The organism is Isoptericola sp. NPDC056618, from assembly GCF_042792715.1.
Taxonomy (GTDB): domain Bacteria; phylum Actinomycetota; class Actinomycetes; order Actinomycetales; family Cellulomonadaceae; genus Isoptericola; species Isoptericola nanjingensis.
On record NZ_JBHTVZ010000012.1, the window covers coordinates 58801 to 115052 of the forward strand.

The following is a 56252-nucleotide window of genomic DNA, read 5'->3' on the forward strand; positions in this document are numbered from 1 at the left end:
CGCTCCATGACGGTTTGCGCGCCCCGCCTCTTCTTCGCGCTCTGTTCTGCTCGCCCGCGGCCCCCCCCCTCCTCCACTTCGGGTGTGACTACCGTGCGCGCGATTCCCCGACCTGCCTCCTGTCGTCTCACCGTGGTGGCAGGCTGAGGTCGTGGCTGACTCTCGCGTGATCGTGGACGACGGCGACGCCGGGCTGGTGCTGACCGTGCTGCCCGGCGTCGGGTACACGGCGGAGGGGCCGGTGCTGGCGCGACCGGCCGAGGCGCTGCGTGCCGCCGGCTGGACGGTGCGGACCGTCGTGTGGGACGGGCGGCCGGACTTCGACGTCGCGCGGCGGGTGTACGCGGAGGTGCTGCGGGACGGTGTGGCTGCGGCGCCCGCGGCGACGCAGCTGGTGCTGGCGAAGTCGCTCGGCACGCTGGCGCTGCCCGTCGCCGTCGAGCTGGGGCTGCCCGGGGCGTGGCTGACGCCCCTGCTCACCGCCGACCGGGCGCCGGAGGTGCGCGACGCCGCCGCCGGGCTGGGGACGTCGGGCGTGCCGGGGCTGCTGGTGGGCGGCACCGCCGACGGGCTGTGGGACGGCGGGCTGGCCGCGGCGTCCGGCGCGCGCGTGCTCGAGGTGGACGGCGGCGACCACTCGCTCGAGGTGGACGACGACCCGGAGCGCACCGCCCGGGCGCTCGACGACGTGACGGCCGCCGTCGGCGACCTCGCGCGAGTCGCCCGCGGCCTCTGACCGCCGCGGCAGTTCGGTTTCACTGCGGCAGTTCGAGCTGCCGCCGTGAACCTGAACTGCCGCGCTGGGTGCGGCCGGCGTCGTGACCAAGCCGTGACTCAACCTGCGGACCCGCCCGGTCGTGTACAACACATGACCGTGACGATGACGGCCCGGGCCGAGGCCGACCCGCCCGACGACGTGGGGTTCCGGCTGCTGCGCACCGGCGCGACGTCCGAGGAGGAGTTCACCTCCTTCATGCGCGACGCCGCGCCCGCGCTGGCCCGGACCGCGTGGCTGCTGTGCGGCGACGCGCACCTCGCCGACGAGCTGGTGCAGCAGGCGCTGACGCGGACGTACCTCAAGTGGTCGACGGCGCGGGAGGGCGACCCGCTCGCCTACGCCCGGCGGGTCCTCGCGAACCTCCGCATCGACCTGTGGCGCAAGCGCCGGCGCGAGGTCGTCACCGCCCCCGCCGAGCTGCCGGAGGGCGCCGCACGTCGGTCCGACGCCGACCACCACGCCGACCGCGACCGGCTCGTCCGCGCCCTGGCGACGCTCAGCACGCGGCAGCGGCGGATCGTCGTGCTGCGGCACCTGATCGGCCTCACCGAGCGCGAGGTGGCGGCCGACCTCGGCGTCTCCGTCGGCACGGTGAAGTCCACCGCGTCGCGCGGGCTGGCGCAGCTGCGGTCCGTCCTCGAGGCCGCCGACGGAAGTGCACGGACCGAGCGGGGAGGCGCCCGATGACCCCCGACGAGCAGTTCGCGCGCGAGCTGCGCGCCCACGTGGACGACGTGGCACCGCGGATCGACGTCCGCACCGACGGCGTCGTCCCGGCGGCCCGACGAAGGCGCGCGCGCCGGGCCCTCGTGAGCGGCGTCGCGTCCGTCGCCGTCGTGGCAGTGGCCGCCGCCTGGTGGGTGGAGGCCAACCCGTGGTTCGCGGCCGAGGTCTCACCTGCCGGCCCCGACGTGCCGGTCGTCGTGCGCGAGACGCCGGAACGTCCGGAGCCCAGCACGGAGCCCGGTGCCGAGCTGGGGGGATGGCCGGACGACCCGTACTGGCTCGTGACCTCCGAGACGGCCGAGGCGGGTGACCCCGACTCCGTGGCGACCCGGCAGACCTGGTACGGGCACACCGACCCGGGCCTGTGGGTGACCGACGGCGACCTCGAGCGGCCGGACGCGTTCGGCCAGGCGATCTGGGGGGTGCTGCTCATCGACGGGGAGTGGGTGCAGATCCACTGGGACGAGCTGTACTCCCTGCCCACCGACGCCGCGGCTCTGGACGAGCTGCTGCGCGGCAGCGTCGAGGACGACCGCGGCGTGGGCACCCCGGACGACAAGATCTTCGAGATGGCGAAGGACCTGCTCGCCGCCAGCCCCGCACCCCCGGAGGTGCGGGACGCCCTCTGGGCCGTGATGTCCGGGTTGCCGGGCACCAGCGTCGAGGTGGAGAAGGAGGACTCGCTCGGACGGACGGGGGAGAGGCTCGAGCACGAGGCGACGGAAGGGGGGACGGTCCGGCTCGCGTACGACACCGACGAGCACCGCCTCCTCGAGGTCGAGGAACTCGGCATCGACGGCCAGGCGCTGTGGCGCAGCACCTACCTCGAGGAGGGGCCCGCCGACGACACCCCCGTCGAGCCGACCCTGGAGATGGCCGGCTGCGCCCGGTGGGAGAACTGCTGAGGGCGGCCACCGGCCCGCTCACCGCGGCAGTTCGGCCTCACCGCGGCAGTTCGAACTGCCGCCGCGAACGCGAACTGCCGCCGTGAGCGCGCGCCGGCGGTGCCGGCAGCAGCGGGTTGATCCGCGCCGCGCGGCGGACGTCGGCCGGGAACCGCGCGAGCAGGCGTCGCGCGACGCCGTCGGGGTCACGGGCGTCCCGGGCGACGAATCGCAGCGGCCGCACGCCGAGCCGCTCGGTGATGGCGTCCTCGCGCACCTTCTCGTCGAACAGCGCCTGCTCGGCGTCGTAGCCCGGGCCGAAGGCGCCGTCGCGGTACTTGGTCCGGCCGTCGAACTCGGCGAGCACGCCGTGCTCGAGCCAGGCGACGTCGACGAAGAAGCGGCCGGCGCGCGTGTCCACCCTGAGCTGCGTCCGGGGTCGCGGGAGGCCGGCCCGTACCGCCACGTACCGCAGCCAGGTCTCCCACGGCGGGTCGACCTGCCCCTCCGCCAGGTCGAGCAGCAGGCTCGCCCTACGGACCCCGCGGCGTCGCCCGAGGAGCAGCCGTACCGCCTCCGCTCGGTCGAGGCCACGACCGAGCGCCCAGTCGGCGACGACGAGGCCGCCGAGCGGGTGCATCGTCGTGACGCAGTCGACGACGGTCCGCGTCAGGTCGGTGATCGGCAGTCCCTCGCGCTGCACCCAGCGCTCCGGCAACCCGCGCCGTCGCACGATGTCGCGGGCCGATCGTGAGCTGGCGCCCGAGCGCTGCAGCACGTGCGTCGTCGACGGCGTCTCCCACAGCGGCACGCCCCAGACCAGGGCCGCGGACTCGTGGCTGAACACGTGGTCGGCGTCGAGCTGCTGGTGGACGGCGGCCAGGTGGTCGCGGGCGTGGGCATGCGGGTCGTGCGTGCCGGCCCGTGGCGCGCGGTAGGCGCCCCGGCGCACGCGCTCGATCTCGCGCGCGGCGGTCGCGCGCCGCAGCTCTGCGGGGTCGTGGTGCCGTGCGATCAGGAGGGCGCGTTCATCGTCGCTCATGCCCGGGATGGTGCTCGGTGCGCACTCGTCGCGGCACCGTCCGACGTGCGGGTGTGGAGCGAACCCGGCCTGGGGGCAGCGTCGTCGCGGCAGTTTCGCCCCACCGCGGCAGTTCGAGCTGCCGCCGCGAGCCCGGACTGCCGCCGTGGGGACGCGGGCGGTGAGCCGGGCCCGCTCCCGCGTCCGGGCCGACGTCGGGCGCGACACGCGGTCGATCGTTACCCATCCTTAACAGTGATTTTCACCACGGGAGGCCATGATGGCGATATGTTCCACGGCAACGCCGTCGCGGGCCCGTGCGCGCGACCGGCGGCGACGTGCACGACGACGTGAGCACGGCATGGCGACGGCGCCTTGAGCGACCAGGACGTGGGGAGAAGCCGGTGACGATGGGGCGAAGGGCTGCAGTGGCGGCCACGGCGACAGCGGTGGCGCTGGTGCTGGCGAGCTGTTCGGGCGGCGGCGGGGACGACGACGGCACGGACGGCGGCGGGGGAGGCGGCGGCAGCGACCCGGACGCGACGCTGCACCTGTCGCTCTCGCAGGACGTCGAGACGCTGCTGCCGATGGACTCGAACGTCGGGGACAACATCTCCGTGCTCGACGTCGTCTACGACGGGCTGGTCCGGTACGACCCGAAGACGACCGAGCCGTACAACTACGTGGCCGAGAGCGTCGAGACCGAGGACAACACGGTCTGGACGATCAAGATCAAGCCGGACCTGACGTTCCAGAACGGCGAGCCGGTGGACGCCGACGCGTTCGCCCGGGCCTGGAACTACGCCGCGTACGGCCCGAACGCCATGGCGAACAACTACTTCTTCGAGCGCATCGCCGGCTACGACGAGATGCAGGGCGAGACCGACGACGACGGCAACGTCACCAAGGAGCCCGAGGCCGAGACGCTGTCGGGCCTGAAGGTCGTCGACCCGCAGACGCTCGAGGTCACCCTCACCGGGCCGTTCGCGGGCTTCTCCACGATGCTCGGCTACACCGGCTTCTTCCCGATCGCGCAGGAGTGCCTCGACGACATCGAGGCGTGCGCCGTGCAGCCGATCGGCAACGGCCCGTTCCAGGTCGAGAAGTGGGACCAGGGCGTGAACCTCACCGCCCAGCGGTGGGAGGACTACACGCTCGAGGAGACGCCGGAGTACGGCGCCATCGAGTGGACCGAGTACACGGGCGAGGACAACTGGCCGGACTTCCAGGCCGGCAACCTCGACTTCGCGGTGCCGCCGCCGGCCGAGCAGCAGGCCGCCGCCAACGACCCCGACCTGCAGGAGAGGTACGTCGAAGGCCCGGGCGCCGCGCTGACCTACCTGGCCTTCCCGCTGTACAAGGACGGCCCGTGGACGGACGTCGAGTTCCGCAAGGCGATCTCGCTCGCCGTCGACCGGCAGGGCATCATCGACGCCCTCCTGCCCGGACAGCGGGTCCCCGCGGACTCCTGGGTGGTGCCCGACGTCGTGCCGGGCGGCACCGGCGGCACCTGCGAGTGGTGCACCTTCGACCCGGAGGCCGCCAAGGCGGCGCTGGAGAAGGCCGGCGGCTGGCCCGACGGCGAGAAGCTGACCATCCACCTCGGCCAGGACGCCACCGAGCAGGAGCTGTTCAAGGCGGTCGGCGACTCCATCCAGGAGACGCTCGGCATCCCGTACGAGCTCGACGCGACGCCGGACTACTTCGCCCGGCGCGCGGCCCGCGACTTCTCCGGCCCGTTCCGCGCCAACTGGTTCCCGGACTACCCGCTCAACGAGAACTACCTCGCCCCGGTGTACGCCAGCGGCGACGAGAAGAACGGCAACGTGGAGTTCGGGTACTACAGCGCGGACTTCGAGGCGGCCGTCAAGGCCGGCGACGAGGCCGCGACCCTCGAGGAGGCGGTCACGCAGTACCAGGAGGCGGAGAAGATCCTGGCGACCGACTTCCCGACCGTCCCGCTGTTCGTGGCCCAGAACACCGACTACTACAGCGAGAACGTGTCGAACGTCGTGCTCGACCCGTTCAGCGGTGAGCCGAAGCTGCGCCTCCTCGAGGTCACGAACGGCTAGTCAGTTCGCTGGTTGAGCTTGTCGAGGCCGCTGTCGCACGGGTCGCGACAAGCTCAACCGGCGTCCCTCCCCGCACCACCAGAAAGTTCCGTGAATGGGCCGCTACATCCTGCGCCGCTCCCTCCTGGGGGTGGCCACCCTGCTGCTCGTGATGTTCGTGCTGCACCTGCTCACGACGTTCGCGATCCAGCTCAACGGCAACCCCGCCCTGGCATTCTTCGGCGACAAGGTGCCCACGAAGTCGCAGCTCGCCGCCGTGGAGACACGCTTCGGCCTGGACGACCCCTGCTACGACCAGACCGGCAACCCGTGCCTGGGCCCGTTCGTGGAGCGCCTCGGGCAGTACGCGCAGGGTGACTTCGGCACCAACCTGCGGGGACGCGAGGTCACGGACATCGTCGCGACCGCCGCCCCGAACACCCTGAAGCTGTTCCTCGTCGTGACGATCGTGTGGTTCGTGCTCGGCATGGGCCTCGGCACCGCGGCGGCCCGCCGGCGTGACCGGTCCGCCGACCACGGCATCCGGCTGACGTCGGTGCTCATCGACGCGTTCCCGATCTTCGTGCTGCTGCTCGTGTACCGGTACGTGTTCGCCGTGCCGCTGAACGGCTGGGCCGAGGACACGTTCGGGGCAGGCAGCCTGCCCGCCCTGTGGTTCAGACCGTCGTTCGACGACGACCACCCGTGGGCGACGCTCCTCGTGCCCGGCATCCTGCTGGGCCTCGCCGGGTCGGCGGCGTTCATCCGCCTCGTCCGCGCGAGCCAGCTGGAGTCGTACGCGGGGGACCACGTGCGCACCGCGCGCTCGCGGGGCCTGAACGAGCGGCACGTCGTGACGCACCACGTGATCCGCAACTCCGCGGTGCCCGTGGTGACCGCGGTCGGCCTGACCTTCACCGAGGCGCTCGCGGGCGCCGTCGTCACCGAGGGGATGATGAACATCTACGGCATGGGCGGGGTGCTCTGGGAGGCGGTCCGCGCCGCGGACGTCGCGCTCATCCTCGGCATCGTGACGATCCTCGCCGCCGTGACGGTGGTGGTGATGCTGGTCGTCGACATCGCCTACGCCGCCCTCGACCCGAGGATCCGCTATGCCTGAACGCACCGCTCCCGGTCCCACGGCGGCCACCGCCACCCCGGACGCGCCGGCGGTCGACGCGTCGACGTCGCTCGGCGGCGACGCCTGGCGCCGGCTGCGCCGCCGGCCCGACGTGATCGCGGCGGCCGTCGTCGTGGTCTTCTTCGCCGTGATGGCGGCCTTCCCGCGGCTCTTCACCAGCACGAACCCGCAGAGCTGCGTCATCGGGGACTCGAAGATCCGGCCGCAGGGCCTGGGGGGCGAGCACCCGCTCGGCACGGACGTGCACGGGTGCGACCTGCTCGCCCAGCTCGTGCACGGCGCCCGCCCGTCGCTGACGCTGGCGTTCGTGGTGGTGGGCGCGTCCCTGCTCATCGGGGTCACGCTGGGCCTGCTGGCCGGGTACTACCTCGGGTGGGTGGACTCGGTGGTGTCCCGCGCCATCGAGGTGTTCCTCGTCATCCCGCTGCTGCTCGCCGCGCTGCTGCTCCTCACGCTGTTCCGCAAGGTGAGCGTGGGCGGCGGCACGTTCGACGTCATCCTGCTGCCGGCGGTGGTGCTCACCATGTTCGGCTGGATGGCGTACGCGCGGTACGTCCGCGCGGCCACGCTCGAGGCCAAGAACCTCGACTACGTGACGGCGGCCCGCGCGCTCGGCGCGTCCGACCTGCGGGTGATGGTGCGGCACGTGCTGCCCAACGCGATCGGTCCGGTCACGGCGCTCGTGCCGACCGCGATCGCCGGCGTGATCAGCACGGAGGCGGTGCTGGCGTTCCTCGGCATCGGCGTCCGGCCGCCCGCGATCAGCTGGGGCATCATGATCACGAACGGTGCGGACTGGGTGACCGGCGGGTACGCGTACCTGCTCCTGTACCCGCTCGGGTGCCTGGTCCTCACGGTCCTGGCGCTCGTCGCCCTCGGCGACGCCCTGCGCGACGCCCTCGACCCGAGGCTCCGGTGATCCCCGTGACCGAGACCCTGATCCCCCCGGCCGACGCCGAACGCTCCGCCGGCGACGTCCTGCTCGAGGTGGAGGACCTGGCGGTCGAGTTCCGGTCGGACGACGGCGCGGTGCGCGCCGTCGACGGCCTGAGCTACCGCGTGGAGGCGGGCCGCACCCTGGCCCTGGTCGGCGAGTCCGGCTGCGGCAAGTCGGTGAGCTCGCTGGCCGTGATGGGGCTGCTGCCCCCGACGGCGCGCATCGTGCGGGGCACCGCGCGCTACCGCGGCACCGACCTGCTCGCGCTGTCGCCGACCCGGCACCGCGCACACTGCGGCACGCACGTCGCGATGGTCTTCCAGGACGCGCTCGCCGCGCTCAACCCGGTGCACACCGTGGGCTACCAGCTCACCGAGTCCCTGCGCTCGCGCACCGGGGCGTCGCGGCGCGAGGCCCGACGGCGCGCCGTCGAGCTGCTCGACCTGGTGAAGGTGCCGAACGCGGCGCAGCGGGTGGACGAGTACCCGCACCAGTTCTCCGGCGGCATGCGGCAGCGCGTGATGATCGCGTCCGCCCTGGCCCTCGACCCGGACGTGCTCATCGCCGACGAGCCGACGACGGCGCTCGACGTCACCGTGCAGGCCCAGGTGCTGCGGCTGCTCGCCGAGATCCAGGCGGAGCGGCAGATGGGGCTCGTGCTGATCACCCACGACCTCGGGGTCGTCGCGGGCGTCGCCGACGACGTCACCGTGATGTACGCCGGCCGCGCCGTGGAGCACGCGCCCGTGCGCGACCTGTACGCCGCGCCCGCGCACCCCTACACCAGGGCCCTCCTGCGCTCGGTGCCGCGGCTCGACTCCGGCGCAGAGGTGGCCGGCGGCCGGCTGCCCGTCGTGCCCGGCCGGCCCCCGGCGCCCGGCCGCGTCCCGTCGGGCTGCGCGTTCCACCCGCGCTGCGACATGGCCCAGGACCTGTGCCGCACCGTCGAGCCGCCGCTCGACCACGTCGCCCCGGGCCGGTCGTCGGCCTGCCACTTCGCCGCCGAGCTCCTGGGAGGCGTCCGTGCCTGAGACCGCTACCGGCCCCGCCGTCGCACCCACGGCGTCCGACGACGTCGTCCTCGAGGTGCGCGACCTGGCCAAGTCCTACCCGGTGCGCCGGGGCGTCGTCGTCAAGCGCACCGTGGGGCAGGTGCAGGCCGTGGACGGCGTCTCGCTGGCGCTGCGCCGCGGGCGCACGCTCGGCCTCGTGGGGGAGTCCGGGTCCGGCAAGTCCACGCTCGCGCGCGTACTGGTCGGGATCGAGAAGCCGACGCGCGGGCAGGTGCTCGTCGACGGCGAGGACGTGTCCACGATGTCGCGTGGCGCCCGCCGCGAGCTGCGCCGGAACGTGCAGATGGTGTTCCAGGACCCCTACACGTCGCTCAACCCGCGCATGTCGGTGGGGGAGATCGTCGCGGAGCCGTTCCGCATCCACCGCGACGCCGTCCCCGCCGGGGGCCGGCGGCGGGCCGTGGCCGAGCTGCTCGAGCTGGTCGGCCTCGACCCCGACCACGCGCACCGCTACCCCCACCAGTTCTCCGGCGGGCAGCGGCAGCGCGTCGGGATCGCCAGGGCGCTCGCGGTCAAGCCGCGCGTGCTCGTGTGCGACGAGCCCGTCTCCGCCCTCGACGTGTCCGTGCAGGGCCAGGTCATCAACCTGCTGGAGGACCTGCAGGACGAGCTGGGCCTGGCGTACCTCTTCATCGCGCACGACCTCGCCGTGGTCCAGCACATCGCCGACGAGGTCGCGGTCATGTACCTGGGCCGCGTCGTCGAGGAGGGCGACCGCCCCGCGGTGTACGACGACGCGCACCACCCGTACACCAAGGCGCTGCTGTCCGCCGTGCCGGTGCCCGACCCCACCGCCCGCCGCGACGACGAGCTGATGCTCGAGGGCGACCCGCCGTCGCCCGCCGACCCGCCGTCCGGCTGCCGCTTCCACACCCGCTGCTGGCTCGCCCACCGGCTTGCGGCGGAGGAAGGGATCGGGGGTGACGGCGCCGTGCCCGCGCGATGCCGCACCGAGGACCCGGTGCTCGTCCCGATCGGCCGGCCCGACGGCGGTCGTGGGGGCGCGGCGACCGTGCCGCACGCCGCCGCGTGCCACTTCGCCCGGGAGGCCGCCGCGTTCGGCGCGCACCCGACGGCGGGCTCCGCCGCGGCGACGGACGACCCCGCCGCGGTCGTCGAGCACGACGTCGAGCACGACGTCGAGCACGACGCCGCACCGGATGCCGACGACCACCAGCCGGGGGACGACGACGGCCCCGTGCCCGAGACCGTCCCCGACCGCCCCGTCCTCGAGAGCAGGGAACGCTGACCGTGACCGACCGACCGACCGTCGTCCTCGTCCAGAACTCCCCGCACAGCGGCCCGGGCCGCCTGCCCGACTGGCTGGAGGCGGACGGCGCGGCCGCCGTCGTCGTGCAGGGCGCGGACCTCGTGGAGCAGGTCCCGTCGCTCGCCGCCGCCGGGGCCGCTGCGCCCGACGGCGTGGCCGGCCTCGTGCTGCTGGGCGGCGGCCTGCTGCCCGACGAGGACGAGCGGGCGCCCTGGCTGCCGCACGAGCGCGCGCTCGTCGCGGAGGCGCTCGACGCCGGCGTCCCGGTGCTGGGCATCTGCCTGGGCGGTCAGGTGCTCGCGCACGTCACGGGCGGCACCGTGACGGGCCGTTCGGGCGAGACGGAGAAGGGGCTCTGTCCCGTGCGGCTGCTCGACGACGCGGCCGACGACGCCCTGCTCGGCCCGCTCGGGGAGCTCGCCGAGGGCGGCGAGGTCCGCATGGTCGAGAGCCACGTCGACTCGATCACGGGGCTGCCGCCGCAGGCCGTGCACCTCGCGACGAGCGACGCATGCGGCGTCCAGGCCTTCCGCGTGGGTGACGCCGCGTGGGGGCTGCAGTTCCACCCGGAGGCCGCGCCCGAACGCATCGGCACCTGGGACGCGGACGAGCTCGCCGAGCTCGGCTTCGACCGCGACGCGCTGCTCGCCGCCGCGCTCGAGCGCGCGCCCGAGAACGAGAAGCAGGCCCGCGCGCTCGCGGCCGCGTTCGCCGCCGTCGTCCACCGCTGTGGGTGGAAGACACGCCCTCGACACGCCGAGGAACGGGGCCACGATCCCGCCCACGACGTCTCGGGGGTGCGCTGATGGTGAGCACGGGCACGCACTCGGACGGCGTCCCGGTCGTCGCGTACCAGGTGCGGCGGGCGGGCGGCGAGGTGCTCGCCGAGCGCGACGCGGACGCGCCGTTCTACGCCGCGTCGACCGTCAAGCTGGCCGTGCTGGTCGCGGCCGCCCGCGCGCTGGACGCCGGGGAGCTCACGCTCGACGAGGAGGTGGCCAGCACCGACACGTTCCGGTCCCAGGTGCCCGGCGAGCCCGACTACCGCATCGAGCCCGACGACCTCGACCCCGGCATGCCGCCGCCGGGCACGTCCATGCCCGTGGGGCTGGTGGTCGAGCGGATGATCGTCGTGTCGTCCAACGAGGCCACCAACATGGTGATCGACCTCGTCGGCCTCGACGCGTGCAACCGCGCCCTGGCCGACGTCGGCGCCGCCGGCAGCGTCGTCGGGCGCAAGTACAGCGACCTGGCGGCCGAGGCCCGCGGCGACTCGCACCGCACGACGCCCGCCGACCTGGCGGCGCTGATGTCCGCCGTCGTCACCGGGCAGCTCGCCGGGCCGGAGCGCACGCTCTGGATGATCGACCTGCTCGCGCGCCAGACCGACCGGCAGCTCACCGCCGCCGTGCCCGAGGGCGTGCCCTACGGCTCCAAGTCGGGCTGGGTGGACGGCATCCGGCACGACGTCGCGTTCGTCGGCACGCCGGGGCCGGGCGCCCTGGTGATCGCCGTGTGCACGCGCGGCTACGACGAGGCGCACGCGGAGGAGGCGCTGCGGGCGCTGGGCTCCCTCGCGATCACCCTGGCGGAGGATCGCTAGGCGCCGTCGACGGCGGGCCGGGCCGACGCCACCCACATCGCCGCGGCCATCGTGGCGAGCACGCCCGCGACGAGGGCCAGCGGCACCGTCCACCCGTGGGACGCCTCGTGCACGGCGCCCATCACGGTCGGGGCGAGCACCGCGCACCCGTAGCCCGCCGTCTGGACCACCGCCGACGACCGTCGCGCGACCGCGACGCCCGGGCTGCGCTGCGCCACGAGCGTGAAGATCACGGTGAAGTTGCCGCCCTGGGCGGCGCCCGCCAGCCCCACCCACAACCACCACAGGCCGGGCGCCAGCAGCAGCCCGAGCGGCAGCGAGATCCACATCGCCGCCATGAGCATCGCGACAGCGCGGGCCGACAGGCCGCGCGAGAACGCCGCCGGCACGAGGAACGACCCTGCCACCGCGCACAGCTGGAACGGGGCCGCCGCGCTGCCCGCGCCGGCGGCGCTCATGCCGAGCCGGTCGTGGAGGATCTCGGGCAGCCACGCCGTCACGGCGTAGTAGCCGAAGGCCTGCCCCGCGAACGCCACCGACAGCAGCACGACGAGGCGCCGGACGGCGGACCTGGCCTTCGGGTCGAGGGCGTCGAGCTCCGCGCGCGCCGACGGCGGCCGGACGCGGGCGCCGCCCTCCCCGCGCGGTGCCGCGGCCCGGCCCCGGGCGGCGAGCCGTCGCCCGGCGGGCACCCAGGCCGCGATCGCGACCACGGCGAGCACTCCCCACCCCGCGAGCGCCCACTGCCAGCCGAACGCCGTCGCGAGCGGCACGGTGAGCATGGTGGTGAACGTCGACCCGAGGTTCATCGTCGCGCTGTACGCGCCCGTGACCGCGGCGGCCCGGCGGCGGAAGTCGCGGGTGATGACCACCGGCACCGCGACGTTGCCGATCGTGATCGCGACGCCCAGCACCGCGCTGCCGGCGAGGGCCGCCGGCACGGAGCCCCCCGAGCGCAGCAGCGTCCCGGCGAGGATCCCCACCATCGAGGCGCCGAGCGACAGCTCCGGGCCCGCGCGCGCCACCAGCACCGACGCCAGCGGCGTGCACAGCGCGAAGCAGAGCACCGGGACGGAGGTGAGCAGGCCGGCGCCCGCGGACGTGAGGCCGAGGGACGCGGCGACGTCGTCCACCACGGGCGGCAGGGACGTGATGGGGGCGCGCAGGTTGAGCGCGACGAGCAGCAGCGCCGCCAGCAGCAGACCGGCGCGGGCGCCGTCGTCGCGGGCGGAGGGGGAGGGGTAGGACGTCACGCGGCGGGCATCTCCGGGATCATTCGTCGAACTGCGCGACGACGGTGCGCAGCAGGGCGGCGAGCTGGGGGCGCACCGCGGCGGGCAGCGCGTCGAGCACGCGCGCCTCGACGTCGAGCAGGTCGCTCATCGCGGCGTCGACCCGCTGCCGGCCCGCTGCGGTGAGCTGCACGAGCACGCCGCGGCGGTCGGACGGCGCGCGGTGGCGCTCCACCAGCCCGCGCTCCTCGAGCCTGTCGATGCGGTTGGTCATGGTGCCGCTCGTCACGAGGGTCTGCGCGACGAGGACGCCGGGGGACAGGCGGTACGGCTCGCCGGCGCGGCGCAGCGCGGACAGCACGTCGAACTCCCAGGTCTCCAGGTCGTGCCGGGCGAACGCGCCGCGCCGCGCGCGGTCCAGGTGCCGCGCGAGCCGGCTGACGCGCGAGAACACGGTCAGCGGCTCGACGTCCAGGTCCGGGCGCTCGCGGCGCCACGCGTCGACGATCCGGTCGACCTCGTCGGACCGTGCCTCCACATCCATGCGCCGAGACTACTCCCGGTCTCTCGACGTCAAGAATCTTGACGCGTGTGATCTACCTCAGGCGTGGCCCGCCTCGCCCTCGACCGTCTCGACGAGCACCTGCCCGGCGGTCGCGCGGCGCGAGGAGCGCAGCGTGACCCACGCGACGACCGCGACGACGACCGCGACGGCGGCGGCGACCAGGAACGCGGCGTGCACGCCCGAGACGTAGGCGCCCTCGGCGGCACGGGCGGCGACGTCGTCCAGCCCGGCGGGCACCGACCCCTGCGCCAGGCCCTGGAGCGCGCCGTCGTCGAGGCCGAGCCCGGCGGTGCCGGCGTGGACCTTCGCGGCGACGACGGCGGACATCACGGCGGTGCCGAGCGCGCCGCCGATCTGGATGCACGTGGACTGGAAGCCGCCCGCGACCCCGGCCAGGTGCACGGGCGCGGACCCGACGATCGCCTCCGCTCCGGCGGTGATCGTCATCCCGGTGCCCATCGCGAGGACGACGAACGCGACCGCCATGACGCCGTACGGCGACCCGGCCGACGAGGTCAGCAGCACCAGCAGGCCCACGGCGGTGAGGCCCAGGCTCAGCGTGCCGGTCGCGCGCGTGCCGATCCGAGCGACGAGCAGGGCGCCGACCGGGGCGGAGACGATCGAGACGGCGGACATCGGCAGCAGCATCAGGCCGGCGTCCAGCGCGGTGGCCCCGCGCAGGTTGATGAAGAACATCGGCAGGATGAACGTCGAGCCCATCAGCACGAAGAAGTTGGCGGCGATCATCAGCCCCCCGGTGCCGACCGTCGTCCCGCGAAAGAGCGACAGCGGCAGCAGGGCGTCGCCGGTGCGCGCCTCGGTGCGGGCCTCCAGGGCGACGAACCCGACGATGACGAGGACGCCGAGCGCGAGCAGCCCGAGGGTGCGCGCGTCGCCCCAGCCCCACGTCTCGGACTGCACGATGGCGAAGACGGTCGCGACCAGCCCGAGCGCGAGCACGACGACACCGCGCAGGTCGAACCTGCCGGTCGTGGGGAAGCTGGTGCGGGGGAGCAGGAACAGCCCGTAGACGAGGCCGGCGGCGGCGACCGGGACGTTGACGAAGAACACCGACGGCCAGCCGGACGACGCCTCGAGCGCACCGGCCAGCGTGGGGCCGACGGCGATCGCGATCGACGAGACGCCGCCCCAGATCCCCACGGCCATGCCGAACCTCTCGCGCGGGAAGGTGGCGCGGAGCATCGCGAGGGTCTGCGGCATGAGGATGCCGGCCGCGACGCCCTGCACGACGCGGAACGTGATGAGCCCCGTGGCGGTGGTCGACAGGCCGATGGCGACCGAGGCCAGCGTGAAGAGCACGAGGCCGCTCAGGTACAGCGTGCGGTGGCCGTACCTGTCGCCGAGCTTGCCCGCCAGGATCAGGGTGGCGGCCAGCCCGAGGAGGTAGCTGTGCGTGACCCACTGCAGCTGCACGAACGTGGTGCCGACGTCGGCGGCGATCGCGGGGTTGACGATCGAGACGACGGTCGCGTCCAGGCCGACCAGGAACAGCCCGAAGGCGACGCCGACGAGGGTCAGCGCGGGACGCCCCCGCAGCGGTCGGTGCGCGGGCGGGGACGCGGTGACGTCGGGGGCGAGGGCCGGTGCGCTGCTCACGGTGGCTCCTTGGTGTGGAGGGGGGCGCCGTCGGTGGGCCGGACGGCGCGCGCAGAGGAACGCCCGGGCCGCGGCCCGGGCGGAGAATGATTATGAAACTATAACTATATCGACGGCCTAGGATCGGGCCATGCCCGACGAGACGATCGTCACGCCCGGCCTGGCCGACCTCGCCGACGTCCTCGTCGAGCTGGCCCGCCACCTGGACGTCCGCTCCCCGGAGCTGCGCGACATCGTGCCGCTCACCGGGACGGAGGTGGCCGTGATCCGCGAGATCCACCGCACGTCGCGTCCGACGCCGTCGCGCATCGCCGTCGCGACGGGGCTCGCCCGCAGCAACGTCAGCACCGCCCTGCGCGCGCTCGAGGCGCGCGGGCTCGTGCTGCGCGAGCACGCCGACGGCGACCGGCGCACCGTCCGGCTGGTCGCGACCCCGCTGGCCGACGAGCACCTCGCGCGCATCAAGGCGTTCTGGGACCGCCGACTCGGAGCCGTGCCGGACGACGTGCGCGACGCCGCGCTCCGCGCGCTGCCGGCCCTCGGCGCGCTCGCGGAGGCCCTCGTCGAGGCTCGCGCGCAGGAGGCCTGAACCACCTCGGCAGGGCCGGTACTACCTCGGCACGGTGGTACTACCTCGGCGTCAGGCGGGCTCGAGCCGGACGACGACGGCCTTGGACACGGGCGTCCGGCTCGTCTCGGCCGTCGCGCCCAGCGGGACGAGGACGTTCGCCTCCGGGAAGTAGGCCGCGGCGCACCCGCGCGCCGTCGGGTAGGCGACGACGCGTTGCCCGCGGAGCACGCGGTCGACGCCGTCGTGGTACTCGCCGTGCACGTCGACGGTGGTGCCGTCCGCGATCCCCAGCTCCGCGAGGTCGTCGGGGTTGACCAGCACGACGGAGCGCCCGCCCTTGATGCCGCGGTAGCGGTCGTCGCGGCGGTAGATCGTGGTGTTGAACTGGTCGTGCGTGCGGATGGTCTGCAGCAGCAGGCGCCCGGGCGGGCACTCGACGGCCGCGAGCTCGTTGACGGTCAGGTGGGCGCGGCCGTCGTCGGTGGGGAAGGTGCGCGAGTCACGCGGGCCGTGCGGCAGGCGGAAGCCGTTCGGCCGCCGCAGCTGGGCGTTGTAGTTCTCGCAGCCCGGTACGACGCGGGCGATGTGCTCGCGGATCACGTCGTAGTCACGCTCCATCGCCGCCCAGTCCACGGGGCGGTCCGGCGAGCCCTGCCCGCCGGGGCGGGCGCCGAGGACGGCGCGCGCCAGCCGCGTGACGATCGAGACCTCCGACAGCAGGCCCGGCGCGACCGGCTCGACCTTGCCGCGCGAGGCGTGCACCGCGCAGACCGTGTCCTCCACCGACACGAACTGCTCGCCCGACGCCTGCCGGTCGATGTCGGTGCGCCCCAGGGTGGGGAGGATGAGCGCCTCCCGGCCGACGACGGCGTGGGACCGGTTGAGCTTCGTCGAGATCTGGACGGTGAGGTCGGCGTGGCGGACCGCCGCCTCCGCGGCGCCGGTGTCGGAGATCGCCCCGACCAGGTTCCCGCCGAGGGCGACGAGCGCCTTCACACGCCCGGCCGCCATCGCCTCCACCGTGCCGACGGCGTCGAGGCCGTGCTCACGGGGGGACGAGATGCCGAACTCGGCGTCGAGCGCGTCGAGGAAGCTGTCCGGCATCTGCTCCCAGATGCCCATCGTGCGGTCGCCCTGCACGTTGGAGTGGCCGCGGATGGGGGAGGCCCCCGCGCCGGGCCGGCCGATGTTCCCGCGAAGGAGCAGCAGGTTGACGATCTCCTTGATGGTCGGCACCGCCTTGGTGTGCTGCGTCAGGCCCATCGCCCAGGTCACGATGACTCGCTCGGCGCGGAGGTACCGCTCGGCGAGCTCGTCGATCTCGGCGCTGGTGAGGCCCGTGGCGGCGAGGACGGCGTCCTCGTCGAGGTCGGCCAGGTGCGCGGTGAGCGCCTCGAGGCCCGAGGTGTGCGCGGCGAGGAACTCGTGGTCGAGCACCGTGCCGGGGGCGGCGGCCTCGGCGTCGAGCACCCGCCTCGACACCGCCTGCAGCAGGGCCATGTCGCCGCCGAGCCGGATCTGGAGGAACTGGTCGGCCAGCCCGGTGCCCCGTCCCGCCAGCCCGCGCACGGTCTGCGGGTTCTTGTACCGCTTCAGGCCGGCCTCGGGCAGCGGGTTCACGGCGACGATGCTCGCCCCGTTCTCCTTGGCCTCCTCCAGCGCGGTGAGCATGCGCGGGTGGTTCGTGCCGGGGTTCTGCCCCATGATCACGATGAGGTCGGACCGGGCGAAGTCGTCGTAGGTGATCGTCGCCTTCCCGACGCCGATCGTCTCGCCCAGCGCGGCGCCCGTGGACTCGTGGCACATGTTGGAGCAGTCGGGCAGGTTGTTGGTCCCGAAGGCACGCACGAACAGCTGGTAGACGAACGCGGCCTCGTTGGACGTGCGCCCGCTGGTGTAGAACGACGCCTGGTCGGGGGAGTCGAGCGCGTTCAGCCGGTCCGCGACGATCGCGAACGCCTCGTCCCAGGAGACGGGCACGTAGTGGTCGGACCCGGCGGCCTTGTGCACCGGCTCGACCAGCCGCCCCTGCTGGCCCAGCCAGTGCTCCGTGCGGGTGAGCAGGTCCGAGACCGGGTGCTCGGCCCAGAACGACGGCTCGACGACGAGCGGCGTCGCCTCCCACGTGACCGCCTTCGCGCCGTTCTCGCAGAACTCGGCGGGCTTGCGGCGGTCCGGGTCCGGCCAGGCGCAGCTCATGCAGTCGAAGCCCTCGCGGTGGTTCATCGACAGCAGCAGGCGCGCCGTCCGCGTGGGGCCCATGTCGCGCAGCGCCGGGACCAGCGCGTGCATGATGCCGGGCACCCCGGCAGCCCAGTCCTTCGGCGGGCGGACCTCCGCGGGCTGCGGCTCCAGTGGCTCGCCCTCGCCCCGGACGTCCCCCGGCTGCTGCGTGGTCATGCGGCGTCCCCTCTCCGGTCGCGGTGCCCGCGGCCCTGGCGCGCACCGTCCTGCTCGACGGCCTGCTCGACGACGCGGTGCTCGCCGGCGTAGACGACGAGCGTCGGGTCGCGCACGAAGCCGACGAGCGTCAGCCCGGCGGAGTCCGCGAGCTCCGCGGCGAGCGACGACGGCGCCGAGACGGCGGCGAGCACCGGCACCCCGGCCATGACGGCCTTCTGCGTGAGCTCGAAGCTCGCCCGCCCGGACACCACGAGCACCGTGCCGCGCAGCGGCAGCCGACCGGCCGCGGCGGCCCAGCCGACCACCTTGTCGACCGCGTTGTGCCGGCCGACGTCCTCGCGCACGACCAGGGCCTCGCCGGTCACGGCGTCGAACAGCCCCGCCGCGTGCAGCCCGCCCGTGCGGGCGAAGACGTCCTGCGCGGCGCGCAGCCGGTCGGGCAGGGCGGCCAGCAGGGCCGCGTCCACTCGGACCGGGTCGCCCGCGACGTCGAAGGCGCTGCGGGTGAACACCGCGTCGATCGACGACTTGCCGCACAGGCCGCAGGCGCTGGAGGTGAAGAACTCCCGGGCGAGCCCGGGGTCGGGCGGGGTGACGCCCGCGGCCAGCGCGACGTCGAGCACGTTGTAGGGGTTCTCGCCCGGGGCCGCCGGGCCGGGCGCGCAGTAGCGCGCGCCGGCGACCTGCGCGCCGTCGGTCACGACGCCCTCCGAGACGAGGAAGCCGGTCGCGAGCTCGACGTCGTGCCCCGGGGTGCGCATCGTCACCGCGTAGGAGCGCCCTCCGACGCGGATCTCCAGCGGCTCCTCGCCGGCGAGCAGGTCCTCGCGGCGCGCGGTGCGGCCGCCGATCGTGACGCGCCTGACGCGGCGTCGGACGGTGACGCGGGTCATACCCGCAGGCCTAGCAGACCCCCGCGCCGGGCACAACGGCAGCCCGTCGACCGCGGCCCGCACTCGACCTGCCGGGGACGCTCGACGCGCCTACGGTCGGGGGACCGGCTCAGACCGGGCCGGACGTGTTCAAGGAGGAGCACCATGGCAGACACGAACCGCGCGGTCGCGTACAAGGGGCCGGGCGAGGTCGACGTCATCGACATCGACTACCCGACGTTCGAGCTCAAGGACGGGCCCGGGGTGAACCCGGCGAACGTCGGCCGGCAGGTGCCGCACGGCGTGATCCTGAAGACCGTCGCGACGAACATCTGCGGGTCGGACCAGCACATGGTCCGCGGGCGCACGACGGCGCCGAAGGACCTCGTGCTGGGCCACGAGATCACCGGCGAGGTCGTCGAGGTGGGCCGGGACGTCGAGTTCGTCACGGTGGGCGACCTGGTCTCCGTGCCGTTCAACATCGCGTGCGGACGCTGCAAGAACTGCAAGGAGCGCAAGACCGGCATCTGCCTCAACGTGAACCCCGACCGCCCGGGCAGCGCGTACGGGTACGTCGACATGGGCGGCTGGGTCGGCGGGCAGGCCAACTACGTGCTGGTGCCGTACGCCGACTGGAACGTCCTGAGGTTCCCGGACAAGGACCAGGCGCTCGAGAAGATCATGGACCTGACGATGCTGTCCGACATCTTCCCGACGGGGTTCCACGGGGCGGTGACCGCGGGCGTGGAGGTCGGCTCCACCGTGTACGTCGCGGGGGCCGGGCCGGTGGGGCTCGCCGCCGCCACGGGGGCGCTGCTGCTGGGTGCCGCCGTCGTGATCGTCGGCGACATGAACGCCGACCGGCTGGCGCAGGCGCGCTCGTTCGGCTGCGAGACCGTCGACCTCACGAAGGGCGGCCCGGTCGAGCAGATCGAGCAGCTCCTCGGCGTGCCCGAGGTGGACTGCGGGATCGACGCCGTCGGCTTCGAGGCCAAGGGGCACGGGTCGGACTCGGACCACGAGGCCCCGGCCACCGTGCTCAACTCGCTCATGGACCTCACGGCTGCGGGCGGGGCGCTGGGCATCCCCGGCCTGTACGTGACCGGCGACCCGGGCGGCATCGACGAGGCCGCGCAGAAGGGCTCGCTCTCGCTCAGCCTGGGCACGGGATGGGCCAAGTCGCTCGCGTTCACCACCGGACAGTGCCCGGTGATGAAGTACCACCGCGGGCTGATGCAGGCGATCCTGCACGACCGGGTGCAGATCGCGAAGAACGTCAACGCGAAGGCGATCACCCTCGACCAGGCCCCGCAGGGGTACGCCGAGTTCGACGCCGGCGCCGCGACGAAGTACGTCATCGACGCGAACGGCTACCTCGCCGGCAAGTGACCTGTCAGGACTAGGGCCACGGATGCAGGGCTCTGGTCCTGACAGCTCGTCGGTCAGGCGTCGTCGTGGGCGCGCAGGAAGCCGTCGGCCAGCGGGAGCACCTGGTCGGGGAGCTGCCACAGGACGCCGTGCCCGCCGCCCGGCACCAGCTCGACGCGGGAGTCGCGCACCATCTCGGTGACGCGGCGGCCCGCGGCGACCGGGTCGCCGAGCCTCGTGCCCGCGCCGAAGAACGCCAGGGTGGGGGCGGCGATCGCGCGGAGCCGGTCGTCGGGCAGGGGGCGCGGCCACGGCGTCCGACGGCGGTAGCGCATCGCCGCGCGGGCGAGGGCGCGGTCCTCGTCGGCGAGCGTCACGCCCGGCGTCAGCCACTCGTCGAGGCGGGCGAGGTTGCGCGCCGTCGGGAGGGCTGCGGCGCGGACCATGCGCGAGACCACCTTCCGGTCGGGCTTCACCAGCGCGGTGATGCCCTCCCCGAGGACGAGCGCTCCCACGCGGCGGGTGGCACCGGTCGCCCCGGACGCCAGCAGCGCGGCGAACCACGCGCCCTCGGAGTAGCCGAGGACGTGCGCGCGCTCCAGGCCGAGGCCCTCGAGGAGCTGGGCGCCCCATGCGGCGTAGTCGTCGGGCGAGGTCAGCGGCGCGGTCTGCTCGCTGCGCCCGGCGGTGCCGACGACGTCGGGCGCGTAGACGACGCGGTCCGCGGCGAGGGTGCGCACGACGCCGTGCCAGCTGAGGCCCGTGCCGTTCAGCCCGTGCAGCAGCACGAGGGGAGTGCGGGGCCCGGTGCCGGACCGGCGCACGTGGGTGGGGCCGTAGGCGGTCTCGACCCGGACGTCGTCGGACGGCAGCGGCCAGCGGGCCTCGAGGTCGCGGTACGCCGCCCCGTACGCGGTGCGAGCGGCCTCGCTGGTGAATCGGCCTGTCGACGGCATCGGACCTCCTGGTGCGCGGTTGATGGTATGACCGTACCATCAACATGGTGCGCACGTATCATCACCCCGGGTCGACCAGGCGTCGGCCAGCACCGACAGCACCGACGACAGGGAGAGACGTGCCGCGACGTGTGGACCATGACGAGCGACGCCGCCAGATCACCGACGCGTGCCGCCGCGTCATCGCGCGCGACGGGCTCGAGGCGGCCACGTTCCAGGCCGTCGCCGCCGAGGCGGGGGTCTCCGTACGGCTCGTGCAGTACTACTTCGGCCACAAGCACGGGCTGCTCGTCGCGACGCACCGCGCGGTGATCGAGAGCTCGGCCGGCCGGTTCGGCGGCGACGCGCCCGGTGCGGGCCCCGGGTCCGAGCCGCCCCCGCCGCGCGCCGTCCTGCGCGCCGTGCTCGCCGCGCTGCTGCCGCTCGACGACGACCGCCGCGCGGACGCCGTCGTCCTCGCCGCGTTCCACGCCGCCGCCCTGACGAACGAGGCCGTCACCCCGGAGGAGCTGCGCGGCGCCCCGCGGGCGCTCGTCGACCTCGTCGCGGCGCAGCTGTGGCGAGAACGGGGCGACGGCGCGGGCCCGGGGGACAGGGCCCGGCTCGACGCCGAGCTGGTGCTCGCGTCGGCCGCCGGGCTGACCCAGGGGATCCTCGCCGGGCACGTCACGGGCGAGACGGCGCTCGCGGTCGTGGACCGGCTGCTCGACCACCTCGTCGACCCCGCCTGACGCTCGATGCGGGCGGGAGGATCAGCGGGACTTCGTGAGCTCCGGCTTCTTCACCATCCCGGACAGCCCGTTCCAGGCGAGGTTGGTCAGGTGCGCGGCGACCTCGGCCTTGTCGGGGCTGCGGGCGTCGAGCCAGTACTGCCCGGTGAGGGCGACCATGCCGACGAGCATCTGCGCGTAGAGCGGCGCGGCCTTGCGGTCGAGGCCGTTCGCCTTGAACTGGTCGCCGAGGATGTGCTCCACCAGGGTGGCGACGTCGCCGATGAGGCTGGAGAACGTGCCCGTGGCCTGGGCGACGGGGGAGTCGCGCACCAGGATGCGGAAACCGTCCTCCGACGCCTCGATGTAGCCGAGCAGGGCCAGCGCCGTGCGCTCCACCAGCACCTTCGGGTGGCCGCCCTCCTCGAGCGCGCCGGTCAGCGCGGACGTCAGGGCGCGCACCTCGCGGTCGACGACGACGGCGTAGACGCCCTCCTTGCCGCCGAAGTGCTCGTAGACCACCGGCTTGGAGACCTCGGCCCGCGCCGCGATCTCCTCGACGCTGGTGCCGTCGAAGCCCTTCTCGGCGAACAGGCCGCGGCCGACCTCGAGCAGCTGCTCGCGCCGCTGGCTCGCCGTCATCCGGGCGCGCGGCGGACGCTTGGACGCGCGGGGGTCGGTGGGCATGGGGTCATTGTGCCCGGGCGTGCCGCCGGGACGCGAGGACGGTGCGCGCCGTCGGCACGGGCCACGCGGCGGCGGCGGGCGGGAACGCCGGCACGACGGCGGACAGCAGCACCATCACCGGGTACCGCCGGACCAGCAGGTCGGCGAGCCGGTACGGCGTCAGCGCGACGCCCAGGAGGCGCCGTCGACGACGGACCCGATGTCGGCCGCGCCGAACACGGCCCCGGCCTTGTCGCAGTGCCCGACGGCTTCGAGCTCGCCGCGACGCTGTCGCGCGGCGTCCGGCGCGTGCCGGGTGTGGCGCGTGCCACGGCGCCCGGGGGCGCCGAGGGGCCGGACGCGTGCCGGGGCGGTGGTGCGGACCTGGCAGACTGAGGACGGACGCCCGACGGTGCCGCGCCTGCTGGGGCGTGAACCCGGCCCGGGGGCCCGATCCGCCTTGGTGTAATCGGCAGCACAGAGGTTTTTGGTGCCTTTGGTCCAGGTTCGAGTCCTGGGGGCGGAGCTCGGCACCATCGACAGAGCACACCCGAGAAGAGACGGAGCACTCGTGGTCTCGACAGGACCGGACGCCGCAGGTTCGACCGGCGCAGCACCCTCCCACCCCAGTCCGGCGGCCGTCGTCGTCCTCGCCGCGGGGCAGGGGACGCGGATGAGGTCCGCGACGCCGAAGGTGCTGCACGCCCTGGGCGGGCGGAGCATGCTCGGCCACGCGATGACCGCGGCCCGCGAGCTCGACCCGCAGCAGGTGGCGGTCGTCGTCCGCCACGAGCGCGACCTCGTGGCCGCCGCCGCGGCGCAGATCGACGCCGCGGCCCTCGTCGTCGACCAGGACGAGATCCCCGGCACCGGCCGCGCCGTGCAGTGCGCGCTCGACGCGCTCGACGCCCGCGCGCACGCCGGGCGTGCCGCGCAGCTCGTGCACGACGACGCCGTCGACGACGAGCTGCACGCCGACCACGCCAACGGCGGCGACCACCCGCTGGGCGACGGGCTGGACGGCGCCGTCGTCGTCCTCGCCGGCGACATCCCCCTCCTCGACGGCGCCACGCTGGGCCAGCTGCTCGCCGCGCACCACGAGGACGGCAACGCCGTCACGATCCTCACGACCGAGGTCGCGGACGCCACCGGCTACGGCCGCATCGTGCGCGAGGCGGGCACGGGTGACGTGCTGGCGATCGTCGAGCACAAGGACGCGACGCCCGAGCAGCGCGCGATCCGCGAGATCAACAGTTCCGTCTACGTCTTCGACGCCGCGGTGCTGCGCCGCGGGCTCGGCGGCCTGGACCGCGACAACGCGCAGGGCGAGGTCTACCTCACCGACGTCGTCGCCTCCGCGCGGGCCGAGGGCGGTGCCGTGCGCGCCGTGCTCAGCGACGACCCGATGCTCGTCGAGGGCGTCAACGACCGCGTGGCGCTCGCGACCCTGGGCGCCGAGCTCAACCGCCGCGTGCTCACGGAGTGGATGCAGGCCGGCGTCACCGTCGTCGACCCGGCGACCACCTGGGTGGACGTCGACGTCGAGCTCGCCCCCGACGTCACGCTGCTGCCCGGCACGCAGCTGCACGGCGCCACCAAGGTGGAGTCCGGCGCGACGATCGGCCCGGACACCACGCTGACCGACGTCGAGGTGGGCCCCGGCGCGACCGTCGTGCGCACGCACGGCTCGCTGTCGGTCATCGGGGAGAACGCGTCCGTCGGCCCGTTCGCGTACCTGCGCCCGGGCACCGAGCTGGGCACGAGGGGCAAGATCGGCACCTTCGTCGAGACGAAGAACGCGCAGATCGGCGAGGGCTCGAAGGTGCCGCACCTGTCCTACGTCGGCGACGCGACGATCGGCGAGCACACCAACATCGGCGCCGCGTCGGTCACGGTGAACTACGACGGCCAGAAGAAGCACCGCACCGTGATCGGCTCCTACGCGAAGACGGGCGCCGACAACATGTTCGTCGCTCCCGTGACCGTGGGCGACGGCGCGTACACGGCCGCGGGCTCCGTCATCGTCAAGGACGTGCCGGCGGGCGCGCTCGGCGTCGCCCGCGCCCAGCAGCGCAACGTCGACGACTGGGTGGAGCGCCGCTGGTCGGGCTCGCCGGCGGCCGAGGCGGCCGCCCGCGCCCGCGCCGAGGGCTCGGGCGGGCAGCTCGGTGCCCAGGCGCAGCGTCAGCTCGCCGCGCACAATGCCCTCACCGGCGCCATCCCGGTGGTGCCCCCCGCCGACAGTTCCGACCCGACCGAAGGAAGCACGCAGCGATGAACAACTTCATCCCCGGCACCGGTGAGCGCACGCTCGTCCTCGCCACCGGTCGGGCGCACCCGGAGCTCGCGGAGGCCGTGGCGAAGGAGCTCGGCATCGAGCTGCTGCCCGTGTCTGCGTACGACTTCGCGAACAGCGAGACGTACGTGCGGTTCAGCGAGTCCGTGCGCGGCTCGGACATCTTCCTGCTGCAGAGCCACACCGCCCCGGTGAACCAGTGGCTCATGGAGCAGCTGCTCATGGTCGACGCGGCCAAGCGCGGTTCCGCGCGCTCGATCACCGCCGTGGCGCCGTTCTACGCGTACGCGCGCCAGGACAAGAAGAGCCGTGGCCGCGAGCCCATCTCGGCCCGCCTCGTCGCCGACATGCTCAGGACGGCGGGCGCGGACCGCATCCTCAGCATCGACCTGCACACGCCGCAGATCCAGGGCTTCTTCGACGGCCCGGTCGACCACCTGTGGGCCATGCCCGTGCTGGTCGACTACGTGCGCACCCGCGTGGACGTGTCCAACGCCGCCGTCGTCTCGCCCGACGCCGGCCGCATCCGCGTCGCCGAGCAGTGGGCCGCCAAGCTGGGCGGCTGCCCGCTGGCCTTCGTCCACAAGACGCGCGACGTCACCCGCCCCAACCAGGCCGTCGCCAACCGCGTGGTCGGCGAGGTCGAGGGGCGCGACTGCGTGCTCGTCGACGACCTCATCGACACCGGCGGCACGATCGCCGAGGCCGTCAAGGTGGTCATGGACGCGGGCGCCCGCTCCGTCACTGTGGCCGCCACGCACGGCGTGCTGTCCGACCCCGCCGCGCAGCGCCTGCAGGAGTGCGGCGCCGCCGAGGTCGTCGTCACCGACACGCTGCCGATCACGGCCGACAAGCGGTTCGAGAAGCTCACCGTGCTGTCCGTCGCCCCGCTCGTGGCCCGCGCCATCCGCGAGGTCTTCGACGACGGCTCCGTGACGAGCCTGTTCGACGGCAACGCCTGAGCGACGCCGGAGGCCCGGGGCGCACGCCGTCCCGGGCCGCGGCGTCCCCGAGGGAGGCACGGTGAGACGGTGGACGTGACCGTGGTGGTCCCCACCTACAACGAGGGACCGAACGTCGCCGAGCTGGTCCGTCGTCTCTCCGCCGTGCTCGGCCCCGACGGCGAGGGCCGTCGTGTCGCGCCCGGCGGCGCCGAGATCCTGTTCGTCGACGACTCGAAGGACGACACCCCCGCCGTCATCGAGCGCGTCGCCGCCACCGCCGCGCTGCCCGTGCGCATGATCCACCGCGAGGTGCCCGACGGCGGGCTCTCGGGCGCCGTCGTCGCCGGCCTGCGCGCCGCGACCGGCGAGCGCGTCGTCGTGATGGACGGCGACCTGCAGCACCCGCCCGAGATGGTGCCCGTGCTGCTCACCACCGCGCGCGAGACCGGCGCCGACGTCGTCGTCGCCTCGCGGTACACCGGCCGCGGCGACGCCGGCGGCCTCGACGGGCGGTACCGCCGCTGGGTCTCCAAGGCGTCCGGGCTGCTGGCCCGGTCCATGTTCCCCGTGAAGCTGCGCGACGTCTCCGACCCGATGACCGGGTTCTTCGTCGTCCGCCCCGGTGCCGTCGACCTGGCAGGGCTCCGCCCGCGCGGCTTCAAGATCCTGCTCGAGATCCTCGCCCGGCAGCGGCTCGTCGCGGTCGAGGAGCCGTTCGTCTTCGGGGAGCGGTTCGCGGGCCGGTCCAAGGCCACCGTCGCCAACGGGCTGCGGTACGTGGAGCAGCTCACGCTGCTGCGGTTCGGGCGGCTGTCCCCGTTCGCGCTGATCGGCGCGCTCGGCGCGGTCCTGAACCTCGCGATCCTCGCGGGGCTCCAGGGGCTCGGGGTGCACTACCTGCCCGCCGTCGTCTGGGCCAACGTCGTGACGATCGTCATCAACTTCCTGCTGCAGGAGCGGTTCGTCTTCGCCGACCTGCGCGACGGCGCGCACGGCTTCTGGGGCCGTTTCGTGCGGTCCTTCGCCTTCAACGGGACGGAGGCCGCGGTCCGCACGCTGCTGCTGTGGTGGATCGTCGAGCGCGCCGTGCCGCATCCCGAGCTGGTGCAGGCGGTGCTCATCCTCGTCGCGTTCGTCGTGCGGTTCGTCTTCCAGGCGCAGGTGGTCTACCGCCCCCGCGGCGCGTCACGGGCCCGGGAGCGCACGGGCGAGCACGCCCAGCCCTGAGCCCGGGCCTGACACGCCCTGCCCCGAGGGGGCTATACTCGTCCGGTTGCCTCGGCGAGGGACGTCTGACGGGCGCCGGTCACCCAGGTCGTACAGGTCACGCACCTGCGACCCGGCCGCCACCCTCAGCGCAGGATCCGTCGGATTTCCGTGATCGACTGGGCGGCTGTCGGTGCACCGCGTTCTGCGGGTGCTCCCACGGCGCGCTCTCGATCGCGTCCGTCACGTGTCCCACGCCGACGCAACCGCAGTTCGCGGGGACCACACCCTCGTGGACAGCCGACGGCTCCCTCTGGCCGTCGGCACGCACAGACATCCCAGGAGTGATCCACGTGTCCGACATCAAGCTCGCCGCCGAGGCCCGCACCGAGTTCGGCAAGGGCGCCGCCCGCCGCATCCGTCGCGAGAACAAGATCCCCGCCGTCCTGTACGGGCACGGCGCGGACCCGCTGCACATCACCCTCCCGGGCCACCAGACGATGCTGGCGATGCGTCACAGCAACGCCCTGTTCTCGATCGAGCTGGACGGCAAGACCGAGCTCGCCGTCGCCAAGGACGTGCAGCGCACGCCGGTGAACAGCACCATCGAGCACATCGACTTCCTGATCGTGCGCCGCGGCGAGAAGATCGCCGTCGACGTCACGGTGAACGTCGTGGGCGAGTCGGCCCCGGGCACCATCCACTTCGTCGAGGCCCAGACCCTGTCGGTCGAGGCCGAGGCCACCCACCTGCCCGAGTCGGTCGACGTCTCCATCGAGGGCCTCGAGGCCGGCCAGCACGTCACCGCCGGCGAGGTCGAGCTGCCGAAGGGCGCCACGCTGCTCACCGACCCCGAGGCCGCCGTCGTCCAGATCGCCGAGCCGCGCGCCGAGGCCGCCGCCGAGGGCGAGGAGGCCGAGGAGGGCGAGGCCGCCGCCGAGGAGACCACCGAGGCCGCCGAGTCCACCGAGGGCTGACACCACCTCACGCCCAGGGCGCCCGGTACCGTGCGGTTCCGGGCGCCCTTCGCGCGTCCACGCCCTGTGACCCGCGCACCCGCCGCCGAACCCTGGAGAGAGAACGTCGATGACCGAGACCCCGTGGCTCGTGGTCGGGCTGGGCAACCCCGGCCCGAAGTACGCGGGCAACCGGCACAACGTCGGGCAGATGGTGCTCGACCTGCTCGCCGAGCGCACCGGCGCGCGATTCTCGCGGCACGCCCGCGCCCAGGCGGCCGTCGCGGAGACGCGACTCGGCGTCCTGCCCGGCGGGCGCCCCGGCCCCCGCGTGGTGCTGGCCAAGCCCTCCACGTACATGAACACCTCGGGCGGGCCCGTCGCCGGGCTCGTGAAGTACTACGGCGTCGACCCGGCCCAGGTCGTCGTCGTGCACGACGAGGTCGACATCCCGTTCGACACCATCAAGCTGAAGTCCGGCGGCGGCGAGGGCGGGCACAACGGCCTGCGCGACATCACCAAGGCCCTCGGCACCAAGGACTACGTCCGCGTCCGCGTCGGCGTCGGCCGCCCCCCGGGCCGCACGGACACCGCCGACCACGTGCTCAAGGACTTCTCCGCCACCGAGCGCAAGGACCTGCCCATCCTCGTCGACGACGCCGCCGACGCCGTGGAGATGGTCCTCGCCGAGGGGCTCCTCGCCGCGCAGGGGAAGTTCCACACGAAGGTCTGACTCCGTGCGGACCCTGGCCTGACCGGGCTCTTCACCCGGGTGGAAAGGCCGCCACGGGGTCCTTTCCGTGCCCCGGTCTCCTTACGCTCGACGGGCGGTCCCGACCGTCCGCACGAGGAGGAACCATGGGCCCGACGGTGGCACTGGCGCACGACTACCTGACGCAGCGCGGGGGCGCCGAGCGGGTAGCGCTGACGATGGCCCGGGCCTTCCCGTCGGCGCCGCTCTACACGACGCTGTACCACCCCGACGGGACGTTCCCCGAGTTCGCGGACGTGGACGTGCGCCCGTCGCGGCTGGACCGTGTCGGCGCGCTGCGGCGCCACCACCGCCTGGCGCTGCCGCTGCTCCGCGGCGCGGTCGAGAGCCAGCCCGTCGAGGCCGACGTGCTGCTCGCCAGCTCCAGCGGGTGGGCGCACCGCTACCGCGGAGCGCGACGCACCGTCGTGTACTGCTACGCGCCCGCCCGCTGGCTCTACCAGCGCGACCGGTACCTCTCCGGGGCTTCCGGCCGGGCCTGGAAGGAGCGGTGGCGCACCGGCCTCGCCGGCGCCGCGCTCGACCTGCTCGGCCCCGGGCTGCGCGCGTCCGACACGGCGGCCGCCGCCCGCGCCGACGTCTACCTGGCCGTCTCGACCGTCGCCCGGCGCGCCGTGCGCGAGGCCTACGGCATCGACGCCGAGGTCGTGGCTCCCCCGCCCGCGATGGAGCCGGAGGGCCCCGTGACGCCGATGCCGGGGATCGCCCCCGGATACCTGCTCTGCGTGGCCCGGCTGCTGCCGTACAAGAACGTCGACGTCGTCGTCGCGGCCGCGCGGCGGCTCCGCCTGCCCCTCGTCGTCGTCGGGGACGGCCCCGACCGCGAGCGGCTCGAGCGTCTCGCGGACGAGCGGGTGCATTTCGTGGGCAAGGTCGACGACGCGCAGCTGCGCTGGCTGTACGGCCACGCGTCGCTGCTGGTGGCCACGTCGTACGAGGACTACGGGCTCACGCCGCTGGAGGCGGCGGCGTTCGGGGTCCCGGCGGTGACGCTCGGCACGGGCGGCTACCTGGACACCGTGGTCGACGGCGTGACCGGGCTGTACGTGGACGGCCCGGACGCCACGCCGGTCGCCGAGGGGATCGAGGCCGCGCTCGCCCGCTCCTGGGACCAGGAGGCCATCGGCGTGCACGTGAAGGGGTTCTCCAGGGACGCGTTCGTCGCCCGGCTGCAGGCCGTGGTGGCGCAGGAGGCCGTGGCGGCCGGGGTGCCGGGGACACAGGGGGAGGTAGGGGGCCGATGACCGTCCGGGAGTTCCTGCGGGTGATGTGGGAGGGCAAGTACCTCCTGATCGGGTCGGTCGTGCTCGCGCTGGCCGCCGCGTGGGTGTACGCCGACCGCAAGCCCGAGGTGTTCGAGGCGACCGCGACGGTCCAGATCAACGCCGTCGAGCTGGGCGACAGCACGTCGCCGGCGGCCACCACCACGAGCGTCGACACCGACCCGGGGCTCGTCGAGGCGCCCGGTGTGCTCCAGGTGGTGGCCGAGGGCGTGGCCGCGGGAGCGGACCCGAAGGCGCTCGCCGCCCAGGTCTCGGGAGCGTTCGACGCCTCCACGCAGGTCATGGCGGTCACCACCACGGCGGGCGCCCCGGGCGACGCGGTCGCGCTGGCGAACGCGGTGGCGTCCGCCTACGTCGACAGCCTGCCCGGGGTCATCGACGACCAGATCGCCGAGATCGACGCCCGCCGCGACGCGCTGCGGGGCCAGCTCGACGCGGTCGACAAGCAGGTGAAGGACAAGCCCAAGGACCCCCTGGCGGGAGCGGAGCGCTCCACCATCATCGACCAGTACCAGACCCTGTCGGCCAGCAGGAGCACGCTCGAGTCGATCGTGACGCCCGCCCAGATCCTCACTCCCGCGACCGGTTCCTCAGCCGTCGTGGTGGGGCTGCCGCGGGCCAGCATCGTCCTTCTCGGCGCGCTCGCCGGGCTCGCGATCGGGGTCGGCCTCGCCCTCGCCCGCCGGGCCCTCGACTCCCGGCTGCGTGGCCGTGCCGACGCCGCGGCCGCGGCCGGCGTCCCGGTCCTCGCAGAGCTCTACGGGGTGACCCGGGCCGCCAAGTCGTACCGCCGCACCCCGGTGCTGCCGATCTCGAGCCGGGTCGCCTCCCCGTTCACCGAGTCGATCCGGGAGCTGCGCACCGCCCTGCACGTGGCGATGCAGGACCGCGAGCACGCCGTGGTCGTCGTGACGGCCACCGACCCGCACGCGCCGCGGCCGTTCATCGCCGCCAACCTCGCGGCGTCGTGGGCCATGAGCGGGCGGGCCACCGTCGCGGTCTCGGGCGACCTGCGTCGTCCGGACCTGGAGGACCTCCTGCCGCGCCCGAACGGTCCGGGCACCGGTCCGGACGGGTTGCGTCCCACCCAGGTGCCCAACCTCCGCTTCCTCGCCCTCCACGACCCGACGATGGACCCTGCGGACTACCTGGCGACGGACCGGGTCCGTGCGACCGTCGAGGCGGCGCGGGACGCCGGCGAGGTGCTCGTCATCGACGCGCCGCCCGTGCTGGCGGCGGCGGACGCCACGATCCTCGGCGCCTACGCGGACTGCGTCGTCCTCGTCGCCACCGCCGGCCGGACCGCGCGGAGCGTCCTCGCCGAGGCGGCCGAGCGGCTGCGCATCAACGGCGTACCGCTCACCGGCGTCGCGCTGGCCGGGGTGAAGGGCGACAGCCGGATGGTCTACGCGTCGACCTACGGCGAGCCCGTCGAGTCGGACCCGTCCGACGGTCCGTCCGCCGCGGTGCCCGACCCCGTCGACGAGACGGCGGACCGCACCCCGAGCGGTCCGCAGGGCACGCCGGACGACCGGGCGCCCACCGGCTCGGACGACGACGCGTCCCCGGCCCCGGCGCGCGACGAGTCAGGCCCCGCGCGGGCGGTCACGCCGCCGACGCCGGTCCGCCCCCCGGCGTTCCCGCCCACGGGGGTCCGGGTCGCGACCGTGGCCGCACCGCCGTCCGCGGAGCAGGAGCCGCCGACGCCCGCGCAGGTCGCACCCACGATCGGCCGGCTGCTGCGGACCGCGCGCTCGTCGTGACGGTGCCACCGGGCGCTGCCGAGCGGCCGCTGCGCGTCGTGGTCGTCGACCACACCGCGGCGCTGGGCGGCGGGGAGCTGGCGCTGCTCCGGCTGGCCGCGGAGCTCGACCCGAGCCGCGTCGAGCTCCGTGCGATCGTGCTGGACGACGGCCCGCTCGTCGAGCGGCTGCGGGCGGCCGGAGTGCGGACGCTCGTGGTCCACACCGGGGCGCGGTCGCGGGGCATGGACCGGCACGCGCTCGGCGGCTCCTGGCGCGCGGTGCTCGCGGTGGGCGAGACCGCCCGGCTCGTGGTCCGGGTGGCCGCGGTGCTCAGGAGCGCGGACGCCGACGTCGTGCACACCAACTCGCTGCGCGCCGACGTCGTCGGGCTCCTCGCGGCCCGGTGGTGCCGGGTCCCGGTGGTGTGGCACGTCCACGACCGGATCGCCGACGACTACCTGCCGCCGGTGGCGGTGCGGCTCCTGCGCGCGCTGGCCCGCCGGGGCCCGCGCGCGGTCGTCGCGAACTCGGAGGCGACGGCCCGGACGCTCCCGGGGGTGCGCGACCTCACCGTCGCGCACCCCGGGTACGCGCCGGACCAGGCGGTGCCCGCCTACGACGACCGGGTGCCGCCGGAGCGCCCGGTGGTCGGGCTGGTCGGCCGACTCAGCCCGACGAAGGGCCAGCTGGAGCTCGTGCGCGCCGCGCGGACGGTGCTCGACCGGCGTCCCGAGGTGCGGTTCCGCCTGGTCGGGGGAGCGCTGTTCGGCGCCGACGACTACGCGGACGCCGTCGACGCGGAGATCGACCGGCTCGGGCTCCGCGCCGCGGTGGACGTGGTCGGCTTCAGCGACGACCCGGCCGGCGAGCTCGACCGGCTGTCGGTGTGCGTGCACGCCTCGCCCGTCCCGGAGCCGTTCGGTCAGGTGGTCGTGGAGGCGATGGTGCGCGGCGTCCCCGTGGTCGCGACGGACGCCGGGGGCGTGCCGGAGATCGTCCGGCCGGCAGGGGAGGAGCTGGGCGTGCTCGTGCCGCCTGGTGATCCGGATGCACTCGCCGGGGGCCTCCTGGCGGTGCTGGACGACCCGGGGGCCGCCGACCGGCGCGCCCGGGCGGCCTACGACGACGCGACCCGGCGGTTCCCCGCCCGCGGGACCGCGGACGCCGTCACCGGGGTGTGGGAGCGGGTCGCCGGACGGCGTCGACGACGTCGGACATGAGGGCGACCTGGTGCGCCCAGGTGGGGATGGGCTCGGGGTCCGTGCCGGGTCGCCCCGCCGGCCCGCGTGTCGGCTCCGCGAGCGCGTCCCGGACGGCAGCGGCGAAGCCCTCCGGCGGGGCGACGGCGACCCGCGGGTCGGCGGTGTCGCGGAAGCCGGCGACCGGCGTCGAGACGACGGGGCGCCCCACGGCCCGGTACTCGTAGAGCTTGAGCGGGTCGAGGCTGTCCGTGAAGTCGTCGACGACGTGCGGGACGACGAGCGCGTCGGCGTGCTGGAGGTACGCCGGCACCGCGCCGAACGGTCGGGCGCCGAGCACGACCACGCCCGCCCGGCGCAGCCGGTCGACGTCGGGCCGCTCCAGCGCGACCGGGCCCACCAGCACCAGGGAGCCCACGCCGGCCAGGGCGCGGGCGGTGGTCTCGCACAGCCCGACGTCGAGCCGGTCGGCGTGCAGAGTGCCGACGTAGACGGCGGTCGCGCCGCGCGGGAGGTCCGCCGGCCGGGCCGCGGGGCGCCGGTACCGCTCGACGTCGACGCCGTTGGTGACCAGCACGACCGACCGGGCGTCGGCCTTGCGGGACGCCAGGGTGGGGGAGCAGACGGTGACGGCCGCGGCGTGCTCCACCAGGTACCGGTCCGACTCGGCGACGCGGCGGGACTCGGCCGGGCCGCGCGTGGCCGCCGTCCAGTCGTCGGTGACGTCGTACAGGGTGGGCCAGCCGCTGACGCGCGCCAGGGTGGCGCCGTACGGGTCGTTGACCCACAGCACCGGTCTCGCGAGCCCGAGGCGCCGGGCGGCCCGCACGACGACGGCCGCGCGACGCTCGTCGCCGTGCGGCGCGACCCGCCGCGGCAGCAGCTTGGTCGGCTCGAGCAGCCAGAGCCGGCGCGGGCCGACGCCCTCGACGTCCGGGGCGGGCCGGAGCCCTCGACCGGGCCGCGGCCGGGCGCCACGGGTCACGGCGTGCACAGGGTCGCTGACCGGCTCGACGAAGAGCACCCGGGCCGACGGGCGTTCGCGCAGGAGACCGGCGACGAGGTACTGGTTGCGCCGCCAGACGTCGTCCCACGGCTCGAGCGACATCACGACGATGTCGGGGCCGACGGTCTCGCGGACCGGTGTCACGACAGCACCTGCCGGTACACGCGCTCGGTGGCGGCCGCCTGGCGTGCGACGGAGAACTCGGCCTGCTGCCGGGCCTGCAGGGCGGCGCCGTAGCGGTCGCGCCGGCGGGGGTCGTCCGCGAGGGCGCGCAGCCGCCGCCCCGCGTCGTCGACGTCCCCGGTGGCGTACAGGCCGGGTCCGCCGGCGGAGCCGAGGGACTCGACGTGCCCGCCGGAGCCGTCGGCCACGACCGGGACGCCGCTCGCCATGGCCTCGAGCACGCTCAGCCCGAAGCCGTCGCCGGGGGTCGGGGCGAGGAAGAGTCCCGCGTCGGCCAGGAGCGCGGGCACGTCGTCGCGGTGGCCGAGGAGATCGACGGCCCCGTCCAGCCCGAGCTCGCTCACGAGCTCCTTGGTCGCCACCTCGAGCGAGCCCGACCCGGCGACCCGCAGGCGCCAGCCGCGGTCGGCGAGCCCCGACGCCGCGAACGCCCGGACGCCGGAGTCGACCCGCTTCTCCGGCTCGAGCCGGGACGCGATCAGCACCACGGGCGACCGGAGCGCCGCGCCGCGCGGGTGCGGCCGCTCCTCGAGGCCTGCGACCACCACCCGGCTCGGGCCGTCGATGCGGTCCTGCACGAAGGCGCTGATCGCGATCTGGGCGGCGACGGTGCGACGGATCACCGGCGCGGCGACGCGGCCGGCGGCGCTGCGCCCCCGGACCAGGGCGAAGTGCCGCGTCACGACGAGCGGCACGCGGTGCAGGAGCACCCGGGGGACGAGGCACGCCGCGATCTCGCCCGCCGTCATGTGCGCGTGGACGACGTCCGGCTGCGGCCCCCGCACGAGCGAGCGTCGCGCCCGGGCGACCGTCGACCCCGGCCTGAGCTCGACGTCGTCGCCGACGACGGCGCGCATCGGCTCCTCCGCACCGCCCACCACCGCGACGACGTGGCCCGCCCGCGCCTGCGCCCGCGCGAGGCGCGCGACGTGGGCCTCGACGCCGGCGTACGCGTCCGTCACGACGACGTGCGTGATCCTCATGAGCGGCCACCGGGGAGCAGGAGCTCCTCGCCCTGCGCCGGGACCGGCTGCCCCACCGGGGCCAGGGCGGCTCGCGCCGCGCGTCGACGGACGCGCGCCGGCCGGTCGTCGAGGAGGGGCGCTCCTGGCGCCTTCGCGAACCCTTCGGCGCCCAGGCAGACCCCCACGAGCAGGAAGGGCAGGGACACGATGATCGCGACCCAGAACTGGTCGAACTGGCTCGCCACGAGGCGCGACGCGAGCAGGGCGACGGCGAGCGTCCCGAACCGGCGGTCCATCCGCCACGCGACCACGAGCGTGCCCAGCATGAGGACCGCGAACCCGGCGAGGCCGACGATGCCGACCGAGGACAGCACCTCCGCGACCGCGTTGGGCGGTTGGAACCCGAGCTCGGGCCCCACGGTCCACCAGCGCAGCCCGGCGCCGAACCACAGGTGCTCCCGCCAGACGTCGAACCCGCCCTCGATGCCGACGGCGCGGAACGCCGTGGAGTTGAACGGGTCGTCGCCGGAGAGGTCGTCCTGCACCCGGCTCGCGACGAAGATGGCGGCGGGGGCCATGGTGAGCAGCATGAGGATCGGGGTCTGGCGGCGTCCGCGCCCGGCACGCAGCGCGAGCACGATGAGGCCGACACCCAGGCCGACGATCGCCTGGCGAGACTGCACGGCCATGAGCGCGAGCACGAGCAGGTAGAAGGCCGGCACCCGGAACCAGGCCGGCCACCGCAGCCACGGCTGACGCACGAAGACGAGCAGGGCGACCGAGGCGAAGATCGGGCCCGCGAGGTTCTTGTGCAGCTCGAACGGCCAGCTCGGGTAGACCGGCGACACGTCGCCCTGCGCGAGCCGCACGGCGGCGGTCGCGCAGGCGTCGAGCGCGATCGCGAGCACGAACACGGTCAGGAGCGTCAGCCCGAGCGTCGCGTGCCCGGACCGCCCCACCGCCCAGCCCACGACCAGGGCCCCGCCCACCAGCAGCCACGCGTGGAACCACTCGATCGAGTTCTGGGCGAAGGGGGTGGCGACGACGGCGAAGAGCGTCGCGAGCTGGTACACCGCCGACAGCCAGAGCATGGACCGCAGGGCGGGCGTGAACGGGCGCGGTGAGAAGAGGACGGCGACCCAGAAGGTCGCGAACAGGGTCACGTCGCCCAGCGACATGTTCAGGGAGTCCCCGCCCACCCGCTCGGCCACGACGAAGGTGGGCATCGCGACCACGGGGACCAGCGAGGGGTCGTAGAGCATCACGCAGGCCAGCACCGCGACGGAGGTCACGGCCACCCCGAGGGTGAGATCGTGGGCGAGCACGTAGGTCGCCGCGAGGACGACGACGCCGAGGACCGCCGCCCACGTCGCGACGCGCGTCGTGGACAGCAGGCTCGACACGATGCCCGTCTTCATGCCCGTCCGCGGCTCCCCGCTCGTCCGCGGGCGCAGGTGGTGGGCGCCGGGCCCGCCGGCGCTCACGACGGCACCGCTTCGCGGTCCTCCAGCGACGCCGGCCCGCCGAGGTACGCGCGCAGACGCCGCTGGGCGTGCTCCCGGCGGGGCCCGCGCAGCGCGGCGGAGCGCAGCACCGCACCCGCGACGAGACCGGCACGGGCAGCGGTCCAGCCGGCCGCACCGTAGTGCTTGCGCAGGTAGCGCTCCTGCGACGCGTGGAAGTGCAGCTCGCGGACCCGGACGTCACCACCCGTGCCCGCGCCCTCGTGCACGACCTCGGTGGTGGGCACGAGGGCGTGTCGCCAGCCCTGCCGGTCGGCCCGGTACGCCCAGTCGGTCTCCTCGGCGTAGAGGAAGAACCGCTCGTCGAGCCCGCCGACACCGCGCAGCGCGGCTGCGCGGATCAGCAGCGCGGAGCCGATGACGAAGGTGCGCTCACGCGGCAGCCGGAGCCGGCCGAGGCCGGCGGCCTCCAGCCATGCCCGCGCCGGAGAGGGGAACGGCCAGACGACGCGTCCCGGTCGGCCCGCGCCGTCGACCTGCGAGGGGCCGACGCTCGCCAGCCCGGGGTCCGCGTGCAGGGCCTCGTGGAGCGTCGCGACGGTCTCGGGCCCGACGACGGCGTCGGGGTTGAGGAGGAACACGTCCGCTCCGGGGTCCTGCCGGTGCGCGAGCGCCACGTTGACGGCCGCCGCGAACCCGAGGTTGCGCCCGGGGTCGTGGTAGGCGGCGCCGAAGACCTGGGCGAGCGCGCGGTGCCGCGGGTCGGACGAGTTGTCGACCACGGTGATCGGAAAGGCTCCCGCCAGTGGCTCGAGCGCGGAGCGCAGCAGGTCGGGGTGGCCGTAGGCGACGACCACCACCTCGACCCGGGGGGCCGGCCGACCTGCCGTGCCTTCGTGCGCGGCCGGACCATGGTCGCGTGCCGGCGCGCCGAGGGCCGCCTCGTAGACCGCGCGGTACCGACGGGCGACCTCGGGCCACGAGCACTCGCGTGCACGATCGAGCCCGGCCAGGCGCAGCGTGCGCGCGGTCCGCGGGTGGGTCGCCTGCCGGATCCCGTCCAGCAGGGCGTCGGGTTCGTCCGGTGCCACGAGGACACCGGCGCCGGCGACGAGGTCCGGCACGGAGCCGACACGGGTCGCCACGACCGGGGTGCCGCACGCCATCGCCTCGACCACCACGCGGCCGAACTGCTCGGCCAGGCCCGGGGCGTGCCTCGACGGCACGACCAGGACGTCCAGCCCGCGGTAGAAGGCGGGAAGGTCGTCGGTGTCGAGAGGGCCGAGGAAGTCGACGCGGTCGCCCCACGGGGCGGCGATCCGCCGCAGCCTCGCCTCCTCCGGACCGGCGCCCGCCACCACGAGGTCCAGCGCCTCGTCCCGGGCGACGGCCGCGAGGAGCACGTCCACCCCCTTCTGGGCGGTGAGGCGCCCGGCGTACCCGACGCGCACCCGTCCCGGCGTGCGCGGCCCGGCCGGCCGTCTCCCGAGCTCTGCTTCGTCGGCGGGAGAGAACACGGTGGTGTCGAGACCGAGCGGGATCCGCTCGACCAGCCCCCGGGCGCCCTTGTAGCGCACGATACGGGCGGCGTCGTGGTTGCAGGTGACGACGGCGGCGGCGCCGCGCAGCGCGGCCGCCTCGAGCGCCCGGAACGGCCACGGGTACCGCTTGAGGAGGTTCTGCGCGGAGTAGAGGAGGTACGGCGCGGGGCGGGAGCGCCGCCCGCGCGCCGCGTCCACGAGCCGCCGCGCGGCGCGGACGCCCAGGATCTCGGCGGTCGCGAGCGCCACGGGCTCCTCGTGGATGTCGAGGACGTCCCACCGCTCGCCGAGCACCCGCCACAGGGCCCGCGGGTCGTAGAGGAACAGGGCGGGGTGCCGGCCGAACGTGCGCGCGGTCTCGAGCTCCTCGTCCGGCGACGGCGCGGGGCGCACGTCGCGGCCGCCCTCGTCCCAGACGGCGGCCGTGAGGACGCGGACGTGGTCGCCGCGCCGGCGCAGCTCGGCCTCGCGGCCGCGCCAGGCGTCGACCACCGCGCTGTGGGAGATGCGCAGGATCCTCATGGCTCCCGATCCTCGCCGCCGGGGTGCGGCCGGGGAACGTCGCAGGCCCGGAATCACCCGGGTGACGAGGCTTTTCACCCCGGGCAACCCTCACGGTGGGAGGAGGTCGCTGGTTAGCGTCGAGGCGGCGGTGAAGCCACCGGCCCGCGGGACTCCCTGCCCGCGGGACCGGCCGGACGACGACGGGGGACGGACCATGCGAGTGCTCGTCGATGGTGACCGCGGGTACGTGGGTGCGGTGCTGGTGCCGTTCCTGCAGGCGGCAGGCCACGAGGTGGTCGGCCTCGACGCCGGCTGGTACGACGGCTGCGACTTCGGGCCCCCGGTGACGGGGTACGAGCAGCGCACCGGCGACGTCCGGGACGCGCGGCCCGAGGACCTCGCCGGCTTCGACGCCGTGATCCACCTCGCGGCCATCTCCAACGACCCGTTGGGGCACCTCAACCCGCGGGCCACCTACTCGGTGAACACCGACGGCGCCGTACGGATGGCGCGCGCGGCGAAGGCGGCCGGGGTGACCCGCTTCCTGTTCTCGTCGTCGTGCTCCCTGTACGGCGCGGCGGGCGACGAGCCCGTCGACGAGGGCGCCGAGTTCCACCCCGTCACCCCGTACGGGGAGTCGAAGATCCAGGCCGAGCGCGGCCTCTCCGCGCTCGCCGACGACGGCTTCTCGCCCACGTTCCTGCGCAACGCGACCGCGTACGGCTCGTCGCCGCGGCTGCGGGCCGACATCGTGGTCAACAACCTCACCGGCACGGCGTTCACGCGCGGCGAGGTGCGGCTGCAGTCGGACGGCTCGCCGTGGCGGCCCCTCGTGCACGTCGAGGACATCGCGCGGGCGTTCCTCGCCGGGCTCGAGGCCCCCCGCGAGGTGGTGCACGACCGGGCGTTCAACGTGGGCCGCGACGAGGACGTCGTCCAGATCCGCACCGTCGCCGAGCAGGTCAGCGAGGTCACCGGCGCCCCCGTGACCTTTGCCGCGGGGGCGGGGGCCGACACGCGCAACTACCGGGTCGACTTCACGCGCATCCGCACCGAGCTCCCTGCCGCTGCCCCGCGCTGGACGGTGCGGGACGGGATCAGGCAGATCTGGCAGGACGTGCACCGGTTCGGCCTCACCGCCGACGACTTCGAGGGCCCGCGCTTCGTGCGCCTGCACCGGGTGAGCGAGCTCGCCGCGGGCGGCGCTCTCGACCTGGAGAACCTGCGCACCACGGCGGTGCGGGCATGACCGCCGTGTCGGCGGCGCGGCACGCCGCCACGCCCGAGAGATCCGCCGCGCCCGAGGGGGCCGCCGTGCCCGCGCCGTCGTGCCGGCTGTGCGGCGCACCCCTGACCCGTACCTTCGTGGACCTCGGGATGTCGCCGCCGTGCGAGACCTACCCCACCGCCGAGCAGGTCGACGGCCCGGAGGCCTTCTACCCGCTGCACGTGCGGGTGTGCGAGCAGTGCCTGCTGGTGCAGCTGCCCGCCTACGTGCCGGCGGAGGACATCTTCGACGACTACGCCTACTTCTCGTCCTACTCCGCGTCGTGGGTGGAGCACGCGCGGCGGTACGTCGACGACGCGGTGGACAGGCTCGGGCTCGCCCCCGAGCGGTCGTTCGTCGTCGAGGTCGCGAGCAACGACGGCTACCTGCTGCAGCACGTCGTCGCCCGGGGGATCCGCTGCCTCGGCATCGAGCCGTCGGGCAACGTGGCCGCGGCCGCGGTCGAGCGGGGCGTGCCGACGGTGGTGGAGTTCCTGGGCGAGGAGACGGGGCGGCGCGTGCGGGCCGAGCACGGCCCGGCCGACCTCGTCGTGGCCAACAACGTCTTCGCGCACGTGCCGGACATCGTCGACTTCTCGCGCGGGCTGCGGCAGCTCGTCGCCGACGACGGGCGGGTGTCGATCGAGATCCCGCACCTGCTGCGCCTCGTCGAGGGCAACGAGTACGACACGATCTACCACGAGCACTACAGCTACCTGTCGCTGCTCACGACGCAGCGGGTGCTGGCCGCCGCCGGGCTCACCGTGGTGGACGTGGACGAGCTGCCCAGCCACGGCGGCTCGCTGCGCACGTGGTCCGTGCCGACGCCCGCCGGCGCACCGGCCGGCGGCGGGCCCGCGCCGTCCGCCGCCGTGGCGCGCGTGCTCGCGGCCGAGGCCGCTGCCGGCCTGCACACCGTGGAAGGTCACGCCGGCTTCGCCGAGCAGGTCGCCGCCGTGCGCGACGACGTGCTGCGCTTCCTGCTCACCGCCCGCCGCGAGGGCAAGCGCGTGGTGGCGTACGGGGCGCCCGGCAAGGGGAACACGCTGCTCAACCACTGCGGCGTGCGCCCCGACCTGATCGAGTTCGCCGTCGACCGCAACCCGTACAAGCACGGCCGGTTCACGCCGGGCATGCACCTCCCCATCCACGCGCCCGAGGCGCTCGACGCGGCCCGGCCGGACTACGTCGTCGTCATGCCGTGGAACCTGCGGCGGGAGATCTCGGCCCAGCTCGCGCACGTCGCCGACTGGGGAGGCCGGCTGGTGACGTTCCTGCCGCGCCTCGAGGTCTTCGAGCCGGGCACGTGAGCGCCGTCGTGCCGGGCTGGCGCTGCCGGTGGTGCCGGTCGGACCGCGCCACCGTGGTGCTCGACCTGGGCTCCCAGCCCGCCGCCGACCTGTTCCCCGAGCCGGAGGCACCCGCTCCTGACCCCGTGCACCCGTTGCGCATGGTGATGTGCGACCGGTGCCGCCTGGCCCAGCTCGAGGAGGACCCGACAGGTCCCGAGGAGCCGCTCGGCGTGGAGCCTGCCGCCCTCGTCGCGCAGGCGCGGGCGGGTGTGGCCGACCTCGTCGGGGGCGGGCTGCTGGGCCCCGGCACGTGGGTGGAGGAGATGCGCTCCCCGCACGGGGGCTCCTGGCTGGCGCGGGTGCAGGAGATCGTGCCGGACGCCGTGCTGCTCGACGGCCCCGGCACGGTGCCCGGGCTCGCCGCCGACCTCGTCGTGGACTCGCTCGGGATCATGCACGAGGCCGACCAGCGCGCGGCCTGGGACCTGCGGCTCGACTCCCTCGCCCCCGACGGCGTCCTCGCGCTGCACGTGCACCCGCTGTCCGTGATCCTGCGCGACGGCACCTGGAACGCGCTGCGGCACGGGCACTACGCGTACTACTCGCTCACGGTGCTCGTGGAGATGGCGCGCACCACGGGCCTCGTCCCGGTCGGGCTGTGGCGCTACCCGCTGTACGGCGGGACGCGGCTGCTGGCGCTCGCGCGGGAGGGCTCGGAACCCGCCGGCCGGCACGCCCGCGCCGCGGGCGACCTGGTCGCCACCGAGCTGGCGGCCGAGGCCGCGGCGGGGATCACGGAGCCGACGGCCGTGGCGGCGCTCCAACGGCAGGTGGCCGCGTCGGCGGCGGCGCTCCGCGACTGGCTCGACGCGAGCGAGGGCAAGGTGGTCGCGTACGGCGCCGCGTCGCGCGCGGTCGCGTTGTTCGCGCTCGCCGGCGTCACCGCGGACGACGTCCTCGCCGTGGTGGACGCGTCGCCCGCGAAGCGGGGCAGGTCCATGCCGGGCGGTCCCGGGCCGCGGGTGCCCGTGCTCGGGCCCGACATCCTCGCCGAGATCCGCCCCGACAGGGTGCTGCTGCTCGTGCCCGACCTCCTCGACGAGGTGCGGTTCGCGCACCCCGAGGTGGAGGCGCTCGGGGGTCGCTGGGTGATCGCCGAGCCCGAGCCCGTCGAGGTCGAGCCGCTCAGCCGGGACCGCGGCCGCCGGAGGTGAGCGTCTCGACCAGCGCCGCCCACGACCCGGCGGCGGCGTCGCGGTCGCTGACGAGCGAGACGGGCAGCGGCCACCGCACCCCGAGGTCGGGGTCGAGGTGGTGCACCGCGACGTCCTCGGACGGGTCGTGCTCCGCGTCGATGCGGTAGCAGACGTCCGCGGTGTCGGTGAGCGTCTGGTGGCCGTGCAGGCAGCCGCGCGGCACGTACAGGACGTGGAAGTCGACGTCGTCGAGCCGGAACGCCTCCCAGCGCCCGAACGTCGGCGAGCCCGGGCGGGCGTCGACGACGACGTCGTGCACGGCACCGTGCGCCACCCGCACCAGCTTGGCCTCGCCGCCCCCCACCCGGCCGTGCAGCCCCCGCACGACGCCACGTCGCGAACGGGACTGGCTGTCCTGCACGAACGCCGCCGGGTCGAGGCCCGCGTGCGCCGCGGTGGCGGTGTCGAACGTGCGCGTGAACAGCCCGCGCTCGTCGCGGTGCGGGGTGGGGGCGAGGATCAGCACGCCGTCGAGGGTCGTGGGCAGCACCTGCATGCTCCACACCGTACGGAGAGGGTCCGGGAGCGGTCGGGTGAAGTCGGCGTGGGCGCCGGATGAAAAGCCCTGCGGGCCCTTCATCCGTGCCGTGCTGCGCCGCAGACTGGCGGCGGGACCGGCCCCCTGCCGACCCCACCAGACTTCACGACCCACCTCCCGACCGCACCCGGGGGCACCATGACGCAGCTGACGCAGCACGCGACGCATCCCGACCCGCCGCAGCCCGCGGACCCCGCCCGGTCCTTCGACCGGTCGACGGCCGCGCAGGCCCGGCTGCACCGTCTCGTGCCGGGCGGCGCGCACACCTACGCGCGCGGTGCGGACCAGTACCCGGAGCGCATGGCCCCCGTGCTGGCGCGGGGCGCCGGCGCGCACGTGTGGGACGTGGACGGCAACGAGTACGTCGAGTACGGGATGGGCCTGCGCAGCGTCACGCTCGGCCACGGCTTCCGGCCCGTGGTGGACGCCGTGACGTCGGCGATCGCGGACGGCGTGAGCTTCTCCCGGCCCAGCCGCTGGGAGCTGGAGGCGGCCGAGGCGTTCTGCGCGCAGGTGCCGGGCGCCGACATGGTGAAGTTCGCGAAGAACGGCTCCGACGTCACCACCGCGGCGGTCCGGCTGGCCCGCGCCGCCACGGGCCGCGACCTGGTCGCCGTCTGCGCCGACCACCCGTTCTTCTCCACCGACGACTGGTTCATCGGGACCACGCCGATGGACGCCGGGATCCCGCGGGCGATCAGCGACCTCACGGTCCGGTTCCCGTACGGCGACCTGGCCGCCGTCCAGGAGCTCCTCGCCCGGCACGAGGGCCGCGTCGCGGCCCTCGTGCTCGAGGCCGCGACCGCGCACGCGAGCCCCCCGCCCGGCTACCTGGAGGGCCTGCGCGCCCTGTGCGACAGCACGGGGACGGTGCTCGTGTTCGACGAGATCATCACCGGGATGCGGTGGTCGGCCGGGGGCGCCCAGACCGTGTACGGGGTCGTGCCGGACCTGTCGACGTGGGGCAAGGCGCTGGGCAACGGGTTCGCCGTCTCGGCGCTCGCGGGCCGGCGCGAGCTCATGGAGCTCGGCGGCCTCGCGACGGACGCGCGGCGCGTCTTCCTGCTCTCGACGACGCACGGCGCGGAGACGGCCGGGCTCGCGGCGTGGCTGGCGGTGCACCGCGAGTACGCCGCACGCGACGTGCCCGCCGCGATGGCCGCCCAGGGCGAGCGGCTGCGTGCCGGGGTGCAGCAGGCGGTCGACGCCGCCGGCCTGACGGGCTGGGTGACGGTGTCGGGGCATCCGGCGTGCCTGGTCTTCGGCACCCGCGACCACGACGGCGCGCCCTCGCAGGCGTTCCGCACCCTCTTCCTCGCCGAGCTGCTCCGGCGCGGCGTGCTGGCGCAGTCGTTCGTGATCTCCGCCGCGCACACCGACGCGGACGTGGACCGGACGGTCGAGGCCGTCGCCGGGGCGCTGCCCGTCTACGCCGCCGCCCTGGACGCGGGCGGGACCGAGGGCTTCCTCGTCGGCCGGCCCGTCGCCCCCGCGCTGCGGGAGCGGGCCGCGCCGCGCCGTGTCCGTCATACGCCCGACGACGGGCAGGCCCTGGGAGGGACGTCATGAAGGTCGTGCTGTTCTGCGGCGGGCTGGGGATGCGGATGCGGTCCGGCCCCGACTCGCTGCCCAAGCCGATGATGCCGATCGGGTCGCGACCCGTCCTGTGGCACATCATGAAGTACTACGCGCACTACGGGCACACGGAGTTCGTGCTCGCGCTGGGGCACGGCGCGAACGCCGTGAAGGACTACTTCCTCCACTACTCGGAGACGCACTCCAACGACTTCGTGCTCACCAAGGGCGGCGAGCACGTCGAGCTGCTCAGCAGCGACATCAGCGAGTGGCGCATCACGTTCGTCGACACGGGGATCGACACGGCGATCGGCGAGAGGCTGCGGCGCGTGCGCCGGTTCCTCGACGACGACGAGGTCTTCCTCGCCAACTACGGCGACGTGCTCACGGACGCGCCGATGGACCGGATCGTCGACGACTTCCTCGCCACGGACGCCGTCGGGTCGCTCATGGCGGTGGCCCCGCAGGACTCGTTCCACGTGGTGCGCTACGACCCGGACGGCACGATGCGCGACCTGGAACCCGTGGCCGACATGAGCATGTGCATCAACGGCGGCTACTTCGTGCTGCGGCAGGGCATCTTCGACTACCTCGGCGAGGGCGAGGACCTCGTCATGGACGCCTGCGTGCGCGCCGCTCGCGCCGGCCGCTTCCGCGTGCACCCGCACACCGGGTTCTGGGCGCCGATGGACACGCTCAAGGAGCGCTCCGCGCTGGAGGAGATGAACCGCGTGGGCGACCGGCCGTGGGCGGTGTGGGACCGCGGCGCGCGCCCCGCGCCGCGGCGCGTGCCCGAGGTCGAGGTCGGCGAGGTCGTGGGTCCGGCTCGTGCCGGCGCGTGAGGTCCTGGTGCGTGAGGTCCCGGTGCGCGAGGTGAAGGTGCACGTCGGGCTGCTGGGCGAGTTCGGGGTCCACAACTTCGGGAACGAGGCGTCGCTCGCCGCGATGCTGGGCGTGCTGCGGGCCGACGACCGGGTGGTCCCGGTGGTGGTGGCCGACCGGTGCGAGGCGGTGACGGCCGAGCACGGCGTGGCGGCCGTCCCGCTGCACCATCCCGGTGCCCGACGCGGGGGAGCGGGCGGCCTGCTCGGCAAGCTGGCCGACGCGCGTCGCGCGTGGCGCACGGTCGGCGACCTGGACGCCGTGGTCGTGCCCGGCACCGGGATCTTCGAGGGGCTGGCGATCGCCCCCGGGGGGATCCCGCTCACCCTCTTCTGGTACGCGCTCGCCGCCCGCCTCCGGCGACGACCCTTCCTCGCCCTGTCGGTCGGGGTCGACGCCGCCTTCCACCCCGTCACGGCGCGTCTGTTCCGCTGGACCCTCTCCGCCGCGACCCTCGTGACGGTGCGCGACGACGGGTCGGCGCGCGCCGCGCGCCGGCTCGGGGTGCGACGCCCCCTCGACGTGGTGCCCGATCTCGTCCTCGGGCTCCCGGCGCCCGGCGCCCCCCGCCGTGAGCGCCCGCGCGTCGTCGTGGGCGTCATCGACTACCGGGGCCTCGGGACGGCGGAGGGGGAGGCGGACCGCGCCGCCTACGTCGCGCGGATGGTGCGGGTCGTCCAGCGGGTGGCGGCGTCCGGCGCCGACGTCGTCGTGCTCGGTGGCGCGCTGCCGGACGCGCCGACCGCCCGCGAGGTCGCCGCCCGTGCGGCGTCGGCCGGCCCCGGCAACGTCGAGGCCGTGGAGGCGGGGTCGCTGGCGGACGTGGCGCGGGAGACGGCCGGGTCACGGGTCGTCGCGGCGGCCCGGTACCACCACCTCGTGACGGCGCTGCGGCTGGGGGTCCCGGCCGTGTCGCTCGGCTACGGCGCGAAGCAGGGACGGCTGCTCGAGCAGTTCGGCCAGGGGGACCAGGTGCACACGGTCGACGGCTTCGACCCGGACGAGGTGGCGGACCAGGTGCTCGCCCTGCTGCGGGAGCCCGCGCCGGACACGAGGCCGGTGCTCGCGGACGCGGCCCGGCGGCTGGCGGCCCAGGAGGAGCGGCTCCGCGACGTCCTCGCCTCGACGCTTCCCGGAGCCGCCGCCGGCAGCCCGCACGAGAAGTCGGGGGCCGCCCGATGATCGGCCTCGCGCTGCCCGACGGCCCGCTGCGGGTGGTGTGCCTCGCCGCGCACCCGGACGACGTCGAGATCGCCTGCGGCGGCACGCTCCTGGCGCTCGCGGCGCGGGGTGGTGTCGAGGCGGCGTACCTCACGCTCACCGGCGACCCCTCCCGCCAGGACGAGGCGCGCACCGCCGCCGAGGCGTTCCTTCCCGGCGCGACGAGCGTGTTCGGCGGGCTGCCGGACGGGCGCCTGCCGGACCGGTGGGGTGAGGCGCGGGCCGCGCTGCACGAGCACGCCGAGCGGGTCCCGGCACCGGACCTGGTGCTGGCGCCGCGGCCCGACGACGCGCACCAGGACCACCGGCTGGTGGGGACGATGGCTCCGACCGTCTGGCGCGACGCCCTCGTGCTGCACTACGAGATCCCCAAGTGGGACGGCGACATGGGTCGCCCGTCGACCTACGTGCCGGTCCCCGACGCGCTGGCGCGGCGCAAGGTCGAGCTGCTCGACGCCTGCTACGCCTCCCAGAAGGCTCACGACTGGTGGGACCACGAGGTGTTCCTCGGGCTCCTGCGCCTGCGCGGGATGGAGTGCCGCAGCCGCTACGCCGAGGCGTACACCGTGACCAAGAGCGTGCTGTCGCTCGGCCGGGGGACACCGTGACGCGGGGCGCGCCGGCCCCCGTGCTGTCCTTCGGGCTGCCGGTGCACAACGGCGAGCGGTTCCTCGAGGGTGCCCTCCGGGCCCTGCTCGCGCAGGACCTGGAGGACCTCGAGGTCGTCGTCTCCGACAACGGCTCGACCGACGGCACCCAGGAGATCTGCCGGGCCGTCGCCGCGACAGACGCTCGCGTGCGGTACCTCCGGGCGGAGACCAACCGCGGCGGGACGTGGAACTACCGGCGCGTCCTCGAACGGTCCGCGGCCCCCCTGTTCAGCTGGGCGGCCGTGGACGATCTCTGGCTCCCCACGTTCGCCTCCTCGTGCGTGCGGGCCCTCGACGAGCGCCCCGACGCCGTGCTCGCGATGACGCGGGCCCGGCTGGTCGACGGCGACGGCACGGTCACCGACGGCCTCGGGGACGCGGACCTCGGGTTGGACGCCGACGCCGCGCACGAGCGGCTGCGCCGGTTGTTCCGGTCGCAGGCGTCGCACGTCATGTACGGCGTGATCCGGCGCTCGGCGCTCGCCCGGGCGCGCCCTCTGCGCCCCATGGTGGGCGACGACATCGTGCTGCTGACCGAGCTGCTCTGCCAGGGGCCGGCCGTCGTCGTGGACGACCGGGCGTTCCTGCAGCGGCGGGTGCCCGAGCAGCTCTCGCTGCAGGGCCAGGAGCAGGTGAAGTGGCACGCGCCGTCCGCGCGGGTCCGCTTCGCCTTCCCGCAGACGCGGCTCAACCTCGAGCTGTACCGGGCCGTCGCGACGACGCGACTCCCGCTCCGGGAGAAGGCGCGGTGCTGGACGCAGATCGTGCCGGGCTGGGTGCTGCCGAGGTGGCGGGGGATGGCCCGCGACGTCGCGACCGCCGCCGGGTTCGCGGGCTGAGCGGACGGCGTCGTGGCGCGGGAGAGGTCGCACGGGCGGAGGCGCCGGGTCGTCGCCGTCGTGGCGACGACGGCCGTCGTCGCGCTCGCGCTCGCGGTCGCCGGTGCCGCGTGGTGGTGGGACCGGGAGCACCAGGGGCAGGCGAGCCGGATCGGTGGCACGGCCGGGCCGGTCGCCGCGGAGCTGCCCGCGACGCCGCCGTCGGCGCCCGAGACGCCGGACGGGGCACACCTCGTCACGGGCGTCGGACCGGACGGGCGGTACTTCGTCGACCAGGACGGGGCGCCGGTCCTGGTGCGCGGCGACTCGCCCTGGTCGTTGCTGGTCGACCTGTCGCCCGAGGAGGCGCTGACCTACCTGGACGACCGTGAGGGGCGCGGGGTCAACGCCCTGATCGTCTCGCTGCTGGGCGCGACGGCCAACGGCGGGCCGTCCGACGACGGCGCGACCGCGGACGGTCTGCTCCCCTTCGTGGACGGTGACGTCCTGTCCTGGGTGCCGGAGTACTGGGACCGGGCCCACGCGACCCTCGCCGCCGCGGCGGAGCGCGGCATGTCGGTGTTCCTCTACCCGGTGGACGGCTGGACGGTGGGTCGCGCGTTCTCGCCGTCCTCGCAGCAGGAGTGCCGTACCTACGGCGAGCGGGTGGGCACGTGGGCAGCCGACCTGCCCGGCGTCGTCTGGATGACGGGCGGGGACTACTTCCCCGCGGCGGACGACCCGGCGGCCGGCAGCGACGTCGACCGGTGCTTCGACCAGGTGGTCCAGGGCATCCGCGACACGGGAGACCACCGGCCGTTCTCGATCCAGCTGGGCTACCCGCGCTCCGTCTCCACCGACGACCCGTACTGGGCCTCCCGGGTGGACTTCACCTTCGTCTACTCCTACCCGCCCGCCTACGACGCCGTCCGGCAGGCCTACGACCGCGAGCCCGCCGTCCCCGCGCTCTTCGCCGAGGGCGGCTACGAGGGCGAGAACAACGACGGCGGGCCGCCGACGAGCCCCGAGTCGCTGCGGCGTCAGGCCGCGTGGGCCCTGACGTCGGGTTCGCCGGGGGACTTCTACGGCAGCGACGACTGGGAGTTCCTCGACGGTTGGCAGGGCCGCCTCGACGCGCCGGGCCTCCGACAGGTCGGCGTGGTGCGGGACGTGGTCGAGGCGCTCCCCTGGTGGGAGCTGCACCCCTCCGACGACCTCGTCATCTCCGGCGCGGGGGCGGCGCGGACCGGCGACACGACGGACGTCCTCGACGGCGACCGCACGACGGCGGCGGCCACGGCGGACGGTCGCGCCGCCGTCGTCTACGTCCCGACGGAGCGTGTGCTCGGGCTCGACCTGGCGGTGCTCGCCTCCGCGGGGAGGGCGCGCTGGGTGGACCCGTCGTCCGGGGCGGCGACTCCTGTGGCGCTGACCGAGCGGATGCGCACCCCGGGGCGGAACGCCGACGGCGGGGGCGACTGGCTGCTGGTGATCGGACCGGGCTGACGCCGGCTGTCAGGTCGCGGGCATCCCCGCCGCCCTGACGGACGTCAGGCCGAGGTCGCCGAGGACGACGTCGAGGGTCCGCCGCGCCGCACGCCAGTCGTGCGCCCGCGCGTGTCGCAGGCAGCGCTCACGGGTCGTGGCCAGGAACGCGCTGTCGTCGGCGAGCCCCTCCAGGGCCGCGGCCAGGGCGTCGGGAGACCCGGGCGGTACCAGCACCCCGGCGTCGCCGGCCGCCTCGGGGATGCCTCCGGTCCGTGCGGCGACGACAGCGGCGCCGGACGCCATCCCCTCCAGCACGGTGAGGGCGAACGGCTCGGCCCACCGGGAGGGCACCACCACGACGTCGGCGGCGCGCATCAGGGCGGCCACCTCGTCCCGGGGCCGGAACGGGAGCCAGCGCACTGCGTCGCCGAGCGGCCGGGCGGCGGCCCGCAGCTCGCGCTCGTACCGGGTGAGGGGCGCGCCGGGGGCGAAGTGCGGCGTGCCGACGACGGTGGCGACCACGTCCGGCCGGCGGAGCCGGAGCAGGGCGTCCACGAGGACGTCCGGCCCCTTGTCGGGCACGGTGCGCCCGACGAACACGACCCGCAGCCGCTCCCCGGCGACCCGTTCGGCGTCACCGGGACGGAAGAGCGCGGTGTCGACCCCGTTGTGCACCACTCGCACGCGGTCGCGCAGCCGCGGCGGCAGGCGGTCCGCGGTCCGCTCGGCGACGTAGCCGCTGACGCAGACGACGGCGCCCGCGGGGTCGAGCACCCGGGCCGCCTCCCGCGGGGAGTACGTGCGCAGCAGCTCGTTGTGCGCGTAGAGCACGGCAGCGTGCCGGTCGACGTCCACGAGCGGGACGAGCTGGGGGAGGTTGTGGCCGAGGACCACGGAGGCGGGCCACCGCGCCTGGTCCGCGAGCGCGGCGGCGAGCGGCCGCCGGGCGCCGGTCCGGGGCAGGCCCAGGCGCGCCGCCGCGGCGTCGCGGTAGCGGTCGGCGCGCTGCTGCGGCACGGGGTCGTACTCGACGACGTCGGCGCTCGGGTAGCGGTCGGGGTAGGTGCCGCGCGCGACGGCGACGACCGACCGTGGGGCTCCGGGCGGGGTCGCGGACGCCAGGCCGTGCACGACCGAGGGCAGGGCGCTCCCGGTCGAGGGGGAGAAGTGGTCGCCGGGCGTGATCACGTGCAGGTGGCTCCCGGCCGGGACTCCGATGGCCATGCCGTCGAGCCTAGGTCGGGGGCGGCGTCCTCCCGGGGGTGAAACGTGCCCGCGCCCGGCTGAAAAACCGCTCCGGCCCTCGGAATGCCGGCGGTCGTCGGAAACGATGGCCGGTGTGACAGCACACGTCGTCCTCGTCCCCGCCGACGGTCCGGCGGCGGCCCGGTGCGTGCGATGAGCACGGACGAGAGGTCCGCCCCACCGGCGCCGGTGCCGAGCGCGGACGCGCCCGGCGAGGCCATGACGCGCGGCGAGCTCCAGGACCGGGCGATCCGGGGCGCCCTGTGGACGTTGGTGCACGTCGCCGTGATGCTGCCGCTGGCCTTCGCCGTCAACATCGTCGTCGCGCGAGTCCTCGGTGTCGTCGACTACGGGCGCCTCGCGTACCTCTCGACCGTGCTCGCGCTCGTCCTCACGACCATCGACCTGGGCGTCGGTACGGGCCTCGTCCAGTTCGGGTCGAAGGCGCACGCCGCCGGCCGGTTCGCCGAGGTGCGGCACATGCTCCAGGCGGCGCAGGGCTACAAGATGCTCGTGGGCGTGCCCGTGGTGGGCACGGCGGTGCTGCTGCTCATCGACGCCGATCCTGTGCTCACGGTGGTCGCCCTCGTCTTCGGCGTGCTGGTGCCCCTGACGTTCTCCGGGGCGGGGGACGCGCTCGCCATCGAGAACAAGACGGCGCAGAACGCGCAGGCGGCGATGGTCGTCAACCTCGTCGCGCAGGTCCTGGTGGTGGTCGCGGCCACGACGGTGGGCACGGCCGACGCCATCTGGGCGGTGCGCCTCGTCGCGGCCGGCCTGGGCGCGGTGGCCTACCTGTACTTCGTGGCGCCCCTGTACCGCAGGGTCCTGCTGCGCCCGCGCCTGCGCCGGTTCCCCCCGGGCTTCTGGGCGTTCGCGCTGCCGGCCGGCGCGGCCGGCCTGGTCGAGGCGTTCGTCTCGTCGCGCAGCGAGGTGCTGGTGCTGACCTGGATGTCGGAGCCGGAGGCGGCCGGAGTGTTCGCCCTCGCGATCGGGCTCGGCGTCCACCTGTTCGCCCCGGCGCAGTCGTTGCTCGGACCGCTCGTGCCGGCGATCTCGGGGCTGCGCGAGGTGGACCACGAGGCGGTGGCGGGCGCGCTGGGCCGCGCGCTGCGCGCGTCGTCGACCGCGACGGCGGGCGTGGTGGCGGCGGCGACCCCGGCGTTCGCGCTGCTCGTCCCGACGATCTACGGTGCCGAGTTCTCCGCCGTGCCCCCGGTGCTCGTCGTCCTGAGCGTGGCCGGCGGCCTGCTGGTGATGGCCGGTCCGCTCAAGGCGTTCCTCATGGCACGGCTCAAGGGCACCTGGCTGCTGTGGGCCAACCTCGCCTGCCTGGTGGTCGACGTCGGGCTGACGGTGGCGCTGATCCGGCCGCTCGGGGTCTGGGCCGCGGTCCTCGGCAACGCGGCGGCGGCCGTGCTGCTCTTCGCCGGCCTGCTGATCCTCGAGGCGCGGTCGCTGGACCTGCCGGTCCGGCGGGCGGTGGCCATGGTCCAGCCCTTCGTGCTCGGCGCCGCGATCTCGGTGCTGACGTGGTGGGGCGTCGACGCGGTCGGGGCGCCCCCGGTGCCGTCGGCGGTCGTGGCCGCCGTGCTGGGCCTCGGGCTGTTCGTGGGCGCGGTACGGCTCACCCGGTCGGGCCTCACGCCCGCCGATGCCGACGCGGTGGCCCGGTCCGTGCCGGCGCGGGTGCGCGCCGTGGCCGTGCCGCTGCTCAAGGTCGTCTCCGCGAGCCGGGCATGACGTCGAACGAGAGGGACGAAACGTTGGAAGCCAGGGCCGTCGCCTTCTACCTGCCGCAGTTCCACCCGATCCCCGAGAACGACGCGTGGTGGGGGCCGGGGTTCACCGAGTGGACCAACGTGGCGCGGGCGCGCCGCCTGTACCCGGGGCACCGGCAGCCGCTGGTGCCCGCCGACCTCGGCTTCTACGACCTGCGGCTGCCGGAGGTGCGGGCCGCGCAGTCGGAGCTGGCCGCGCAGTACGGGGTGGAGGCGTTCGCGTACTGGCACTACTGGTTCGGCAACGGGCGCCGCATCCTGGAGCGGCCGTTCGCGGAGGTGCTGGCCTCCGGCGCGCCCGAGGTGTCGTTCTGCCTGGCGTGGGCGAACCAGACGTGGAGCGGCATCTGGCACGGGGAGGCCGACCGGATCCTGGTGCAGCAGCACTACCCGGGCGTCGAGGACTACACGGCACACTTCGAGGCCGTGCTGCCCGCGTTCCGCGACCCGCGCTACCTGCGCGTGGGCGGCCGACCGGTGTTCTACGTCTTCCGGCCCGAGGAGCTTCCCGACGCCGCGGTCTTCGTCGACCTCTGGCAGTCGCTGGCGCGGAGGGCGGGACTCGAGGGCCTGTACCTCGTGGCGGAGATGAGCGACCTGCTGGGCGGCGGGCCGCGGTACGACCGGGTCAAGGAGGACGGGTTCGACGCCGGCGTGTACATGCGCATGCCGGCGGGAAACTCCCGGTCGGAGCTGCTGCGGATGCGCGCCTTCCGCAGGCTCGCCGGCGGGCCGGAGGTCTTCCCGTACTCCACCGACTGGGCCGGGCAGAACCGCACCGGCGACCTGGTCCAGCCGTGCGTCTACCCCAACTGGGACAACACGCCGCGCTCCGGCCGCGGCGGCGTGGTGCTGCACGGCGCGACCCCGGAGAAGTTCGGGGAGAACGTGCGGCAGGCGGTCGCGTCGATCGCGCACCGGCCGGCCGAGGAACGGCTGCTGTGGGTCAAGTCGTGGAACGAGTGGGCCGAGGGCAACCACCTCGAACCCGACCTCCGGCACGGCCGCGGCTGGCTCGAGGCGCTGCGGGACGGCCTGCGATGACCCCGGGCACGGCACCGGGCCCCGCGCGACCGCTCCGGATCGCGATCGTCTCCTACTACCTGCCCAGCACCAGCAAGCAGGGCATCGGCTACCAGGTGCACGAGCTCGCGACCGAGCTCGCGCGGCGCGGTCACGACGTGACGGTCCTCAGCGACTGCCCGGCGGTCGACGGCGCCGTCTACGGGCACCGGCACGTGCGGATGACCGGCTCGCTGCGCACGTTCCGGTTCGCGCTCGCGCTGCGCCGCGTCGACCTCTCGTCGTACGACGTCCTGCATGCGTGGGGCGACGACTACTGGCTGTGGCGGCGGCGCGTGCCCCGGCACGTGCGGACCCTCGCGGGGTCGTGCTTCGAGGAGGCGCGCACCATCAAGGGTGTCAAGGAGAAGACGCGGATGGTGCTCCTCGGGCTGTCCGAGGTGCTCGCGTCCCGCGTCGCGGACCGCACCGTCGTCATCTCGCCCGAGACGCGCCGCTGGTACCCGTGGGTGCGCGACGTCGTGCCCTGCGGCACGGACGTGAGCCGGTTCCGGCCCGACGCCGCGCGGCGGGCGGACCACCCCGTGGTGCTGTTCGTCGGCTACTGGCGCGGACGCAAGCGCGGCGCGGAGCTGGCGCGCCAGTTCCAGGAGACGGTGCTGCCGAAGCACCCCGACGCGGAGCTCTGGATGGTCAGCCAGGACGTGCCCGACGACGTGGGCCCCGGGGTCCGAGCCCTGGGGCGGCTGACCGACGACGAGCTGGCGCTCGCCTTCCAGCAGGCGTGGGCGTTCTGCCTGCCGAGCGACTACGAGGGCTTCGGCATCCCGTACGTGGAGGCGATGGCGTCCGGCCTGCCGGTGGTCGCGACCCCCAACCCCGGGGCGCGATACGTGACGGACGGCGGCCGCACCGCCGTCGTCGTGCCGCTGGAGGACGTCGGCACGGCGCTCGCCGAGCTCCTGGCCGACGACGCGCGGCGGGAGGAGCTCGCGGCCTCGGCGCTCGAGCGCGTCCAGGAGTTCACGCTGGAGCGCGTCGTCGACCGGTACGAGTCGCTCTACCGCGCCTGACCCCTACCCGTCGGCACGCCTGACGGTGACGGTCAGGGCAGCGGCTGCGGGGCGCAGTCGGTCAGCGCGACGCTGAACGTGGTGGGCGTGTCCGGCGTCTCGATCATGGCGCCGTCCTCGTCGCCCTCGAGCTCGATCGTGTAGACGTCGCCGGGGGACAGGTACGTGGGCCGCCACGTGTCCGTGCCGCGCTTCCACTCGATCACCAGCACGTCGCCCTCGAGGACCTGGATCCGGCAGCCGTCGGCCCACGACCCCATGTAGGGGTGGATGACCTCGCCGTCGAGGTCGCGCACGGTGCGGGAGTTCGAGCCCTCTCGCGCGTTGGTGGGGTACGCGGCCCACTCCGGCCAGGCGATCGCGCCGCCCACCCACGGCGTCCAGCCGTCGTCCGCGCACGTCGCGTAGGCGTCGCAGTGCCAGAGCGCGAGCGTCGAGTCCATCACGACGGCGTCCGCGGGGACGGTGGGCGTGGGTGTGGGAGTCGGCGTGGGGGTCGGCTCGGGGTCCGGGGTCGAGCCGTCCCCGGGGGTGTGCACGTAGGTGAACGACGAGTCGTCGTTCTGCACCGACAGCACCTGGTCGGACGGCAGGCCGGTCACCGTGTGCTGCTCACCGGCGGACAGGCGCGCGATGCTGCGGTGCGGTCCCGTGGGCGTGCCCGCGTACAGCGTCGCGGAGCCCGTGACGACGGCGACGGTGTCGCCGTTGGCCGCGGCGGCAGGCAGGTAGACGGCCTCCGACGTCGTGTACCCGTGGCGGGTCGTGATCGCGCCGGACGTCTCGGGCCAGGCGATCGCGTGGCCCGACGTCGTCTCTCCCCACGGGCAGGGCTCGCCGGTGCAGCGCCACGTGACCGGCAGGGATGCCGCGTCCTGGCCGGGCGTGGGTGTCGGGGTGGGTGTCGGGGTCGGCGTGGGCGTCGGTGTCGGGGTGGGCGTCGGCTCCGGGGTGGTGGCGTCTCCGGGGACGTGGAGGTAGCGGAACGGACCATCGTCGTTCTGGACGGACAGCACCTCGCCCGCCGGAAGGTCGGCGACCGTGAGCTCGTCGCCCGCCGAGAGCTGGCCGATGCTCCGGTGGGGTCCGGAGGGCGTGCCCGCGTAGAGCCGGGCCGACCCGGAGACCACCGTGATGGTGTCGCCGTTCGCCGCCTCGGCGGGCAGGTAGACGGGCTCGGACGTCACGTAGCCGTGCCGTGCGGTGATCGCCCCGGAGCCCGCGGGCCACGCGACGGCGTGACCGGTCGTCGACGCACCCCAGGGGCACGGGTCACCGGTGCAGGTCCAGGTGACGGGACGTGACGCGGCGCCCTCGCTCGGCTGGGGGGTCGGCTCGGTGGACGGCGTGGGCGTGGGCGTCGGTTCGGGGTCGGGCGGGGCCTCGCCCCCGGGCATGAACGCGTAGGCGAAGGTCGCGCCGTCGTTCTGGAGGGACACGACCTCGCCGTCGGCGAGGTCGCCGACCGTGAACGCGTCGCCGGCCGACAGCGCGGCGAGGTGGCGGTGCGGGCCGTCGAGCTGGCCGGCCCACACGCCCGCCGAACCCTCGACGACGGTGATCGTGGCGTCCTCGGCCGCGTCGTCGGGCAGGTAGATGGCGTCCGACGTCGTGTAGCCGTACCGCTCCGACAGCG

48 protein-coding genes and 1 tRNA gene (1 of these 49 running past the window's edge) are annotated in these 56252 nt (G+C 74.9%); 34 read left to right on the forward strand and 15 right to left on the reverse strand.

The window, feature by feature from the left end; all coding sequences use genetic code 11:
* Nucleotides 1–151: 151 nt before the first annotated feature.
* The 3 genes from ACFQ8T_RS14655 (at nucleotide 152) to ACFQ8T_RS14665 (ending at nucleotide 2409) form a co-directional block, all read left to right on the forward strand.
* Nucleotides 152–736 carry a hypothetical protein gene (locus ACFQ8T_RS14655; protein WP_430547252.1) on the forward strand — a complete coding sequence of 195 codons (585 nt, stop codon included), beginning with the start codon at nucleotides 152–154 and terminating at the stop codon, nucleotides 734–736.
* 132 nt (nucleotides 737–868) lie between these two features.
* A complete protein-coding gene (locus tag ACFQ8T_RS14660; protein ID WP_430547253.1) occupies nucleotides 869–1465 on the forward strand; it encodes a SigE family RNA polymerase sigma factor in 597 nt (198 codons plus the stop codon).
* A complete protein-coding gene (locus ACFQ8T_RS14665) occupies nucleotides 1462–2409 on the forward strand; it encodes a hypothetical protein (protein ID WP_430547254.1) in 948 nt (315 codons plus the stop codon). Before ACFQ8T_RS14660 ends, ACFQ8T_RS14665 begins: the two co-directional genes overlap by 4 nt.
* A 37-nt stretch (nucleotides 2410–2446) precedes the next feature.
* Here ACFQ8T_RS14665 and ACFQ8T_RS14670 read toward each other — a convergent pair whose 3' ends face one another.
* Entirely contained in the window at nucleotides 2447–3430 is a 984-nt protein-coding gene (locus ACFQ8T_RS14670) for a hypothetical protein (protein ID WP_430547255.1), read from the reverse strand.
* A gap of 407 nt (nucleotides 3431–3837) precedes the next feature.
* Here ACFQ8T_RS14670 and ACFQ8T_RS14675 point away from each other — a divergent pair, with 407 nt between their 5' ends.
* The 7 genes from ACFQ8T_RS14675 (at nucleotide 3838) to ACFQ8T_RS14705 (ending at nucleotide 11484) form a co-directional block, all read left to right on the forward strand.
* Entirely contained in the window at nucleotides 3838–5481 is a 1644-nt protein-coding gene (locus ACFQ8T_RS14675; RefSeq protein ID WP_430547256.1) for an ABC transporter substrate-binding protein, read from the forward strand.
* Nucleotides 5482–5575: 94 nt separating this feature from the next.
* Entirely contained in the window at nucleotides 5576–6580 is a 1005-nt protein-coding gene (locus ACFQ8T_RS14680) for an ABC transporter permease (protein ID WP_430547257.1), read from the forward strand.
* Nucleotides 6573–7520 carry an ABC transporter permease gene (locus ACFQ8T_RS14685; RefSeq protein WP_430547258.1) on the forward strand — a complete coding sequence of 316 codons (948 nt, stop codon included), beginning with the start codon at nucleotides 6573–6575 and terminating at the stop codon, nucleotides 7518–7520. Before ACFQ8T_RS14680 ends, ACFQ8T_RS14685 begins: the two co-directional genes overlap by 8 nt.
* A gap of 5 nt (nucleotides 7521–7525) precedes the next feature.
* Nucleotides 7526–8569 carry an ABC transporter ATP-binding protein gene (locus ACFQ8T_RS14690; protein ID WP_430547259.1) on the forward strand — a complete coding sequence of 348 codons (1044 nt, stop codon included), beginning with the start codon at nucleotides 7526–7528 and terminating at the stop codon, nucleotides 8567–8569.
* Nucleotides 8562–9860 carry an ABC transporter ATP-binding protein gene (locus tag ACFQ8T_RS14695; protein WP_430547260.1) on the forward strand — a complete coding sequence of 433 codons (1299 nt, stop codon included), beginning with the start codon at nucleotides 8562–8564 and terminating at the stop codon, nucleotides 9858–9860. The genes ACFQ8T_RS14690 and ACFQ8T_RS14695 overlap by 8 nt, the downstream gene beginning before the upstream one ends.
* A 2-nt stretch (nucleotides 9861–9862) precedes the next feature.
* Nucleotides 9863–10687 (forward strand): type 1 glutamine amidotransferase, encoded by an 825-nt coding sequence (locus tag ACFQ8T_RS14700; RefSeq protein WP_430547261.1) that lies wholly within the window; start codon nucleotides 9863–9865, stop codon nucleotides 10685–10687.
* The gene (locus tag ACFQ8T_RS14705; RefSeq protein WP_430547262.1) at nucleotides 10687–11484 is read left to right on the forward strand and encodes a serine hydrolase; all 798 of its coding nucleotides are present in this window, start codon (nucleotides 10687–10689) and stop codon (nucleotides 11482–11484) included. Before ACFQ8T_RS14700 ends, ACFQ8T_RS14705 begins: the two co-directional genes overlap by 1 nt.
* On the opposite strand, the gene ACFQ8T_RS14710 is transcribed toward ACFQ8T_RS14705, so the two are convergent.
* From ACFQ8T_RS14710 to ACFQ8T_RS14720, 3 genes are read right to left on the reverse strand one after another with little or no spacing between them, the layout of a single operon-like run.
* Nucleotides 11481–12737, reverse strand: coding sequence for a CynX/NimT family MFS transporter (locus ACFQ8T_RS14710; RefSeq protein ID WP_430547263.1), 1257 nt, complete (start codon nucleotides 12735–12737; stop codon nucleotides 11481–11483). The two genes, ACFQ8T_RS14705 and ACFQ8T_RS14710, sit on opposite strands and share 4 nt — an antisense overlap.
* A 19-nt stretch (nucleotides 12738–12756) precedes the next feature.
* Entirely contained in the window at nucleotides 12757–13260 is a 504-nt protein-coding gene (locus ACFQ8T_RS14715; RefSeq protein ID WP_429764450.1) for a MarR family winged helix-turn-helix transcriptional regulator, read from the reverse strand.
* A 57-nt stretch (nucleotides 13261–13317) separates the two neighbouring features.
* Nucleotides 13318–14898: an MFS transporter gene (locus ACFQ8T_RS14720; protein WP_430547264.1), complete on the reverse strand. Its 1581-nt coding sequence runs from the start codon at nucleotides 14896–14898 to the stop codon at nucleotides 13318–13320.
* A 130-nt stretch (nucleotides 14899–15028) separates the two neighbouring features.
* On the opposite strand from ACFQ8T_RS14720, the gene ACFQ8T_RS14725 reads away from it, so the two are divergent.
* On the forward strand, nucleotides 15029–15487 hold the full coding sequence (locus tag ACFQ8T_RS14725) for a MarR family winged helix-turn-helix transcriptional regulator (RefSeq protein WP_430547265.1): 459 nt from the start codon (nucleotides 15029–15031) through the stop codon (nucleotides 15485–15487).
* A gap of 51 nt (nucleotides 15488–15538) precedes the next feature.
* Here the strand turns inward: ACFQ8T_RS14725 and ACFQ8T_RS14730 are convergent, their stop codons facing one another.
* Together ACFQ8T_RS14730 and fdhD are read right to left on the reverse strand one after the other, a co-directional pair.
* Nucleotides 15539–17869, reverse strand: coding sequence for an FdhF/YdeP family oxidoreductase (locus ACFQ8T_RS14730; RefSeq protein WP_430547266.1), 2331 nt, complete (start codon nucleotides 17867–17869; stop codon nucleotides 15539–15541).
* Nucleotides 17866–18765, reverse strand: a complete 900-nt coding sequence (gene fdhD / locus ACFQ8T_RS14735) for a formate dehydrogenase accessory sulfurtransferase FdhD (protein WP_430547267.1) — start codon at nucleotides 18763–18765, stop codon at nucleotides 17866–17868. The genes ACFQ8T_RS14730 and fdhD overlap by 4 nt, the downstream gene beginning before the upstream one ends.
* Nucleotides 18766–18909: 144 nt before the next feature.
* Here fdhD and fdhA point away from each other — a divergent pair, with 144 nt between their 5' ends.
* Complete coding sequence (gene fdhA / locus ACFQ8T_RS14740; RefSeq protein WP_430547268.1) at nucleotides 18910–20133, forward strand: formaldehyde dehydrogenase, glutathione-independent; 1224 nt, start codon at nucleotides 18910–18912, stop codon at nucleotides 20131–20133.
* 53 nt (nucleotides 20134–20186) lie between these two features.
* Here fdhA and ACFQ8T_RS14745 read toward each other — a convergent pair whose 3' ends face one another.
* Nucleotides 20187–21068 (reverse strand): alpha/beta fold hydrolase, encoded by an 882-nt coding sequence (locus ACFQ8T_RS14745; protein ID WP_430547269.1) that lies wholly within the window; start codon nucleotides 21066–21068, stop codon nucleotides 20187–20189.
* Nucleotides 21069–21187: 119 nt separating this feature from the next.
* On the opposite strand from ACFQ8T_RS14745, the gene ACFQ8T_RS14750 reads away from it, so the two are divergent.
* Nucleotides 21188–21799: a TetR/AcrR family transcriptional regulator gene (locus ACFQ8T_RS14750; RefSeq protein WP_430547270.1), complete on the forward strand. Its 612-nt coding sequence runs from the start codon at nucleotides 21188–21190 to the stop codon at nucleotides 21797–21799.
* Between the two features lie 21 nt (nucleotides 21800–21820).
* Here ACFQ8T_RS14750 and ACFQ8T_RS14755 read toward each other — a convergent pair whose 3' ends face one another.
* A complete protein-coding gene (locus tag ACFQ8T_RS14755; RefSeq protein WP_430547317.1) occupies nucleotides 21821–22420 on the reverse strand; it encodes a TetR/AcrR family transcriptional regulator in 600 nt (199 codons plus the stop codon).
* 478 nt (nucleotides 22421–22898) lie between these two features.
* Here ACFQ8T_RS14755 and ACFQ8T_RS14760 point away from each other — a divergent pair.
* The 9 genes from ACFQ8T_RS14760 (at nucleotide 22899) to ACFQ8T_RS14800 (ending at nucleotide 32866) form a co-directional block, all read left to right on the forward strand.
* A tRNA-Gln gene (locus tag ACFQ8T_RS14760) sits at nucleotides 22899–22970 on the forward strand.
* A 147-nt stretch (nucleotides 22971–23117) separates the two neighbouring features.
* Nucleotides 23118–24722 (forward strand): bifunctional UDP-N-acetylglucosamine diphosphorylase/glucosamine-1-phosphate N-acetyltransferase GlmU, encoded by a 1605-nt coding sequence (gene glmU, locus ACFQ8T_RS14765; RefSeq protein WP_430547271.1) that lies wholly within the window; start codon nucleotides 23118–23120, stop codon nucleotides 24720–24722.
* On the forward strand, nucleotides 24719–25702 hold the full coding sequence (locus tag ACFQ8T_RS14770; RefSeq protein ID WP_429764461.1) for a ribose-phosphate diphosphokinase: 984 nt from the start codon (nucleotides 24719–24721) through the stop codon (nucleotides 25700–25702). The genes glmU and ACFQ8T_RS14770 overlap by 4 nt, the downstream gene beginning before the upstream one ends.
* 69 nt (nucleotides 25703–25771) lie before the next feature.
* Nucleotides 25772–26911 carry a glycosyltransferase gene (locus tag ACFQ8T_RS14775; RefSeq protein ID WP_430547272.1) on the forward strand — a complete coding sequence of 380 codons (1140 nt, stop codon included), beginning with the start codon at nucleotides 25772–25774 and terminating at the stop codon, nucleotides 26909–26911.
* 332 nt (nucleotides 26912–27243) lie between these two features.
* The gene (locus ACFQ8T_RS14780; RefSeq protein ID WP_430547273.1) at nucleotides 27244–27867 is read left to right on the forward strand and encodes a 50S ribosomal protein L25/general stress protein Ctc; all 624 of its coding nucleotides are present in this window, start codon (nucleotides 27244–27246) and stop codon (nucleotides 27865–27867) included.
* 109 nt (nucleotides 27868–27976) lie between these two features.
* On the forward strand, nucleotides 27977–28579 hold the full coding sequence (gene pth, locus ACFQ8T_RS14785; RefSeq protein WP_430547274.1) for an aminoacyl-tRNA hydrolase: 603 nt from the start codon (nucleotides 27977–27979) through the stop codon (nucleotides 28577–28579).
* 125 nt (nucleotides 28580–28704) lie between these two features.
* Complete coding sequence (locus ACFQ8T_RS14790) at nucleotides 28705–29862, forward strand: glycosyltransferase (RefSeq protein ID WP_430547275.1); 1158 nt, start codon at nucleotides 28705–28707, stop codon at nucleotides 29860–29862.
* Complete coding sequence (locus tag ACFQ8T_RS14795; RefSeq protein ID WP_430547276.1) at nucleotides 29859–31664, forward strand: hypothetical protein; 1806 nt, start codon at nucleotides 29859–29861, stop codon at nucleotides 31662–31664. The genes ACFQ8T_RS14790 and ACFQ8T_RS14795 overlap by 4 nt, the downstream gene beginning before the upstream one ends.
* The gene (locus ACFQ8T_RS14800) at nucleotides 31661–32866 is read left to right on the forward strand and encodes a glycosyltransferase (protein WP_430547277.1); all 1206 of its coding nucleotides are present in this window, start codon (nucleotides 31661–31663) and stop codon (nucleotides 32864–32866) included. Before ACFQ8T_RS14795 ends, ACFQ8T_RS14800 begins: the two co-directional genes overlap by 4 nt.
* Here ACFQ8T_RS14800 and ACFQ8T_RS14805 read toward each other — a convergent pair.
* The 4 genes from ACFQ8T_RS14805 to ACFQ8T_RS14820 are packed head-to-tail and all read right to left on the reverse strand — an operon-like array spanning nucleotide 32814 to nucleotide 38525.
* Nucleotides 32814–33995, reverse strand: a complete 1182-nt coding sequence (locus ACFQ8T_RS14805) for a glycosyltransferase (RefSeq protein ID WP_430547278.1) — start codon at nucleotides 33993–33995, stop codon at nucleotides 32814–32816. The genes ACFQ8T_RS14800 and ACFQ8T_RS14805 overlap by 53 nt on opposite strands.
* Entirely contained in the window at nucleotides 33992–35017 is a 1026-nt protein-coding gene (locus ACFQ8T_RS14810; protein WP_430547279.1) for a glycosyltransferase family 4 protein, read from the reverse strand. Before ACFQ8T_RS14810 ends, ACFQ8T_RS14805 begins: the two co-directional genes overlap by 4 nt.
* Nucleotides 35014–36483, reverse strand: a complete 1470-nt coding sequence (locus ACFQ8T_RS14815; RefSeq protein ID WP_430547280.1) for an O-antigen ligase family protein — start codon at nucleotides 36481–36483, stop codon at nucleotides 35014–35016. The genes ACFQ8T_RS14810 and ACFQ8T_RS14815 overlap by 4 nt, the downstream gene beginning before the upstream one ends.
* Nucleotides 36480–38525, reverse strand: a complete 2046-nt coding sequence (locus ACFQ8T_RS14820; RefSeq protein WP_430547281.1) for a glycosyltransferase — start codon at nucleotides 38523–38525, stop codon at nucleotides 36480–36482. Before ACFQ8T_RS14820 ends, ACFQ8T_RS14815 begins: the two co-directional genes overlap by 4 nt.
* A gap of 196 nt (nucleotides 38526–38721) precedes the next feature.
* Between ACFQ8T_RS14820 and ACFQ8T_RS14825 the strand changes: the two genes are divergently transcribed.
* The 3 genes from ACFQ8T_RS14825 to ACFQ8T_RS14835 are packed head-to-tail and all read left to right on the forward strand — an operon-like array spanning nucleotide 38722 to nucleotide 42280.
* Entirely contained in the window at nucleotides 38722–39756 is a 1035-nt protein-coding gene (locus tag ACFQ8T_RS14825) for an NAD-dependent epimerase/dehydratase family protein (RefSeq protein WP_430547282.1), read from the forward strand.
* Complete coding sequence (locus ACFQ8T_RS14830; RefSeq protein WP_430547283.1) at nucleotides 39753–41084, forward strand: methyltransferase domain-containing protein; 1332 nt, start codon at nucleotides 39753–39755, stop codon at nucleotides 41082–41084. Before ACFQ8T_RS14825 ends, ACFQ8T_RS14830 begins: the two co-directional genes overlap by 4 nt.
* Nucleotides 41081–42280, forward strand: a complete 1200-nt coding sequence (locus ACFQ8T_RS14835) for a class I SAM-dependent methyltransferase (protein ID WP_430547284.1) — start codon at nucleotides 41081–41083, stop codon at nucleotides 42278–42280. The genes ACFQ8T_RS14830 and ACFQ8T_RS14835 overlap by 4 nt, the downstream gene beginning before the upstream one ends.
* Here ACFQ8T_RS14835 and ACFQ8T_RS14840 read toward each other — a convergent pair.
* On the reverse strand, nucleotides 42252–42818 hold the full coding sequence (locus ACFQ8T_RS14840) for a dTDP-4-dehydrorhamnose 3,5-epimerase family protein (protein ID WP_430547285.1): 567 nt from the start codon (nucleotides 42816–42818) through the stop codon (nucleotides 42252–42254). The genes ACFQ8T_RS14835 and ACFQ8T_RS14840 overlap by 29 nt on opposite strands.
* Before the next feature lie 180 nt (nucleotides 42819–42998).
* Here ACFQ8T_RS14840 and ACFQ8T_RS14845 point away from each other — a divergent pair, with 180 nt between their 5' ends.
* The 6 genes from ACFQ8T_RS14845 to ACFQ8T_RS14870 are packed head-to-tail and all read left to right on the forward strand — an operon-like array spanning nucleotide 42999 to nucleotide 49512.
* Nucleotides 42999–44429 (forward strand): glutamate-1-semialdehyde 2,1-aminomutase, encoded by a 1431-nt coding sequence (locus ACFQ8T_RS14845; protein WP_430547286.1) that lies wholly within the window; start codon nucleotides 42999–43001, stop codon nucleotides 44427–44429.
* Nucleotides 44426–45277, forward strand: a complete 852-nt coding sequence (locus tag ACFQ8T_RS14850) for a sugar phosphate nucleotidyltransferase (protein ID WP_430547287.1) — start codon at nucleotides 44426–44428, stop codon at nucleotides 45275–45277. Before ACFQ8T_RS14845 ends, ACFQ8T_RS14850 begins: the two co-directional genes overlap by 4 nt.
* Before the next feature lie 7 nt (nucleotides 45278–45284).
* The gene (locus tag ACFQ8T_RS14855; RefSeq protein ID WP_430547288.1) at nucleotides 45285–46499 is read left to right on the forward strand and encodes a polysaccharide pyruvyl transferase family protein; all 1215 of its coding nucleotides are present in this window, start codon (nucleotides 45285–45287) and stop codon (nucleotides 46497–46499) included.
* A complete protein-coding gene (locus ACFQ8T_RS14860; RefSeq protein ID WP_430547289.1) occupies nucleotides 46496–47146 on the forward strand; it encodes a PIG-L deacetylase family protein in 651 nt (216 codons plus the stop codon). Before ACFQ8T_RS14855 ends, ACFQ8T_RS14860 begins: the two co-directional genes overlap by 4 nt.
* Complete coding sequence (locus tag ACFQ8T_RS14865) at nucleotides 47143–48027, forward strand: glycosyltransferase family 2 protein (RefSeq protein WP_430547290.1); 885 nt, start codon at nucleotides 47143–47145, stop codon at nucleotides 48025–48027. Before ACFQ8T_RS14860 ends, ACFQ8T_RS14865 begins: the two co-directional genes overlap by 4 nt.
* Before the next feature lie 12 nt (nucleotides 48028–48039).
* Entirely contained in the window at nucleotides 48040–49512 is a 1473-nt protein-coding gene (locus tag ACFQ8T_RS14870) for a DUF4038 domain-containing protein (RefSeq protein WP_430547291.1), read from the forward strand.
* Between the two features lie 9 nt (nucleotides 49513–49521).
* Here ACFQ8T_RS14870 and ACFQ8T_RS14875 read toward each other — a convergent pair whose 3' ends face one another.
* Nucleotides 49522–50718, reverse strand: coding sequence for a glycosyltransferase family 4 protein (locus tag ACFQ8T_RS14875; protein WP_430547292.1), 1197 nt, complete (start codon nucleotides 50716–50718; stop codon nucleotides 49522–49524).
* Between the two features lie 174 nt (nucleotides 50719–50892).
* Between ACFQ8T_RS14875 and ACFQ8T_RS14880 the strand changes: the two genes are divergently transcribed.
* Genes ACFQ8T_RS14880 through ACFQ8T_RS14890 form a run of 3 tightly spaced genes read left to right on the forward strand, consistent with a single transcriptional unit; the run spans nucleotide 50893 to nucleotide 54616 of the window.
* Complete coding sequence (locus tag ACFQ8T_RS14880; protein ID WP_430547293.1) at nucleotides 50893–52482, forward strand: lipopolysaccharide biosynthesis protein; 1590 nt, start codon at nucleotides 50893–50895, stop codon at nucleotides 52480–52482.
* Nucleotides 52483–52505: 23 nt separating this feature from the next.
* Nucleotides 52506–53564, forward strand: a complete 1059-nt coding sequence (locus ACFQ8T_RS14885; RefSeq protein ID WP_430547294.1) for a glycoside hydrolase family 99-like domain-containing protein — start codon at nucleotides 52506–52508, stop codon at nucleotides 53562–53564.
* Nucleotides 53561–54616 carry a glycosyltransferase family 4 protein gene (locus ACFQ8T_RS14890; protein ID WP_430547295.1) on the forward strand — a complete coding sequence of 352 codons (1056 nt, stop codon included), beginning with the start codon at nucleotides 53561–53563 and terminating at the stop codon, nucleotides 54614–54616. The genes ACFQ8T_RS14885 and ACFQ8T_RS14890 overlap by 4 nt, the downstream gene beginning before the upstream one ends.
* A 32-nt stretch (nucleotides 54617–54648) precedes the next feature.
* Here the strand turns inward: ACFQ8T_RS14890 and ACFQ8T_RS14895 are convergent, their stop codons facing one another.
* Nucleotides 54649–56252, reverse strand: partial view of a hypothetical protein gene (locus ACFQ8T_RS14895; RefSeq protein ID WP_430547296.1) — the 3' portion only. Its footprint extends 208 nt past the window's final position; only the last 1604 of its 1812 coding nucleotides appear in the window; its start codon lies beyond the right edge, outside the window — the gene reads right to left on this strand; it ends in the stop codon at nucleotides 54649–54651.

Coding starts and splice junctions, on each gene's coding strand:
- ACFQ8T_RS14660 (WP_430547253.1), top strand. CDS start 869: ATGACCGTGACGATGACGGCCCGGGCCGAGGCCGACCCGCCCGACGAC.
- ACFQ8T_RS14665 (WP_430547254.1), top strand. CDS start 1,462: ATGACCCCCGACGAGCAGTTCGCGCGCGAGCTGCGCGCCCACGTGGAC.
- ACFQ8T_RS14670 (WP_430547255.1), bottom strand. CDS start 3,430: ATGAGCGACGATGAACGCGCCCTCCTGATCGCACGGCACCACGACCCC.
- ACFQ8T_RS14680 (WP_430547257.1), top strand. CDS start 5,576: ATGGGCCGCTACATCCTGCGCCGCTCCCTCCTGGGGGTGGCCACCCTG.
- ACFQ8T_RS14685 (WP_430547258.1), top strand. CDS start 6,573: ATGCCTGAACGCACCGCTCCCGGTCCCACGGCGGCCACCGCCACCCCG.
- ACFQ8T_RS14705 (WP_430547262.1), top strand. CDS start 10,687: ATGGTGAGCACGGGCACGCACTCGGACGGCGTCCCGGTCGTCGCGTAC.
- ACFQ8T_RS14715 (WP_429764450.1), bottom strand. CDS start 13,260: ATGGATGTGGAGGCACGGTCCGACGAGGTCGACCGGATCGTCGACGCG.
- ACFQ8T_RS14725 (WP_430547265.1), top strand. CDS start 15,029: ATGCCCGACGAGACGATCGTCACGCCCGGCCTGGCCGACCTCGCCGAC.
- ACFQ8T_RS14730 (WP_430547266.1), bottom strand. CDS start 17,869: ATGACCACGCAGCAGCCGGGGGACGTCCGGGGCGAGGGCGAGCCACTG.
- fdhD (WP_430547267.1), bottom strand. CDS start 18,765: ATGACCCGCGTCACCGTCCGACGCCGCGTCAGGCGCGTCACGATCGGC.
- fdhA (WP_430547268.1), top strand. CDS start 18,910: ATGGCAGACACGAACCGCGCGGTCGCGTACAAGGGGCCGGGCGAGGTC.
- ACFQ8T_RS14745 (WP_430547269.1), bottom strand. CDS start 21,068: ATGCCGTCGACAGGCCGATTCACCAGCGAGGCCGCTCGCACCGCGTAC.
- ACFQ8T_RS14755 (WP_430547317.1), bottom strand. CDS start 22,420: ATGACGGCGAGCCAGCGGCGCGAGCAGCTGCTCGAGGTCGGCCGCGGC.
- glmU (WP_430547271.1), top strand. CDS start 23,118: ATGAGGTCCGCGACGCCGAAGGTGCTGCACGCCCTGGGCGGGCGGAGC.
- ACFQ8T_RS14770 (WP_429764461.1), top strand. CDS start 24,719: ATGAACAACTTCATCCCCGGCACCGGTGAGCGCACGCTCGTCCTCGCC.
- pth (WP_430547274.1), top strand. CDS start 27,977: ATGACCGAGACCCCGTGGCTCGTGGTCGGGCTGGGCAACCCCGGCCCG.
- ACFQ8T_RS14790 (WP_430547275.1), top strand. CDS start 28,705: ATGGGCCCGACGGTGGCACTGGCGCACGACTACCTGACGCAGCGCGGG.
- ACFQ8T_RS14795 (WP_430547276.1), top strand. CDS start 29,859: ATGACCGTCCGGGAGTTCCTGCGGGTGATGTGGGAGGGCAAGTACCTC.
- ACFQ8T_RS14810 (WP_430547279.1), bottom strand. CDS start 35,017: ATGAGGATCACGCACGTCGTCGTGACGGACGCGTACGCCGGCGTCGAG.
- ACFQ8T_RS14820 (WP_430547281.1), bottom strand. CDS start 38,525: ATGAGGATCCTGCGCATCTCCCACAGCGCGGTGGTCGACGCCTGGCGC.
- ACFQ8T_RS14825 (WP_430547282.1), top strand. CDS start 38,722: ATGCGAGTGCTCGTCGATGGTGACCGCGGGTACGTGGGTGCGGTGCTG.
- ACFQ8T_RS14830 (WP_430547283.1), top strand. CDS start 39,753: ATGACCGCCGTGTCGGCGGCGCGGCACGCCGCCACGCCCGAGAGATCC.
- ACFQ8T_RS14840 (WP_430547285.1), bottom strand. CDS start 42,818: ATGCAGGTGCTGCCCACGACCCTCGACGGCGTGCTGATCCTCGCCCCC.
- ACFQ8T_RS14845 (WP_430547286.1), top strand. CDS start 42,999: ATGACGCAGCTGACGCAGCACGCGACGCATCCCGACCCGCCGCAGCCC.
- ACFQ8T_RS14850 (WP_430547287.1), top strand. CDS start 44,426: ATGAAGGTCGTGCTGTTCTGCGGCGGGCTGGGGATGCGGATGCGGTCC.
- ACFQ8T_RS14860 (WP_430547289.1), top strand. CDS start 46,496: ATGATCGGCCTCGCGCTGCCCGACGGCCCGCTGCGGGTGGTGTGCCTC.
- ACFQ8T_RS14875 (WP_430547292.1), bottom strand. CDS start 50,718: ATGGCCATCGGAGTCCCGGCCGGGAGCCACCTGCACGTGATCACGCCC.
- ACFQ8T_RS14880 (WP_430547293.1), top strand. CDS start 50,893: ATGAGCACGGACGAGAGGTCCGCCCCACCGGCGCCGGTGCCGAGCGCG.
- ACFQ8T_RS14890 (WP_430547295.1), top strand. CDS start 53,561: ATGACCCCGGGCACGGCACCGGGCCCCGCGCGACCGCTCCGGATCGCG.